This window comes from Natronococcus sp. (assembly GCF_047921035.1).
Classification (GTDB): Archaea; Halobacteriota; Halobacteria; order Halobacteriales; family Natrialbaceae; genus Natronococcus.
This window is the reverse complement of record NZ_JBLRWX010000010.1, coordinates 1-54,038: the sequence shown is the minus strand read 5'-3', so window position 1 is coordinate 54,038 and position 54,038 is coordinate 1. Positions and strand designations below refer to the sequence as shown.

Annotated in this window: 52 protein-coding genes; 19 read left to right on the top strand and 33 right to left on the bottom strand. The window is 64.6% G+C overall.

Features of this window, described 5'->3' with window-relative positions; genetic code table 11:
• On the top strand, positions 1–381 hold a 381-nt coding region (locus ACNA7R_RS03900), incomplete at its 5' end, for a hypothetical protein (protein WP_416282236.1).
• Positions 382–461: 80 nt separating this feature from the next.
• The gene (locus ACNA7R_RS03895) at positions 462–1,274 is read left to right on the top strand and encodes a hypothetical protein (RefSeq protein ID WP_416282235.1); all 813 of its coding nucleotides are present in this window, start codon (positions 462–464) and stop codon (positions 1,272–1,274) included.
• 24 nt (positions 1,275–1,298) lie between these two features.
• On the opposite strand, the gene ACNA7R_RS03890 is transcribed toward ACNA7R_RS03895, so the two are convergent.
• The 3 genes from ACNA7R_RS03890 to ACNA7R_RS03880 all read right to left on the bottom strand — a co-directional run bounded on the left by ACNA7R_RS03890 (position 1,299) and on the right by ACNA7R_RS03880 (position 4,282).
• Positions 1,299–1,646 carry a winged helix-turn-helix domain-containing protein gene (locus ACNA7R_RS03890; RefSeq protein WP_416282233.1) on the bottom strand — a complete coding sequence of 116 codons (348 nt, stop codon included), beginning with the start codon at positions 1,644–1,646 and terminating at the stop codon, positions 1,299–1,301.
• 139 nt (positions 1,647–1,785) lie between these two features.
• A complete protein-coding gene (otsB, locus tag ACNA7R_RS03885; protein ID WP_416282232.1) occupies positions 1,786–2,637 on the bottom strand; it encodes a trehalose-phosphatase in 852 nt (283 codons plus the stop codon).
• Position 2,638: 1 nt separating this feature from the next.
• Positions 2,639–4,282 carry an alpha,alpha-trehalose-phosphate synthase (UDP-forming) gene (locus ACNA7R_RS03880; RefSeq protein ID WP_416282231.1) on the bottom strand — a complete coding sequence of 548 codons (1,644 nt, stop codon included), beginning with the start codon at positions 4,280–4,282 and terminating at the stop codon, positions 2,639–2,641.
• 166 nt (positions 4,283–4,448) lie between these two features.
• Between ACNA7R_RS03880 and ACNA7R_RS03875 the strand changes: the two genes are divergently transcribed.
• Positions 4,449–5,618 carry a M24 family metallopeptidase gene (locus tag ACNA7R_RS03875; protein ID WP_416282230.1) on the top strand — a complete coding sequence of 390 codons (1,170 nt, stop codon included), beginning with the start codon at positions 4,449–4,451 and terminating at the stop codon, positions 5,616–5,618.
• A 154-nt stretch (positions 5,619–5,772) separates the two neighbouring features.
• Here the strand turns inward: ACNA7R_RS03875 and ACNA7R_RS03870 are convergent, their stop codons facing one another.
• Together ACNA7R_RS03870 and ACNA7R_RS03865 are read right to left on the bottom strand one after the other, a co-directional pair.
• Complete coding sequence (locus tag ACNA7R_RS03870; RefSeq protein WP_416282229.1) at positions 5,773–5,967, bottom strand: hypothetical protein; 195 nt, start codon at positions 5,965–5,967, stop codon at positions 5,773–5,775.
• Positions 5,968–6,186: 219 nt separating this feature from the next.
• Positions 6,187–7,023, bottom strand: coding sequence for an alpha/beta fold hydrolase (locus tag ACNA7R_RS03865; protein WP_416282228.1), 837 nt, complete (start codon positions 7,021–7,023; stop codon positions 6,187–6,189).
• Positions 7,024–7,129: 106 nt separating this feature from the next.
• Here ACNA7R_RS03865 and ACNA7R_RS03860 point away from each other — a divergent pair, with 106 nt between their 5' ends.
• Together ACNA7R_RS03860 and ACNA7R_RS03855 are read left to right on the top strand one after the other, a co-directional pair.
• Complete coding sequence (locus tag ACNA7R_RS03860; RefSeq protein WP_416282227.1) at positions 7,130–7,357, top strand: DUF5795 family protein; 228 nt, start codon at positions 7,130–7,132, stop codon at positions 7,355–7,357.
• A 228-nt stretch (positions 7,358–7,585) separates the two neighbouring features.
• Complete coding sequence (locus ACNA7R_RS03855) at positions 7,586–7,999, top strand: universal stress protein (RefSeq protein ID WP_416282226.1); 414 nt, start codon at positions 7,586–7,588, stop codon at positions 7,997–7,999.
• Here ACNA7R_RS03855 and ACNA7R_RS03850 read toward each other — a convergent pair.
• Both ACNA7R_RS03850 and ACNA7R_RS03845 read right to left on the bottom strand, forming a co-directional pair.
• Positions 7,996–9,804 carry an SLC13 family permease gene (locus ACNA7R_RS03850; RefSeq protein WP_416282237.1) on the bottom strand — a complete coding sequence of 603 codons (1,809 nt, stop codon included), beginning with the start codon at positions 9,802–9,804 and terminating at the stop codon, positions 7,996–7,998. The two genes, ACNA7R_RS03855 and ACNA7R_RS03850, sit on opposite strands and share 4 nt — an antisense overlap.
• 236 nt (positions 9,805–10,040) lie before the next feature.
• Positions 10,041–11,663 (bottom strand): hypothetical protein, encoded by a 1,623-nt coding sequence (locus ACNA7R_RS03845; protein ID WP_416282225.1) that lies wholly within the window; start codon positions 11,661–11,663, stop codon positions 10,041–10,043.
• A gap of 385 nt (positions 11,664–12,048) precedes the next feature.
• Here ACNA7R_RS03845 and ACNA7R_RS03840 point away from each other — a divergent pair, with 385 nt between their 5' ends.
• The 3 genes from ACNA7R_RS03840 (at position 12,049) to ACNA7R_RS03830 (ending at position 15,392) form a co-directional block, all read left to right on the top strand.
• Complete coding sequence (locus ACNA7R_RS03840) at positions 12,049–13,218, top strand: sugar phosphate nucleotidyltransferase (RefSeq protein WP_416282224.1); 1,170 nt, start codon at positions 12,049–12,051, stop codon at positions 13,216–13,218.
• Positions 13,218–15,017 (top strand): glutamine--fructose-6-phosphate transaminase (isomerizing), encoded by a 1,800-nt coding sequence (glmS, locus tag ACNA7R_RS03835; RefSeq protein ID WP_416282223.1) that lies wholly within the window; start codon positions 13,218–13,220, stop codon positions 15,015–15,017. The genes ACNA7R_RS03840 and glmS overlap by 1 nt, the downstream gene beginning before the upstream one ends.
• Before the next feature lie 189 nt (positions 15,018–15,206).
• Positions 15,207–15,392: a hypothetical protein gene (locus tag ACNA7R_RS03830; protein ID WP_416282222.1), complete on the top strand. Its 186-nt coding sequence runs from the start codon at positions 15,207–15,209 to the stop codon at positions 15,390–15,392.
• Between the two features lie 205 nt (positions 15,393–15,597).
• Here ACNA7R_RS03830 and ACNA7R_RS03825 read toward each other — a convergent pair whose 3' ends face one another.
• From ACNA7R_RS03825 to ACNA7R_RS03815, 3 genes are all read right to left on the bottom strand, one after another.
• Positions 15,598–16,164, bottom strand: a complete 567-nt coding sequence (locus ACNA7R_RS03825; protein WP_416282221.1) for a metal-dependent hydrolase — start codon at positions 16,162–16,164, stop codon at positions 15,598–15,600.
• Positions 16,165–16,279: 115 nt separating this feature from the next.
• Entirely contained in the window at positions 16,280–17,482 is a 1,203-nt protein-coding gene (locus ACNA7R_RS03820) for an ABC transporter permease (RefSeq protein WP_416282220.1), read from the bottom strand.
• Complete coding sequence (locus ACNA7R_RS03815; RefSeq protein WP_416282219.1) at positions 17,479–18,696, bottom strand: FtsX-like permease family protein; 1,218 nt, start codon at positions 18,694–18,696, stop codon at positions 17,479–17,481. Before ACNA7R_RS03815 ends, ACNA7R_RS03820 begins: the two co-directional genes overlap by 4 nt.
• A 260-nt stretch (positions 18,697–18,956) precedes the next feature.
• On the opposite strand from ACNA7R_RS03815, the gene ACNA7R_RS03810 reads away from it, so the two are divergent.
• Entirely contained in the window at positions 18,957–19,082 is a 126-nt protein-coding gene (locus tag ACNA7R_RS03810) for a hypothetical protein (protein WP_416282218.1), read from the top strand.
• A gap of 40 nt (positions 19,083–19,122) precedes the next feature.
• Here the strand turns inward: ACNA7R_RS03810 and ACNA7R_RS03805 are convergent, their stop codons facing one another.
• Complete coding sequence (locus tag ACNA7R_RS03805) at positions 19,123–19,830, bottom strand: DapH/DapD/GlmU-related protein (protein ID WP_416282217.1); 708 nt, start codon at positions 19,828–19,830, stop codon at positions 19,123–19,125.
• A 377-nt stretch (positions 19,831–20,207) separates the two neighbouring features.
• Here ACNA7R_RS03805 and ACNA7R_RS03800 point away from each other — a divergent pair, with 377 nt between their 5' ends.
• Positions 20,208–21,524, top strand: coding sequence for a polysaccharide deacetylase family protein (locus ACNA7R_RS03800; RefSeq protein WP_416282216.1), 1,317 nt, complete (start codon positions 20,208–20,210; stop codon positions 21,522–21,524).
• Positions 21,525–21,597: 73 nt separating this feature from the next.
• Here the strand turns inward: ACNA7R_RS03800 and ACNA7R_RS03795 are convergent, their stop codons facing one another.
• The 3 genes from ACNA7R_RS03795 to ACNA7R_RS03785 form a co-directional block, all read right to left on the bottom strand.
• Positions 21,598–22,794: an MFS transporter gene (locus ACNA7R_RS03795; protein ID WP_416282215.1), complete on the bottom strand. Its 1,197-nt coding sequence runs from the start codon at positions 22,792–22,794 to the stop codon at positions 21,598–21,600.
• A gap of 442 nt (positions 22,795–23,236) precedes the next feature.
• Positions 23,237–24,583, bottom strand: a complete 1,347-nt coding sequence (locus ACNA7R_RS03790; RefSeq protein WP_416282214.1) for an orc1/cdc6 family replication initiation protein — start codon at positions 24,581–24,583, stop codon at positions 23,237–23,239.
• An 803-nt stretch (positions 24,584–25,386) separates the two neighbouring features.
• Positions 25,387–25,626, bottom strand: coding sequence for a PRC-barrel domain-containing protein (locus tag ACNA7R_RS03785; protein WP_416282213.1), 240 nt, complete (start codon positions 25,624–25,626; stop codon positions 25,387–25,389).
• Positions 25,627–26,009: 383 nt separating this feature from the next.
• Here ACNA7R_RS03785 and ACNA7R_RS03780 point away from each other — a divergent pair, with 383 nt between their 5' ends.
• Both ACNA7R_RS03780 and ACNA7R_RS03775 read left to right on the top strand, forming a co-directional pair.
• Entirely contained in the window at positions 26,010–27,008 is a 999-nt protein-coding gene (locus ACNA7R_RS03780) for a sensor domain-containing protein (protein ID WP_416282212.1), read from the top strand.
• A gap of 306 nt (positions 27,009–27,314) precedes the next feature.
• Positions 27,315–27,743 (top strand): hypothetical protein, encoded by a 429-nt coding sequence (locus ACNA7R_RS03775; protein ID WP_416282211.1) that lies wholly within the window; start codon positions 27,315–27,317, stop codon positions 27,741–27,743.
• A gap of 65 nt (positions 27,744–27,808) precedes the next feature.
• On the opposite strand, the gene ACNA7R_RS03770 is transcribed toward ACNA7R_RS03775, so the two are convergent.
• Positions 27,809–28,948 carry a sugar-transfer associated ATP-grasp domain-containing protein gene (locus ACNA7R_RS03770; protein WP_416282210.1) on the bottom strand — a complete coding sequence of 380 codons (1,140 nt, stop codon included), beginning with the start codon at positions 28,946–28,948 and terminating at the stop codon, positions 27,809–27,811.
• Positions 28,949–29,331: 383 nt separating this feature from the next.
• Here ACNA7R_RS03770 and ACNA7R_RS03765 point away from each other — a divergent pair, with 383 nt between their 5' ends.
• Both ACNA7R_RS03765 and ACNA7R_RS03760 read left to right on the top strand, forming a co-directional pair.
• On the top strand, positions 29,332–29,811 hold the full coding sequence (locus tag ACNA7R_RS03765) for a PKD domain-containing protein (protein ID WP_416282209.1): 480 nt from the start codon (positions 29,332–29,334) through the stop codon (positions 29,809–29,811).
• A gap of 372 nt (positions 29,812–30,183) precedes the next feature.
• Positions 30,184–30,846, top strand: coding sequence for a DUF305 domain-containing protein (locus ACNA7R_RS03760; RefSeq protein WP_416282208.1), 663 nt, complete (start codon positions 30,184–30,186; stop codon positions 30,844–30,846).
• Positions 30,847–30,904: 58 nt separating this feature from the next.
• On the opposite strand, the gene ACNA7R_RS03755 is transcribed toward ACNA7R_RS03760, so the two are convergent.
• The gene (locus ACNA7R_RS03755; protein ID WP_416282206.1) at positions 30,905–31,462 is read right to left on the bottom strand and encodes a winged-helix domain-containing protein; all 558 of its coding nucleotides are present in this window, start codon (positions 31,460–31,462) and stop codon (positions 30,905–30,907) included.
• A 5-nt stretch (positions 31,463–31,467) separates the two neighbouring features.
• Positions 31,468–31,755, bottom strand: coding sequence for a hypothetical protein (locus ACNA7R_RS03750; RefSeq protein WP_416282205.1), 288 nt, complete (start codon positions 31,753–31,755; stop codon positions 31,468–31,470).
• A gap of 318 nt (positions 31,756–32,073) precedes the next feature.
• On the opposite strand from ACNA7R_RS03750, the gene ACNA7R_RS03745 reads away from it, so the two are divergent.
• Together ACNA7R_RS03745 and ACNA7R_RS03740 are read left to right on the top strand one after the other, a co-directional pair.
• Entirely contained in the window at positions 32,074–32,793 is a 720-nt protein-coding gene (locus tag ACNA7R_RS03745) for a phosphoadenosine phosphosulfate reductase family protein (RefSeq protein ID WP_416282204.1), read from the top strand.
• 2 nt (positions 32,794–32,795) lie between these two features.
• On the top strand, positions 32,796–33,164 hold the full coding sequence (locus ACNA7R_RS03740; RefSeq protein WP_416282203.1) for a hypothetical protein: 369 nt from the start codon (positions 32,796–32,798) through the stop codon (positions 33,162–33,164).
• Between the two features lie 78 nt (positions 33,165–33,242).
• On the opposite strand, the gene ACNA7R_RS03735 is transcribed toward ACNA7R_RS03740, so the two are convergent.
• The 6 genes from ACNA7R_RS03735 to trxA form a co-directional block, all read right to left on the bottom strand.
• Positions 33,243–34,742: a tripartite tricarboxylate transporter permease gene (locus ACNA7R_RS03735; RefSeq protein WP_416282202.1), complete on the bottom strand. Its 1,500-nt coding sequence runs from the start codon at positions 34,740–34,742 to the stop codon at positions 33,243–33,245.
• Positions 34,739–35,293: a tripartite tricarboxylate transporter TctB family protein gene (locus tag ACNA7R_RS03730; RefSeq protein WP_416282200.1), complete on the bottom strand. Its 555-nt coding sequence runs from the start codon at positions 35,291–35,293 to the stop codon at positions 34,739–34,741. The genes ACNA7R_RS03735 and ACNA7R_RS03730 overlap by 4 nt, the downstream gene beginning before the upstream one ends.
• Positions 35,294–35,298: 5 nt before the next feature.
• Positions 35,299–36,324 (bottom strand): Bug family tripartite tricarboxylate transporter substrate binding protein, encoded by a 1,026-nt coding sequence (locus ACNA7R_RS03725; protein ID WP_416282199.1) that lies wholly within the window; start codon positions 36,322–36,324, stop codon positions 35,299–35,301.
• Positions 36,325–36,648: 324 nt separating this feature from the next.
• A complete protein-coding gene (locus ACNA7R_RS03720; RefSeq protein WP_416282198.1) occupies positions 36,649–37,353 on the bottom strand; it encodes a sugar phosphate nucleotidyltransferase in 705 nt (234 codons plus the stop codon).
• A 170-nt stretch (positions 37,354–37,523) separates the two neighbouring features.
• Positions 37,524–38,576, bottom strand: coding sequence for an NAD(P)/FAD-dependent oxidoreductase (locus ACNA7R_RS03715; protein WP_416282197.1), 1,053 nt, complete (start codon positions 38,574–38,576; stop codon positions 37,524–37,526).
• On the bottom strand, positions 38,573–38,932 hold the full coding sequence (trxA, locus tag ACNA7R_RS03710; RefSeq protein ID WP_416282196.1) for a thioredoxin: 360 nt from the start codon (positions 38,930–38,932) through the stop codon (positions 38,573–38,575). Before trxA ends, ACNA7R_RS03715 begins: the two co-directional genes overlap by 4 nt.
• 223 nt (positions 38,933–39,155) lie before the next feature.
• Here trxA and ACNA7R_RS03705 point away from each other — a divergent pair, with 223 nt between their 5' ends.
• Positions 39,156–39,437, top strand: a complete 282-nt coding sequence (locus ACNA7R_RS03705; RefSeq protein ID WP_416282195.1) for a hypothetical protein — start codon at positions 39,156–39,158, stop codon at positions 39,435–39,437.
• A gap of 29 nt (positions 39,438–39,466) precedes the next feature.
• Here ACNA7R_RS03705 and ACNA7R_RS03700 read toward each other — a convergent pair whose 3' ends face one another.
• The 3 genes from ACNA7R_RS03700 to ACNA7R_RS03690 form a co-directional block, all read right to left on the bottom strand.
• Entirely contained in the window at positions 39,467–41,320 is a 1,854-nt protein-coding gene (locus ACNA7R_RS03700) for a cation:proton antiporter (RefSeq protein WP_416282194.1), read from the bottom strand.
• Positions 41,321–41,390: 70 nt separating this feature from the next.
• Positions 41,391–42,413, bottom strand: coding sequence for a sulfite exporter TauE/SafE family protein (locus ACNA7R_RS03695; protein WP_416282193.1), 1,023 nt, complete (start codon positions 42,411–42,413; stop codon positions 41,391–41,393).
• Positions 42,414–42,416: 3 nt separating this feature from the next.
• Positions 42,417–42,569, bottom strand: a complete 153-nt coding sequence (locus ACNA7R_RS03690) for a hypothetical protein (RefSeq protein WP_416282192.1) — start codon at positions 42,567–42,569, stop codon at positions 42,417–42,419.
• Positions 42,570–42,919: 350 nt separating this feature from the next.
• On the opposite strand from ACNA7R_RS03690, the gene ACNA7R_RS03685 reads away from it, so the two are divergent.
• Together ACNA7R_RS03685 and ACNA7R_RS03680 are read left to right on the top strand one after the other, a co-directional pair.
• The gene (locus tag ACNA7R_RS03685; protein WP_416282191.1) at positions 42,920–43,756 is read left to right on the top strand and encodes a universal stress protein; all 837 of its coding nucleotides are present in this window, start codon (positions 42,920–42,922) and stop codon (positions 43,754–43,756) included.
• 128 nt (positions 43,757–43,884) lie between these two features.
• Positions 43,885–45,543: an asparagine synthase-related protein gene (locus ACNA7R_RS03680; protein ID WP_416282190.1), complete on the top strand. Its 1,659-nt coding sequence runs from the start codon at positions 43,885–43,887 to the stop codon at positions 45,541–45,543.
• A 28-nt stretch (positions 45,544–45,571) separates the two neighbouring features.
• Here the strand turns inward: ACNA7R_RS03680 and ACNA7R_RS03675 are convergent, their stop codons facing one another.
• The 7 genes from ACNA7R_RS03675 to ACNA7R_RS03645 form a co-directional block, all read right to left on the bottom strand.
• Positions 45,572–46,486, bottom strand: coding sequence for a glycosyltransferase family 2 protein (locus tag ACNA7R_RS03675; protein WP_416282189.1), 915 nt, complete (start codon positions 46,484–46,486; stop codon positions 45,572–45,574).
• Between the two features lie 79 nt (positions 46,487–46,565).
• Entirely contained in the window at positions 46,566–47,453 is an 888-nt protein-coding gene (locus ACNA7R_RS03670; RefSeq protein WP_416282188.1) for a glycosyltransferase, read from the bottom strand.
• A gap of 110 nt (positions 47,454–47,563) precedes the next feature.
• Complete coding sequence (locus ACNA7R_RS03665) at positions 47,564–48,862, bottom strand: O-antigen ligase family protein (protein WP_416282187.1); 1,299 nt, start codon at positions 48,860–48,862, stop codon at positions 47,564–47,566.
• 10 nt (positions 48,863–48,872) lie between these two features.
• On the bottom strand, positions 48,873–49,325 hold the full coding sequence (locus ACNA7R_RS03660; protein WP_416282186.1) for a hypothetical protein: 453 nt from the start codon (positions 49,323–49,325) through the stop codon (positions 48,873–48,875).
• Between the two features lie 368 nt (positions 49,326–49,693).
• Positions 49,694–51,160, bottom strand: coding sequence for a flippase (locus ACNA7R_RS03655; RefSeq protein WP_416282184.1), 1,467 nt, complete (start codon positions 51,158–51,160; stop codon positions 49,694–49,696).
• A gap of 246 nt (positions 51,161–51,406) precedes the next feature.
• Positions 51,407–52,273 (bottom strand): glycosyltransferase, encoded by an 867-nt coding sequence (locus ACNA7R_RS03650; RefSeq protein WP_416282183.1) that lies wholly within the window; start codon positions 52,271–52,273, stop codon positions 51,407–51,409.
• A 208-nt stretch (positions 52,274–52,481) separates the two neighbouring features.
• Positions 52,482–53,906 (bottom strand): O-antigen ligase family protein, encoded by a 1,425-nt coding sequence (locus ACNA7R_RS03645; RefSeq protein ID WP_416282182.1) that lies wholly within the window; start codon positions 53,904–53,906, stop codon positions 52,482–52,484.
• Positions 53,907–54,038 lie beyond the last annotated feature (132 nt).

Here is a 54,038-nt window from a genome sequence, read left to right as displayed (position 1 = left end):
CGACTCGGTTCGAGCGATGAGCGACCGAAGACGGGAGCGGGGAGAGGCGGCTCGAGCGCCGCCGGGGGAGAAAGCGTGATCGAAGGGCTGCGGACCGAAACGGTTCTCGAGGGATCGGACGGGCGCTACTACACCGGCTGGGAGGTCGCCCGCCGGCTCCGGTCGGGCGACTGGAACCCGTGTCTCCGACAGGTCGACCCCGACCGGCGGCTGGTTGAAACGGAGTCGGGCGCACTCCTGTTGCTCGCCCCGATCGACCCCGGGGCGCTGCCGGCTCGAGCGGAGGTTCGACTCGAGGGCGAGGCCGCCCGCGTGGTTCGAACGCGACGCCGGTGTCGCCGGCTCCGAAACCGACGGTACGGGTTCCCTGACGGTCAGTAGTCCGAATGGAACCGTTTTAGGGCGAGCCATCGTAGTTCGTAGGGGTCGCCAAACGCAGGTCGCGATCGATTTCAGCGAACATGAACGACGAGGACGCGAGCGACGAGAAACCGGCTCTGACGCGGCGCCAGCTACTGGTCGGGCTGGCCGGCTCGGCTGCCTCGGTCGCCACCGTCGGAACGGTCGGCTACGCGAGGCGGGAGCCGACCGACCGACTCGAGGTCCGACTCTGGCTCTCCGAGCGGGCAGCGGGGTACGACGGGGTCGCCCGGCGAGTCCAGGACTACCTCGAGGCGATGCTCGACTACGAGTACTGGAACCTCGAGCTGTCGGTCGGCGGAACGGTCGCGGTCTCGACGGAGGACGGCGCCCGCGTAACGAGCGGCGGCGAGTGGCCCGCGACGCTGGCATCGGGAGCGATCGGGCTCGGTGACGTCGATCCCGTCTCCGACGTCAACCTGCTCGTCACGGACGGCCAGATGACGACCGCGCCGACCGGGTTCGCGCTGCCCCACGTCGCGTCCGTCGGCGGCGCCCGCTACCTCGCGACGCTGCCGCCGATCGCGGAGCTGGGAACGGCTCGGGACGGCGAGACGGTCCACCGGACCGTTCCCAACGAGCGCCCGACCCGAACGATCCAGATTCTGTTACACGAACTCGGGCACGCGCTCGGGCTCGATCACGACCACGGCGTCGCCTTCGCCAGCGGGGAGACCGTCGTCGCGACGCCGATGCTCAGCAGCTACGCCTGGGATCCCGACTACGAGCACGATCGGTCGCGCTGTGGAACGGCCTACCCGTCGACGGCGGGACGCGACCGGGCGCTGAGCCTGACGTTCTCGGCGTGTTCGCGACGGGAGCTCGAGTCCTACAGCGGGGGCTTGACGCTGTAGCTGGCCGAAAAAGCGCCGAGGGGCTTACTCCTCGTCGGTCTCGTCGTCGCCGCGGGCGAAGCTCCCCTGCTCGCCGGCCGACTCGTCGATCTCCGGGGACGGGCCCTCGATGAGCGACTCGAAGTCGTCGGTCTCGTCGTACTGGTCGCGATAGACCAGCGCCGCCCGCCCGAGCGACGTGATCTCGTAGAGCCCGGAGCGCTCGGCCGGACCGATCTTCTCGACGAGCCCGTAATCCTCGAGCACCGGCAGTCGGGTGTTGATGTTCTTGCGGCTCTTGCCGGTGTGGGCCGCCAGGTTGGTCGCGACGTTGCGTCCCTTGTCCTCGAGTTCCTCGAGGATCAGGAAGTCAGTGGGTTGTCGTAGTTTCACTCTCGGTCACGCTCGTACGTGCCACTATATTTCCAGTGGTGACTAATTCTTTCGACTCCGACCGATCGACCCGTTCGGAGTGACATAATTGGTTCCCCAGCGTTTCTGGCCCCTCAAAAGCGAGTTCTCGGCCGATCAGTTACCGAATGTCAGAAGTCCGATTAGTCACGGCACCGGGTCCGTCCCGAACCCGTTCGACGCCCGCGGTCGCGAACCACTCGAGCAGCGAGGCGACCTCGTCGGGCGAGCGGACGCGCCCGGACGCGGCGGTCGGCGCGTCGTCGCCGACGCGGATGCCGATGCCCCGGGGTTCGACGGTTCGAAACGCCGACTCGTCGGTGACGTCGTCGCCGATGTAGATCGGAACCGTCCCATCCGAGCGGTCGGCGGCGAGCATCCCGACGGCGTTTCCCTTCCCCCAGTCGATCGAGGGACCGATCTCGAGGATCGCCTTCCCCGAGGAGAGCTCGAGGCTCTCGTCGCCGAACCGGGAGACGGTCTCGCGGGTGAGTCGCTCGACCTGAGGTCGCGCGGGTTCGGGCACCGACCGGTAGTGGACCGTGGCGGTCAGGCGCTTGTTCTCGATTCGGGCGTTCGGGACCGGATCGAGGGCGATCTCGAGGGCCTCGCAGACGGCGTCGACGCGCTCGGCGCGCTTTCGGGCGATCGGGTGGACGGCGACCGAGTCACCACGCTCGAGTTCGAGACCGTGGTTCCCGGCGTAGATCCGCGGACCGTCGACGCGCTCGCGGACGTCGGCGAGCCCGCGCCCGCTGACGATCGCGGTCGTCACGGCCGGGTCGTCGGTGAGCCGCTCGAGGACGTCACTGACGGCCCGCGTCGGGGCCGCCTCGTCGGGATCCTCGACGATCGGCGCCAGCGTGCCGTCGAAGTCCAGACACAACAGCAGCTCCGTCGCTCCCTCGAGTCGCGTTCGGATCCGGGGCCGTACCTCGTCGATCGGCGTCGGCGTCGTTCGCTGTCGTTGCATCTTACACTGGCGGCGTTCGTGCGTCGTGACCGTCGTCGTCCGACTCGCTCGAGCCGTGCAGGCGCCGGATCGACGCGAACTGGCTGTCCATCCACGCCTCGAGGTCGGCCTCGAACACCTCGGTCCGCAGCGACCGCATCCGGCGTCGTCGCTCGCTGGCCGGCATCGCCAGTGCGGTCTCGAGTTGGGCCGCGAACCCGTCGGTGTCGGTCGGATCGATCGTCACCGCGTCGTCGCCGAGCCGTTCGTGGGCGCCGGTTCGCTCGCTCAACAGCAGGACGCCGTCGCCGTGGGGCTCGCCCGGCGCCGCTCCGCTCGCGGGCCCCTCGCCGACGCTCGAGGCGACGAACTCCTGGGCGACGAGGTTCATTCCGTCCAGCAGCGGGCTGATGACCATGACGTCGGCTCGCCGGTAGAGGCCACAGAGGTTCTCCTGGGCGACGTACTCCTCGGTGTAGACGATCGGCTGCCAGTCGTCGGTTCCGAACCGGCTGTTGATCCGGGTGACCTCGCTGCGGACGAGGTCGCCGAGCCGTTCGTAGGCCGGAATGCCCGTCCGGGAGGGCGTCGCCTTCTGGAGGAACGTAAACTCCCCGCGCCGATCGGGGTTGCGCTCGAAGAAGCGCTCGAGGGCGGCGAGGCGTTCGGGGATCCCCTTCGAGTAATCGAGACGATCGACGCCGAGTCCGAGCGTGACCTCGGGGGAGACGCCGAACGCCTCGAGCAGCGCGTCCGTATCCTCGACCGTGCGGGCGCTCTCGTCGTAGGTGTCGGCGTCGATTCCCATCGCCGCGGTCGCCAGCCGGGTCGTCCCCTCGTCGTAATCGACGAGCCACTCCTCGTGGTCGACGACCGCGTCGTCGAGGTACTGCTCGACGCACTCGAGGAACAGCCGCGCGTACCGATCCACGTGGAAGCCGAGCAGGTCGTTGCCGAGCAGCCCCTCGAGCAACTCCTCGCCGACGGGACACTCCGCGAACGTCTCCGGCGTCGGCCACGGGATGTGCCAGAAGTGCGCGATCGTCGCGGCCTTCGGGATCCGCTCGCGGATCAGCCGCGGCGCGAGCCCGAAGTGGTAGTCCTGAATCCAGACGATCGACTCCGCCGTCGCGTGCTCGGCGACGGCGTCGGCGAACCGTTCGTTGACGGTTCGGTACCACTCGAAGTCGTTCGTCCAGTCGCCTCGCTCCTTGATCAGGTCGGGAAACTCGTGGCAGAGCGGCCAGAGAACCTGGTTGCTGAACCCGTAGTAGTAGGAGTCGACGGCCTCCTCGGAGAGGTCGATCCGATGGAGGGTGTAGGCGTCCTCCCCGGGCGGCACGGAGACGCAGTCGTTCGCGTCGGTGACCGCGAAGTCGGCCTCGCCGTCGCCCCAGGCGATCCAGGTGCCGTTGACCTCCCGGACGACCGGGTCCAGCCCGGCGGTCAGCCCGCCGGCGGGCTCGTCGACGACGATCGATCGGTCGTCGCCCTCCGATTCCGACTCGTACTCGTGGCGGTACGGCTGGCGGTTCGAGACGACGATCAGCGATCCCGGACAGCCCGGACCCTCGTCACCGTCGTCCGTCTCGTCGGGGCGGCTCCCCCCGTCGGCTCGTCGCCCGTCGCTCCGTCCGTCGGGCAGCCGGTGCTCCGTATTTCGCATTCGCTGAAGGGAAACAGGACCCTAGCGGGTCGGTTCGCGGCCTGCACCCGCATGGACCTCTAATACCCCCCGGTATCGTTTCGGCCGGGAGACCCGTCGCTACGCCGGCCGTTCGATATCCCCGCGACCCGAACGCTCTTTTCGGGACGCCCGAAACCCTCGAGATATGCACCCCCCGTTCGACGCCCGCATCGAGGCCTGTCGGCGCCGGCTCGAGACCGTCGGCGCGGAGCTGCTCGTCTGCTTCCCGAGCCCGAACCTGACCTATCTAACGGGGTTCGTCGAGTCGCCCGCCGAGCGTCACTTCCTGCTGTTCGTCCCGCGGACCGGGTCGCCCGCAGTCGTCGCCCCCGCGATGTACGGAGCGCAACTCGAGTCCCTCGGGCTCCCCGACGTTCGGCTCTGGGACGACGAGACGGATCCGTTGACAGTCGTCGAGGACGTCCTCGAGGGGATGGCGCTCGAGACGGGGGACGGCACCGCGGGGTCGACCGTGTTGCTCGACGACCGCATGTGGACGACGTTCAACCACGACCTGCGCTCGCTGCTCCCCGACGCCGAGTTCGGCCTCGCGAGCGCAGCCCTCGAGGAGCTTCGCATCCGCAAGGACGAGACCGAACTCGCGGCGCTTCGCCGGGCGGGCGCGGTCGCCGACCGCGTCTCGCTCGAGATCAGATCCCGCGGCGAGGCGCTGGTCGGGACGACCGAGGCCGAACTCGCGAGCGAGATCGACTCGCTGCTGGCGAGCGAGGGCGGTGGGGAGCCCGCCTTCGAGACCATCGTGGCCGCGGGACCGAACGGCGCCCGCCCCCACCACCATCCTGGCGATCGCGAGATCGAACGGGGCGAGCCGATCGTGCTCGACTTCGGCGCGTTCGTCGAGAGCGACCTCGAGGCGGGAACCGCGCGGTACCCGGGCGATCAGACCCGAACGATCGTCGTCGGCGAGCCTCCCGCCGAGTACGAACGGGTCCACGAGGTCGTCCTCGAGGCCCAGGGGGCGGCCGTCGAGGCCGTCGAGCCCGGCGTCGAGGCCGGCGAGATCGATCGTCTCGCTCGCTCGGTGATCGAGGAGGCGGGCTACGGCGACGCCTTCGTCCACCGCACCGGCCACGGCGTCGGCCTCGAGGTCCACGAACCGCCCTACATCACCGCGGGCAACGACCGCGAACTCGAGCCCGGGATGGTCTTTTCCGTCGAGCCGGGGATCTACCTCGAGGGGAAGTTCGGGGTCCGGCTCGAGGACCTCGTCGTCGTCACCGACGAGGGCTGCGAGCGGCTGAACGGCTCGCCTCGAGGGTGGGAGAGCGGCGAGGAGGTCGATCGGTCGCAGTGAACCGCCTCGGGGTCAAGTCGTTCGAGAATCTTCGATTCTCGTGATCAAGCGAAACCTTCGGTTTCGCGGACCTCGCGGAACTTCGTTCCGCTCAGTCACGGAACTCTCCGAGTTCCGGACGACCCCGGGGCACTCGGCCTGCTCCGCCTGTAGATCACATCCGTGTCGCTTCCTTCGCCTCCTCGGCGCGTTCGAGCGCAAACTCCAACTGTCGGCGGTGAACCGCTTCCAGTTCGTCCGCATCCGCGTCGGTGAGTTTCGTCGTCACGACCACGCCGGGGAGACTCGTCTTCAGTTGCGAACCACTCGTCTCGACCATCTCCTCTGGATCGAACTCGTCCATCGACATCGTTCCGGATAGGGGCGCTTGAGGCATCTATGTTTGCCCTTCGACGAACCGATAGCGGAGGACCACGCGACCGAGATGCGCTCTGTACTCGGCAGGGCTTTGGCAACACTGCCGATAGCTGATAGAAGGTACGGCGGTAGGGTCGCGTTCCGACGTAGCAGTTCGGTCCGTTCGACTTCACAATCCGAACCGAATACGGAACCCGTCTCCCAACTCCCGCTAGCCCTCGAGGAACGACCGCAGCTCCTCGCGATAGGCCTCGGGGCGGTCCTCGGGAACCCAGTGGTTGGCCTCCTCGAGGCCGACGAGGTCGGCGCCGTCGATATCGCTCTCGAGGCGCTCGGCGTTCTCGATCGGCTGGAACTCGTCCTCGGCGCCCCACAGGAGGAGCGTGCGGGCGGTCACCTCGGCGGGATCGATCTCGGTCGTGTGGCTCGTGTTCGTTCCGATCGCGTTCCGGGACAGCGAGACCATCCCCGCCTCAGAGGCCCACTGGTCGACCATCCCCTCGACGAAGGCGTCGTCGGCGTCGTCGCCGTACAGCGTCCCGTAAAACACTGACTCGAGCGTATCGGTCAGCTCGTCGACGCTCATCCCCTCGATCGTCGAGGGCAGGCCGAGGTCGACGATCGTCTCGATCGGCCAGGAGTCGTAACAGACGGCGTTCGAGAGCACGAGCTCGTCGACCGCGTCGGGTTCGTGGACGGCGTAGCGCAGGCCGACCCCGCCCCCGAGGTCGTGGCCGACGAAGGAAACCGAGTCGAGACCGAGCTGGTCGAACAGGTCGGCGACCGCCTGCTCCTGGGCCCGAATCGAGCGGTCGAACCGGTCGTCCATCGTCGACTCGCCGTAGCCGACCATCTCGGGGACGATCACGCGGTAGTCGTCGGTGAACTCGGGCGCAACCCGCCGCCAGAGGTACGACGACGTCGGGATCCCGTGGAGGAAAACGAGGGGCTGACCCTCACCCTCGTCGGCGTACGCCATCTCGAGGTCGTGTCCGTCGACGGTCACCGTCGTCGACTCGAGTCGGTCGGTCCACTCCTTGCGGTTCATACTCGTGGCCCCACCGGCCGGCTCCATAGTGGTTCGCCCTGAACACGACGCCGCGATTCGCGCCGGCCGAGAAACGCTTAGGGGCGTCGGGGCCACACACTCGAGCGTGAGCGAAAATCGCGTCGTTCAGGGACGGATGGTCACGGCGAAGAAACTCGCGGAGCTGATCGAGGACGACTCCGTCATGGAGGCCGAGGCGATCGAAGACGCGGAGACGGACTGCCCCGAGTGTGGCGGCGACGTCCTCGAGGTCGGCTACATGCCCTCGGTCACCGAGTTCGTGACGGGACGGAAGTGTCAGGACTGCGACTGGAGCGAGACCGATCGGGACTGATACGGGTTGTTGTAACGATGTACCGGCGCAACCGCGGCCCGGGCGGCGGTCGCGCCGGAAATGACGTACAGTAAACCGTATGACTCCGCGGTTTTCCTCGAGCGACTCGCTGCACGGCGACAGCGTCAGCTCCGTGGTAGTCGTCGGCCTCAGAACGGATTTCCCGGCACGACGCGTCGGCAATGCGATAGCAGTGAGATATTTCTAACAGACCCTCGAAGAACGGGTATGTATCGCTCGATTTTGGTCGCAACGGATGATAGTCCCCCAGCAAAGCTGGCGATCGACCGGGCAATTACGATCGCCGATCGGTTCGATGCGTCCCTCCACGTCCTCTACGTGATCGATCAACGCCTTGGGCGGACGACCGCGACCAAAGACCCCTACAAACGGATCGGGACGGAGGCGTTACACACGGCCGAACAGGATGCGACCGAACGGGACGTTCGGACCACGACGAGCCTCGTCGAGGGCGACCCCGAAGATGCCATTCTCGAGTATGCCGCCGATCACGGCGTCGATCTGATCGTCCTCGGTGGAAAAAGCAAGTCGACTGCCGAACGGTTCTTCATCGGAACCACCGCGGAGAAAGTCGTGCGACACGCCGGTGTCTCGACTCTCGTCGTCCGCGAGGACGACTAGGGCTGGAGCCCCCAGAAGTACGCTATCCCGACCGCCGTTACGACGGTCAAAATAAGCTGGAGCGGAGCCCCGACGCGGAAGAAGTCCGTGAACTTGTACCCACCCGGGCCGTACACCATGAGGTTCGTCTGATACCCGATCGGGGAGAGCATCGACGTCGAGGCGGCGAACGTCACGGCGAGAACGAACGCGAACGCGTTCGCCCCGATCTGGGTGGCTGCCTCGATCGCGACCGGAATCATGAGCACGACACTCGCGTTGTTGCTTATGAGTTCCGTGATAAGGGCCGTCGCGAGATAGAACAGGCCGAGCACGATGATCGGCTCGAGGCTGCCGGAGTAGACGACGATAACGCTCGCGAGCCACTCCGCAGCGCCGGTTCGCTCCATCGCCACACCGAGCGGAATCAGTCCCGCCAACAGGAAGATCACGCTCCAGTCCACCGACGAGTACGCCTCGTTCGGTTTGACACAGCCCGTCGCGACCATCGCGACGATGCCGCCGAGCGCGCTCACCAGAATCGGCATCACTTCCAGCGCAGCGAGCGCGACGACGGTACCGACGATACCCAGCGCCACCGGAATTCGACTCTCCCGGAACTCCGGGCGCGTCAGTTCTCGAGCGAGGACGAAGTTTCGGTCGTTTCCGAACCGTTGTACCGTCTCGTCGGTCGCCTGTATCAACAGCGTGTCCCCGCCGCGGAGCTGGCGCTCGTCCATTCGGGCGTGGATCACCCGTCCGCCGCGCCGGATCGCGAGGACGGTCGCATCGTACCGCTGGCGGAAGTTCAGCGTCTCGAGTGTCTCACCGACGAGCGGGGTCTCCGGCGAAACGACGATCTCGACGAGACTCTGGTCTTCCTCGGGGTCGGCCCTCGTGGCCTCCACCTCGAGTTGTTCGTCGGTCACCTCCGCGTCCGGTGCGAGGTCGACCCCCTCGGTATCGACGAGGTCGAGAAGCGTCTCCCGATCCGTCCGTAAGACGAGGATGTCGTCGGGTCGAATCTCCTTGCGGGCGAGCGGCTCCGTGAATACCTGTTCGTCACGGACCAGTTGGACGATGTCCACGTCGAGATCGAGTTCGGTCAGGGCTTGATTGACCGTCTTCCCGGCCAGTGGCGAGTCCTCGCGGACGACGACCTCGGTGAGGTACTCGGCCATCTGGAAGCCCTCGATGAGTTCGTCGTCCATCTTGATTCGTTCGGGGATCAGCAATCGACCGACCGTTGCCATGTAGATCACGCCCGTCAGGAGAACGATTGCACCCAGCTGCGTGAATTCGAACATCGAGAAGGGCCGGTCGATGAGCCGTCCTGAGACGTCCGAAGCGAGGATGTTCGTCGAGGTACCGATGAGTGTCAACATCCCGCCCAGCATCGCTGCGTACGATACCGGGATGAGCAGCTTCGAGGGGGAGATCCCCGTCTTTTCCGAAATAGTGTTCACCATCGGAATCATGATGGCGACGACCGGCGTGTTGTTGATGAACCCGGCCGTCCCGCCGGAGAGTCCGAGGACGGCGAGTAGCTGTTTCAGCGGATCGTCGCCGAAGCGGTCGACGAGTTCCGCACCGATGATATTGATTAGCCCCGTGCGGCGGATGCCTTCGCTCAAGATGAACATTGCGAGAACGGTGATCGTCGCAGAACTGGAGAAGCCCCCGACGCCGGTTGAGGCGTCGATCTGGGTCCACGGCTCGAGCACGATCAGCAGGAACATGATGCCGATGGCCGTGATGTCGATCGGCACCGGCTCCGTAACGAAAAGAACGAGTGCAAGACCGATGATGGCGAAAACCAGCAACATCTCGGTCGTGAGCGGCGGAATCTCCCCCGTGGCCTGCAACAGGAATAAAAAGGCCATACTGTTCGAGAGGACAGTTCCCTCCGATAAAAATCCTGCTCACTCCGCAGGACTGGTGGTTCAGGAAATCGAACGTCGGAGAGCTACAGCGAGAACGCCCGCACTACCGGAGCGTCGTCGGCGACGGTCCGTTCACAGCGGGGGATCGAACGTTCGAACGGGAGTCGGGCGACTGCGTACTAGTGCGTCGTCTTTTTCTTTTCGTCCTTGCCGTCCTTTCGATCCCTCTTTTCATCCTTTCCGTCTTTTCGGTCCTTCTTGCCGTCCTTTCGGTCCTTCTTCCCCTTCTTTCCGTCTTTCTCCTCGCCGTCGCCCTCGCCGACCGCGCGCGCCTCCGTTAGCTGGACGTTCTGGTTCGCCTGGTAGTTCAGCTGTTCGGCCGTCGCCTCGCCGGAGTGGGTGGCGTAGGCGATGGCGCTGAACTGCTCGTTGACGTTCACTTGCTCGACGAACTGGTACTGCTCGATCTCGGCGGCAGCAGCCTCGAGGCCGACCTCGCTGTCGCCGTTCTCGTAGGACAGCGCCCAGGAGCCGTCGTCGTTGGCGGCGGCGCCGTTCAGCACCGTACACGCGCTGCAGCGTCCGTCGCTGACGTTCAGCGCCTCCGCGGAGGCCGCCTGCGCGTTGAAGTTGCCCTGGTAGCTCACCTGGCGAGCGGTCGCGTCGCTGTCCTTTTTGGCGAGTGCGATGGCGGCGTTCTGCAGGTTGATGTTCTCCTGGCCGACCCGCTGGACCTGTTCGATCGTCGCCGACGCGCCCTGACCGTTCGCCTGGTCCTTGCCGTCGTCCGTTCGCTTCACGGCGTCCTTCGGAAGTTCGCCCTCCATCTCGGCGCACTCGAGGACGTCGTCGGTCGACCGGAAGCCGAAGTCGATCGCCGTCGCGTCGGCGACCTGCTCGTTGACGTTGAGCTGGGAACTCAGCTGGTAGGCCTCCGCGAGGCTGCCCTTGCCGACGGCGATCGCGATGGCGATGCCCTGCTCGCTGACGTTGAGCTGGGAGACGTCCTGGGCCTGTTCGACCGACGCCTCGGCCTGTCGGTCGCCCTCGCCGATGTTCGCCGCCACGGCCTCGGCGTGCTGGTAGTTCTCATTGGCCTGCCAGCTGCGCTGGTAGGACCGGGCGCAGCTGCCCTTCTCCGCGACGGCCATCGCCGTGCTCTGGCTGTTGTAGTTGAACTGATCGACGGTCTGTTCCTGCTCGATCGTCGCGGTGGCGGACCCTCCGTTCTCGTAGGTGTCCTCCCTGGAGACCCAGCCGGAGAACGTCCGGCAGCCGGTCTCCTCGGCGAAGACGATGTACACCCGACCGGGATCGTAGAACCTCTCGTCTCTCGTCTCGTGCGTGACGTCTATCGACTCCGCGCTCGCGTCCTGGACGTTGACGTTGTCCTGCTCGGTCTCTTGGACGGCCGTCGCGTCGGCGCCGTCGATGGCGATGCTGACGGCGTTGCCCTGCTGGAGCACGTTGAGCTGGGAGACCTCCTGGTACTGGATGACGTTCGAGAAGGACTCCTCCCCGTCGCCGTTGATCTCGTCGCGGTGCTTGTCGATCCAGCCGTCGAGGTCCTTCTCCGAGGAGTCGGCACCGAAGACCAGGTACAGATCGTCACCCTTGACGTCGTGCGTCTTCGCTTCTTCCTCCGTCTCGTCGTCCTTCTTCTTCTCGTCGTCCTTGCCCGTATCCGCACGCGTACGGGTGCTTGCGACCGAAAGCGTCCCGACGCCGAGTCCGCCCGCCGCGAGTCCTTTGAGATATCCTCTCCGCTTCATCGTGCCGCGATTCGTGTTCTTTTCTGCCATAACGCAGTTGGACCGACGAGCATATCATACTCTGTAATTGACCGGCTTCCGGGAATAATTGGCCATCTAACGGGTGTTGCAGCGTCGCAACTGATCGAACGGACGGACAGGCCGCGGATAGTTATGTACCCGCAGTGACTATTCGGTGACTTCCGACGGCCGACTGGCGCTACAGGAAGTCCGCGACCACACTCCAGACGCCATCGCGAACCGCCGAACGAACCCGGGACGTGGACCGATCGGCGTCGTCGAATAGCGCGGGTGTGGTTGCCGCTGTGGCTCGGCCTCGAGTCTCACCGGGGGCGAGGAAGGTCGGAAACGCGAGGCAGTACGGGCGGAACGTCCAGTCGAAAGGAATAATAGCTGTTGCTAGCTGTCAGGAGACATGGGATACTCCGCAGTGGTGCTCGCGGCAGGGGAGGGGAAACGCCTTCGGCCGCTGACCACCCACCGGCCGAAGCCGATGCTTCCGGCGGCGACGAAACCGATCCTCGAGCACGTCTTCGACGCGCTGATCGACGCCGGCGTCACCGACATCACGGTCGTCGTCGGCTACCGCCGGACCCGGGTCCAGTCCGAGTTCGGCCCGAGCTATCGGAACGTTCCGCTGACCTACGTCACCCAGGACAAACAGCTCGGGAGCGGCCACGCGCTGCTTTCGGCCGAGCCGGCGATCGAGGGCTCGACGCTCGTCGTCAACGGCGATCAGCTGATCGACAGCCGGATCATCGAGGACGTCATCGCGGCCCACGACCGCGAGTCGGCGACGGCGACGCTCGGGCTGGTTCGTCGGGCCGACGTCACGCGGTACGGGGGCGTCCTCCTCGAGGACGGCGCGGTCACCGAAATCGTCGAGAACCCCCACGACGACCGCAGCTACCAGCTCAACGCGGGCGTCTACGCCTTCGAACCATCTATCTTCGAGGCGATTCGTCGGAGCGAGCCCCGCGACGGCGAACAGTCGCTGGTCGACGGGATCGCGACGCTGCTCGAGGCCGGCGAGGAGGTCCGGGGGGTCGTCTCGGAGGGGACCTGGATCGACGCCACCTACCCGTGGGATCTGTTGCGGATCGCCGACGACCTGCTCGAGGAGGGCGACGGACGTCGGATCGCCGCGAGCGCGTCGGTCCACGAGGACGCGACGGTGCTCGAGCCGGTCGTGATCGACGACGACTGCGTCGTCGGCCCCGGCGCGGTCGTCGGGCCGAACGTCTCTCTCGGCGAGAACGTCACGATCGGGTCGAACGCGACGGTCGAACGGTCGGTGCTCGACGCCGACACCCGCGTCGACAACGGCGCCACGCTTCGGGACTGCGTGACCGGGCGGGGGGTCGGAATCGGCCCGAACTCGACGGTCGTCGGCGGCCCGGGCGACGTCGAGATCGGCGACCGGATCCACCGGGAGACGATCCTCGGCGCGGTACTCGCCGATCACGTCCGCGACGTCGGCGGGGTAACCTACGAACCCGGCACGGTCGTCGGCCACAGCGCCGTCTGTCACGGCGGGTCGACCGTCGGCGGAACGATCGTCGCCGACGCGGAGGTGTGGAGCTGATGTGTGGAATCATCGGCTACGTCGGCACCGACCGCTCGGATGCGGCCGACGTGTTGCTCCACGGCCTCTCTCAGCTCGAGTACCGCGGCTACGACTCGGCGGGGATCGCGCTCGCCGACGGCAGACTCGACGTCCACAAGCGCCAGGGCGAGCTCTCGGCGCTCGAGAACGCGCTCGCGGGCGCCGAGATCGGAAACAAGACCACGGGAATCGGCCACACCCGCTGGAGCACCCACGGGCCGCCGTCGGATCGCAACGCCCACCCCCACACGGACGCCGAGAACCGGGTCGCGGTCGTCCACAACGGAATCATCGAGAACTACCAGAAGCTCCGTGACGAGCTGACGGCCGAGGGCGTCGAGTTCCGCAGCGAAACCGACACGGAAGTCATCCCCCACCTGATCGCCGGCTACCTCGAGGACGGGCTCGATCACGAGGCCGCGTTCCGCGCGGCGATCGACCGGCTCGAGGGGAGCTACGCCGTCGCGGCCGTCTTCGCGGGCTCGGAGACGGTGTACGCCGCGCGCCACGAGTCGCCGCTAGTACTGGGGATCGCCGACGACGGCACCTACCTCGCCAGCGACGTCCCCGCCTTCATCGAGTTCACCGATCGGGTCATCTACCTCGAGGACGGCGAGTTCGCCCGGCTCGAGGGCGACGAGATTTCGGTCACCGACAGCGAGGGGCGGCTCGTCGAGACCTCGATCGAGACGATCGAGTGGGACCCCGAGGACGCGGGCAAGAGCGGCTACGACCACTACATGCGAAAGGAGATCAACGAACAGCCGTCGGCGCTCCGGGACTGTTTCCGGGGTCGGCTCGACGAACTCAGCGGCCGGGTCACCCTGGAGGAGTTCGATGGGTTCGAGCTGACCCCGCCCGTGACGTTCGTCGCCTGTGGTACATCCTACCACGCGGCGCTGTTCGGCGCGCAGCTGTTCCGCGAGTGGGGCGTGCCGGCTCACGCCTACCTGGCCAGCGAGTTCGAGGCCGAGGCGATGCCGATCGACGCCGACTCGGTCGTCGTCGGCGTCACCCAGAGCGGCGAGACCGCCGACACCCTCCGGGCGCTTCGGGAGGCCAGCGCCGCCGGGGCGACGACGGTCGCCGTGACCAACGTCGTCGGGAGTTCGGCCGCCCGGGAGACCGACCGCGTCCTGTACATCCGGGCCGGCCCGGAGATCAGCGTCGCCGCGACGAAGACGTTCGCCTCCCAGCAGGCCGCGCTGACGATGCTCGCCGCCGCGCTGAGCGACCACCGCTCCCGGGAGCTGGTCCAGGAGCTGCGGGCGGTCCCCGACCGCATCCAGTCGGTCCTCGACGAGGACGCCGCTCGAGAGGTCGCCTCGACGTACGCCGACGCGGGCGCCTACTTCTTCATCGGCCGGGGGTACCACTACCCCGTCGCCCTCGAGGGCGCGCTGAAGATGAAGGAGATCACGTACAAACACGCCGAGGGCTTCGCGGCCGGCGAGCTCAAACACGGCCCGCTCGCGCTCGTCACCGAACAGACCCCGGTGTTCGCCATCGTCACCGGCGACGGCCGACGCGCCGAGAAGACCATCGGGAACGTCAAGGAAGTCGAAGCCCGGGGGACGCCGGTCGTCGCCGTCACGGACGGGAGATCGGAGGTCGGCCGCTACGCCGACCACGTCCTCGAGGTGCCGCCGGCCGGCGAGATCACGAGTTCGATGGTCGCGAACGTCCAGCTCCAGCGGGTCGCCTACTGGACGGCCCACGAGCTGGGTCGGTCGATCGACAAACCACGGAACCTGGCGAAAAGCGTCACCGTGGAGTAAGGGAACCGATCCCTCGCCCACAAAGTTTATCGTTCTAATATATAGAGTGGCTGTACGGAGTCGAGATGAACGCTCGAGTTCGGTGCGGCGCCACGGGCCGGGTAAGGGGTCGACGGCGACCCGGAGGGTCGGCTCGGGCGAAGCCTCACCCCGCGGGATCGGGACCGGTATTCGTCCGAGTGGGGTCGAATGACCGTCCTCGTTACGTTCACCGACGGTACCCGCAAGGAGTTCGAGACCGCCGAGAAACTCGAGTCGGGATGGCTCAGATGTACGCGTCCGCGAAGCGAGCCGCGGTCGGATCTGCCGGGCGAAACGACGACGAAGTACTATCGACTCGAGGCGCTCGACGCCGTCGAGCGGGACTCGACGTGAGCGTCGACACGGCCCGGGTCGGACATCGATCACACGGACGGCCGGTCCCCACCGGCCGGTGCCGGGACGGCTCGTGCCCTAACGGTCAGTCTCCGGCAATCGCATTCCCCGCAGTCACGTCGACCACCCGCACGGGGATAGTTCTGTCGGCCAGTTGAACTGCTTGAGAACGAGACACGCGACGAGCGGTGCGATCAGCCCGCGATCAGTTCGAGTCGGCCGTCGAACGGCCGGAAAGAATCCGCCCGAGCAGCGCCCGGATCGCCGCGAGTCCGGGGGAGCCGTTCCGGCGCCACACGACGAGCGCGACCGCCGCGAGGACGAACTCGAGGAGGAAGTACGGCTCGCCCAGCGACTCGAGGAGGAGGGCGGTCACCGACGGCGCACCCGATTCGTAGCTCTCGACCGGCGTGACGGGCCAGAGGAGGTGATTCGCACCGCCCCCACCCCACAGCGCCGGCACGGCGTCGACCATCGCGTGTGAGATCGCGCCGAGTCCGAACGCGAACCCGTACTCGGGGCGGCCGTACCGCCGCGCGAGGAGGTAGACGGCGATCGAGACGGGAAGCAGAACGAACAGGGAGTGAGCGAGGGTCCGTCCGGTCGGGAGCACCCCCAGATACCACGCCAGGGGTTTGTCGATCAGATCGGGAAACTGGGTGCCGACCAGAAGTGCGAGGACGGCGACCTCGCCCGGCGGGCGATCGAACCGGAGTCGGGTCGCGAGGGCGTAACAGAGATAGCCGATAGCTGCGTGTCCGAGCGGCCACATACGACTCGAGCGACGGGGGCGAGGCCTATAACGGACCTGATTCGTCCTGTCGGACGAAAGTCAGAGAACGTCCGGTCGTACGAGATCGGTGCGTGAGTCGTTTTGTCCGACAGTATCAGGACTCGAGAGTCTCCAGCACCGCCGATCGGCTCGCGTGCCAGCCGGTGACGACTGCGACGAGGACGCCGACGACGACGGCGACGGCAAAGCCGAGGACCGAGACCTCGAGGGGCGTCCGAACGAGCCGTTCGAAGCCGATGACGTTCGTCGAGAGGCGGTTCAGCCCCGCGGCGAGTACGGGCGTCGCGGCGACGCCGATCGCTCCGCCGAGGAGGCCGATGAGCGCCCCCTGAACGCCGATCGTCCCGGCCAGCAGCCGCCGCGAGAGGCCGAGCGCCCGCAGCGCCGCCAGCGTCTCGCGTTGCTGGTAGGCGACCAGCACGAACAGGTTGGCCGTCAGCGCGACGCCGCCGGCGATCGCCAGCCCGACGAGCGCGACCCCGCTCGCGACGACGAGAAGCCGGTCGCTCACCATCGCGGCGAACTGGTCGTCGGCGGTGCGGACGTCGTAGGCCGGATACTCCGCCCGAACGTCGTCGGCGAACGCCTCGCGGTCGACGCCGTCCTCGAGGTTGATCGTGACGAACGAGGCACGGCTCGAGCCGGCAGTGCCGGTCGTCGACTGGAGCTCCGGCAGGCGGAGCGTCGCAGTCTCGGTCCCCAAGAACTGCGAGTAGTACGAGCCGACGCCGGCGACGGTGTAGGCGTCGACATTCTGGCGGCTGGCGCCGACGTAGACGGGGTCGCCGACCCCGACGTCGAGTCGGGCTGCGGTAGCGGGGTCGAGCACGACGACGCTCGAGCGGAACTCTTCGTCCCCGTCGGCGGTCATCGCGCCGTCGAACCCGTCGCCGTCCTCGAACTCGAAGTGGCCGTGGGTGCCCTCGACGCCGACGGCAGGGATCGGCTCGACGGCGTCGGGGTCGGCGCCGAGGTAGACGTCGTGCATCGCGACCGTCGAGACGTCGCCGACGGCCTCGCGCTCGCGGAGGTCGGCCGCGACGGTCGCGGCGTCGACGACCTCGTTCTCGCCGCCGGCCGCGGGGCCGCCGGTGATCCAGATATCCCGGCCGGCGTCGTCGAACTGCTCCTGGCCGGTCTCGACGACTCCGACCCCGAGGCCGGCGAGCAGCGTCACCGAGAGCACCGCGAGCACGACCCCGCAGACGGCGAGCGCGGTCCGCCCAGGAGCGTGGCGTAACTGGGCGAGTCCGAGGCCGACAACGGCGCGAACCCGGGCCAGCGAGGCGCGGCTCACCGCCCCACCTCCGCCAGGACGTCCGTTCGAGCCGCGAGCGAGAGGGGGTACGGCAGGGCGAGCAGCGTCGAGACGAGGGCGACCGCCAGCGCATAGGGAGCCAGCAGCGGGTGCAGGGCCGCGACCGCCTCGGGAGCGACCGTCGCGGTCGCGAGCGCGTTCGTGAGCCGGATGCCGACGATTCCGAGACCGACACCCAGGAGAGCGCCGACGGTCGCGGTCGCGAGCGTGGTCGTCGCGACGACCGCCAGCCGGCTCGGCGTCGGAAAGCCGATCGCGCCCAGCGTCGCGAGCGTCCGGCGGTCGGCCTCGACCCGCATCCCCGCGGTGGTCGCGACCAGCAACGAACAGATCCCGAGTGCGACGACCAGCGCGAGGGCGCTCGTCGCGAGCGCGAGGCCGTCGCCGAACAGTGCCCGCACGTCGGGCGCTCCCTCGCCCTCGAGCGCGGCGTCGGGGTACGTCTCGGCTGCCCCCTCCCGGATCGCGTCTCCCTCGCCCCAGACCAGCACCTCGTCGGCCAGTCCGCTCCCCTCGGCGCCCGACAGCGACTGGAGCACCTCGAGGTGGACGAGCGCGACGGGCGCCTCGTCGCCGGATCCGTCCTCGACGGCGGCGACCGTCGTCGACCGGGTGTCGACGCCCTCGAGCGAGAGGGGGTCGCCCGGCTCGGCGCCGAGTTCGGCGGCGGCGGCCCTCGAGAGGACGATTCGGGCGTCACTCGAGCCAGCCGGCTCGAGATCGGCCGTCGGGAGCTCCGCCACGGTCGACGGCTCGTCGCCGGGAACGACGCCGACGAGCAGGAGGTACGCCGAACCGTCGGCGTCGGGGTGGTCGACCCGGATCGGCTCCCGGAGCACGGGCGAGGCGTGGTCGACCCCGTCTCGATCCGCGATCCGTTCGGCCCGATCCGGGCTCTCGCCCAGCCGGGGCGATTCGACGCCGGCGACCGAGCCGAGGAGATCGCCGTCGTCGGCGACGATCCGGGCGTCGGCGTCGTGGCCCGCCTCCCCGTCGTCGGCCAGCGCGAGCGCGACCCCGGTGACGAGCACGAGGTTCGCGACCGTCAGCGCCACGACGAGGATCGTCGCGAGGGTCCGTCCCCGCGCCGTCCTCGTCTGCGTTCGAACGAGCCCCACCGCGACCGCGAGCAGCCCCCACCATCGGCTCGAGCGCCGCGAGTCCGCGCCGGAGTCGTGATCCCGTCCTGACATCGGTGGCGGTCGAGGAAGCCGTCACCGCGTCGCGGTCGAGAGCGGCGATCGGTTCCCGTCCACGCCGAGAGAGTCGGGCACGTGTCATTGTTTGTGTCTCGTTACTTTCCGGCTGCTCGAACCGACGTTCCGTTCGACTCGCGGAACGGCAGTGGGTCGTTCCCCGGTACGGCTCTCGTTCCCCCGCGGCCGGTTCGTTCGAACCGACGACGCCGGGACGCCCGATAGACTTATCGTGCCAACTGTTGACAACCATGCCGATGGTCGGAAAGCTCATCGCCCTCCTGACGTTCGCCCTCCTGTTGCTCTTTCTGGCCGGCGCGCCCGTGATTGCCGAATTTACGGCTGCACAGCTGTGTGGCCCCCTCGAGTCGATCGAGTGCTGAACGGGCGGAGCGACGACCGCGGTCGCGACGCCGGGAGTCGCTAGTCGGTGGGCGCCGACCGAGCGAGCGGGACGTCCTCGGCACCGCCGAGGCTGCGCTCGAAGAACGCCCGGTTCTCGCGGATGCGCCGTTCGCTCCACTCCCACCACTCGAGTTCGAGCAGCCGGGATCTGATCTCCGGGGGAAACCGCCAGCCGATCCGCTCGGCCGGGACGCCCCCGACGATCGCGTAGGGCTCGACGTCCTTCGTGACGACCGCTCCCGCGCCGACGACGGCCCCGTCGCCGATCGTCACACCCGAGAGGATCGTCGCCCTCGTCCCGATCCAGACGTCGCTGCCGACCGAGATCGGGCCGTCGTCGGTCGACGGGAGCTCTCCGTCGAGGACCTCCTCGTAGAGCCGGATCTGTAGCGACGGCCGGTCGATCCGGTGGTTGGTCTGCTGGAACGTGCTCTCGCGGGCGATCGCACAGTAGCGGCCGATCTCGACCTCCCCGACGAGGTCGCAGTCGGGCTCGAGGTTCGTCCGTCGTCCGATGGTGACGTCGCCGTCGAGGATACAGCCCCGGCTCAGCCGAGCGTACGGACCGATCTCGACCCGACGACGGAGCAGACAGCCGATCGAGATCCGGGCCGAGGGAGCGATATCGAACTCGGCGGCGTCGAAGTACCGATCGAGGAGATCGTGGGTCACCGGCGGATAGCCGAGGGCGGAAGCCGCCCGTTCGACGATGGTATCGAGACTCATGTGCGTAGCTACCACCCAACGCAACTCTGTATATAGTTTGTCCGAGTATCGCGTAGAGTCATCGATCGAAACCGTTCGCAGCCCGCAGCTACCGAGGGTAGGCGGTACCTGCCTCCGTTTCGATTCGGGAACGAACCGACGGGGTCGAGCAGCCGGCGACTACCGCGATCCGGAGCCGACTCTCGCGCGCGGCGAGCGCTTCGGAGAGTCGATCGCTGACGGATCGGATCTATCGAGCCTTCACACCGAAGCTGACGGCCGAATCGAATCCGCCGAACGGTCCGGTTACCGTCACTATCGTCGCTGTAACACTGGTCGCGTAGCTGGGAGGTCGGTCCATAACAAACCGTGGGACGAGGGTGGTCTGGGGTGGACCAATGGACCGACGAACCTATCTCGTGACCGCGACGGGCGCAGTCGTGGCGCTTGCCGGCTGTTCGGAAATGGGCGGCCCGGGCGAGACCGACGACGACGAGGACCACGACGACGGCGCGGGCAACGGCGACGACGATCACGACGAGCCGGAAACGGACGACGGGGAAGAGGAGGAGGATGAAGAAGAAGAGACCGCGGACCGCGACCTCGTCGGCACCTACGACGACTTCGAGGACTTAGAGCCCTGGCGGGCGTTCCAGGACATCGGCGCGATCGAGGCCGACACGGAGCAGTACTACGACGGCTCGCAGTCGGCGCGACTCACGCCGGACTCCGAGGACGGTCAGGTCAGGGTGCGCCGCGAGACCGACGAGCCGATCGACGTTCGCGACGTGGCGCCGGGACTGGCCATGACCGCCTCCGACAGCGGGATGGTGTTGATCCAGCTGCAAGACGAGGACGGCGACTACGTCGAGTACAGCCAGCAGGTGATGGACAACATGCCGCTGGCGCGGCACAACTTCGGACTCACTCGCGTGCGCGGAGATCCAAACTTGGAGGAGATCATCGTTCTGCAGATCATCCGCTGGTTCGGTGAACCCGCTGACGAGGACGACGAGGCCGGCGAGGAGATGTGGGTCGACGACTTCCACTTCGTGCCGAAGCCCGACACCCCGAAGGTGATGTTGCAGTTCCACGGCGGCTACGAGACCCACTACGAGGAGGCCCTCCCCCGGGTCGCCCAGTACGACTTCCCGGCGACGACGTTCGTGCCGACCGACCGGCTCCGCGCGGACGCCGCCGTGCAGGGCGACCGACTCACCGAAGGACAGGTCGAGGAACTCGCCTCGAACGGGTGGACGATCGGCTGCCAGACCGCGAACGCGGCGCAGGCGGGCTCGATCGGCGAGGCCGGGGCCGAGGAACTCATCACCGGGCCCGCGGAGTGGCTCGAGGAAGAGGGGTACGACGACGACGGCCGGTTCTTCGCGTTCCCCGGCTCGCAGTACACCGAGGAGACCTACGAACTCGTCCAGGACAACTACGACCTGGCGTTCGCGGGCCAGACCCAGTCCCAGGGGTACGCCAGCAATCCCCACCTCTGCTCGGTGGTCTCGGGCCCCACCGGCGACGAGGGGGCGAGCCTCGTCGAGTGGACCGCCGAGATGGGCGGCATCACCTCGATCGGCTTCTACCAGCTCGAGGAGAGCGGGGCCATCGAGGGGCTCGAGTCGACGCTGGCCGCCCTCGAGGAGTACTCGGGGGAGGTCGACGTGATCACGCCCGGGGAGATGGCCGACGAGTACGTCGTCGAGTGACTCGCTCGAGCGTACGGCGATTGCGTCGCGGACGCGGTGGCGAACGGAAACGGACGCCAGCATGACGTCGCTCCTACTCCCGCGGCATCCGCAGCGTCAGCAGCGTTCCGAGCGCGATGATCAGCGCCAGCAGGAGGTAGCCGGCGTCGAAGTACCCCCGCTCGGCGATCACGCCGAAGACGACCGGACCCGACGCACCCAGAACCGAGGCGCTCGAGCGGATCACGCCCAGTCCCGTTCCCTGGATCTCCGGCGGGATGATCTCGGCGAGGTACGACTGCGTGATCGCGCCGGAGCCGAGCATCGTACTCGCGAGGACGGTGACCCCGACGAGCCCGACGAGCCCGTCGACGAACGGTAACAGCGCGAGGCCGACGATCGATCCCAGCAGGACCAGCGGGAGCGACCCCCGGAGCCCGATACGGTCGTAGGCCATCCCGGCGACCGGCTTGACGACGACGCCGACCGCGAAAAAGAGGCCGAACAGCACGCCGGCGACCGTCGAGGACAGCCCCTTCTGCTCGACGAGGTAGGTCGGATAAAAGGCCGAGAACGTCTGCCAGACGAAAATAAAGAGAAAGAGGATCACGCCCATGATCGCGAGGACGGGACTGCGGAGTTCGCCGACCACGTATCGGAGACTCTCGCTCGAGGCGTCGTCGCCGTCGGCGGGGTCGGGAGCCGGCAGCGTCAGCCAGATGACGACCGCGGTAACACAGAGGATCGGCAGGACGAAGCCCAGGCCGAGCCGCCAGGCGACCGCGACGGCGAGCACACTCGCGATCGGGGGTAACACGGTCTGGCCGATGTCGCCGGCCGCCATCGTGACGCCCAGGGCCCGTCCGATCCGATCGGGGTAGAGATCCGAGAGCGCGGTGATCCGGGCGATCGGATACTGCGAGAGCCCCAGACCGACGAGCGCCGTCGCCCCGAACAGGGTCGCGGCGGTCGGCGAGAGGAGGACGACGGTCACTCCGACGACGACCATCGAGACGCTCGCGGTCAGCACGGACCGTTCGCCGTGGCGGTCCGCCAGCATCCCTCCGGGGACCTGCCCGATCGCGTAGCCGAGCCAGATCAGCGTGACGAGCAGGCCGGCCGTCGAGAGCGTGAGATCGAACTCGGCGCTGAAGTAGGGCAGCAAGACGGGGTAGATCATCCGGGTGCCGTTCAGCAATCCCCAGCCGAGCGCGATGGCCAGCAGCGTCTTCCCGGTGCCGCCGGCCCACAGGCCCACCAGCTCGCGACGGATCGAATCCAGGCGACTCATTCGGCGTGTGCGTGGCAAGGCCGGTCCCGTTGAAACCGTTTTATTTCGAGGCGGCGGTTGCTGATTCCGGGTTTCGCTTCCCGTGGCCGGAGCGGCGAAGGCGGATCGATCGGCCCGCTCGAGTCGAGAACCGATCGGTCCGCTCGAACCGGCACTCCCCGTGTGCGAAGTGAAACGGTACCACGACAGATCTGAGTCACCCCCCGTGTGCGAGATGAATTATTCGGGTCGGGAACCGACCCGTCTGGCCGAAACCAGCGCAGCCGCCGATCGGATCTTCCGACACTCCGCGTGCGAAATGAATTAGCGGGGCCGACGGATCGGATCACGCCGGTATCGGCGTTTCGGGCCGCCCTCCCCGTGTGCGAGATGAAATCCCCTTCGGTGTCGTGAACTGGCGGCTCGAGTTCGAGCGACGAGCGAATCGTTACAACAGACCGTCTCAGGCTTCGTCGAAGAACTCGTCGATCTGTGCGTTGACGACGGACTGGATCAGTTCGTCCTCACCCTCGATCTCCTCGAGGCGGAAGTCGGCCTGCAGCGTCTCGGCGACGACGGCCGGATCGTCGACGAACGTGTACTCCTTGTGGACGCCGCTGCCGTAGCCCCGCCCTCGTTTCTCCGAGGTGATGAAGTTGTACGTCTCGGCCTCGGTCATGTATCGGAGGTAGGAGTCCCGGGACTTCTTGTCGGCGTCGAGTCGCTCGGTCAGGTACTGGTAGACTCGGTAGGCGACAGTGCTCGGGATCGCGTTCAGGTTCCGCTCGGCGTGGACCGGCACGATCGCGGTCGCGTACAGGGAGAGTTTCTTTTGGGTCGAGAGCCCCTGCATCTGGGTGAGGGTGCGATCGCGTTCGGCTTCCCGTTGAGCGTCGCGCACGTGATCCTCGAGGACCGTCTCCTCGCCCCGGCGGTTCGCGATCTCGCCGGCCTTCCGAAAGAGGTCGATCGCCTTCCGCGCGTCGCCGTGGTCCTGGGCGGCGAAGGCCGCGCTCAGGGGGATGATCCCGGCCTCGAGCACCCCGTCCTGGTAGGCGTCCCGTCTGCGGTCGAGGATCGCCTGGAGCTGGTTGGCGTCGTAATCCGAGAAGACGACGTCCTGCGGGTTGAAGGAGCTCTCGGCCCGGCCGTCGAGATCCTCCATGAAGCGGGGATCGTTCGTGAGCGCGGCGACGGAGACGTGGCCGTCGATCCGGCCGAGCTGGGAGGCCCGCGAGAGCTGGTACAGCAGCTTCGAGTAGGCGGGCTCGTCGTTGGGGTCGCGCTGGCGACCGACCAGGAGGTCGACCTCGTCGAGGATGATGATGACGGAGTCGAACTCCTCGCTCAACAGCTGGTACAGCCGGTTCAGCTTTCGGTCCGTCGAGACGCCGCTCTCGGGGACGCCGACCTCGACGCCGGCCGTCGTCGCGGTGTTCTCGACGAGGCGGTACACCGCCCGGTCGTGGGACTTGATCGTCTGGCAGTTGATCTGGATGACGCCGAAGCGATCGCCCTGGGCCTCCGCGAGCTCGACGACCTGCTCGCAGACGGCGTTGATGATCAGCGACTTTCCGGTTCCCGACGGGCCGTACAGCAACATGTTGGGCGGACGGTTCCCCTGAAGCGCGGGCCGGAGGTAGGTGATGATGTCCTCGAGCTGTTGATCCCGGCCGACGATCCGGTCCTCGTCGATGACGGCGTCCGGGTCGAGCAGTCCCCTGTCCCTGAACACCGACTGCTGGACGCCGTCCTGCAGCCGTCCCTTGATAGATTCCGAGAGGGAGTGGCGATCGTCGCCGTCGGTCATACCGTGTCACTCGCACCGACTTCATAAATACGTGACGAGTACCGCATGCGAGAGCAACGACGGTCGTACCGTCAGTTAGAGGGCCTGGGACAAGGACACAGGTATCGAGGTCCGAAACCGTGGGCGAAGTCAAATCGCCGTGAGCGAAGTCAAATCGGGCGGAGACACCCCGTGTGCGAGATGAATTCCGCGCCCGCGAGTTCCCAACCGCGGACGAAGGCAGCGTGACGGCTCGAGGGACGGGGAACGGTTACCCAGAAACGGTACTACCGCCACCTCGCACCGACTGGGTTGGATCCGCGCGAGTCTCGAGGGACGAACCGATGGGGAGTCGGGAGTCCGCGAACCCCCTCCCCCCGTGTGCGAAATGAAATCGGTACGAACGGGTGGGGGTGGTCGGGGAGGGGCAGAAGGGGGAAGCGACCCGAAAGCGGCGGAAGACGGCGGAAACGGCCCCGACGAAACGACCGAAGGCGTAGATCCGAGGAGCAGTCCTCTCCGAAGCCCTTCTAGTACCGGTGCTTTTATGTTGTGCCTATTAGAATAGAATCCGTACTGGATCCCGATCGGCTCGAGGAAACGAATCGATTCCGAGACCGATCGGTAAAGTCGATACACGCCCGGAAAATACGGTTTCCTCGCTCGACGAGCGAGCTCGAGCCGTCGCACGCTCGCGACCAGGACGGCCGTTCGTCCCCCCACCCCCGCTCACACGCCGGATTTCATTTCGCACACGGGGGGTGGGTCCAATCGGATGCTCCCTATAAGCGAGTCGATGATCCGTCGACCGCGATCGAACCGCTTCAATCCGAGCTGATGACGATCCTGTCGTCGATGTTCTCGACCCGCTCGAGGGGCAGCCGGAATCGGCCGTCGGCGTCGAGTTCGATTCGTGCCGGAAGCTGATCCTGCGGTTCGACGACCAGTTCGTCGATCGTCCCCGACTCCACGCCCATCGTGATGTTCTCGAGCGTGCCGAAGTCGGTGCCGTCGATACTGACGATGGTCTTCCCCTGAAGCTGTCGTGCCAAACAGGTTGCCATACCCGTCGTTTCGCGGACGTCTACTAAACACCGTGGGGTCGGTCACAGTTTTCGAGGATCGACGAGCGGAGCGCTCTCGAGCTATCGAACGGAAGGAAGGCCCCCGACGATCGGTCGGGGGGCACCACTGAACCACGATCGCGAACCAGCAACGGAATGTCGTCCACGCGGGAGACACCTGGGATGCGCTGCTGGTCACGAGATATCGTATTCGAGTACAAAAGTACCTCTCGGTTCGCGTCGGACGTCCGTCGTCGCGAACGGGCCGGTACTGCGGAGAGCGGACGACTCCGCGAATTCCCCGCATATAACCGTTGGGGACCGTGTGGCGACTCGCCAGCCCCGCCTTAGCTTACAGGTGGACGGCGCCCGTCGACTCGAGTATGACAGCGAACCACACCCGACGACGACTGCTCGGGGGACTGTCCGCCGCGGGGGCGGCGGCGCTGGCCGGCTGTACCGGATCGACGCCGTTCGTCGGTCGCCGACTCGAGGACGACCGGACGATCGATCCCGGCGACGCCGAGGCGATCGCGATCACCGGTTCGGTCGGCGATCTGACCGTCACCGGCGCCGACCGCGAGACGATTCGACTGGACCTCGAGAAACAGGCCAGTTCGGTCCGAACCGACCTCGAGGCGCTGCGCCTCGAGGCCGACCGGGTGGCGGACCGCCTCGAGATGGCGTCCCCGACGGCCGAGCGACTCGACCTCGGTGCCGACCGACTCCGCGGCGGGCTCCGACGATTCGTTTCGGTCCCCGTCCGACGGGAAACGTACCGCCGTCTGGCGTACCTGCTGCTCGCCGTTCCGCTCGGGATCGCGTACTTCGTCTTCCTCGTCGTCGGCCTCTCGGTCGGCGTCGGGCTCTCGATACTGGTCGTCGGACTCCCGATCCTGGTGCTCGTGCTGGGTGCGACGCTGCTTGCGGCCCAGCTCGAGCGCTGGCTCGTCACGCGCTTGCTCCCGGTCGAGATCGAGGGCAGGCGCGAACTCGAGGGGGACCGGCGCCGGGATCGAGCACTCGACCTGCTGACCGATCTCCGGACGTGGACGCCGTTCGTCTACCTCCCCTCCGTCTTTCTCCTCGGACTGGGCTCGTTCGTCGCCCTCACGACCGGGCTGTCGACGGCGCTGGCGATGCTCCTCGTGCCGCTGTACTACGATCAGCCGGGACTGTACGTGGGTGTCGTAACCGACCGGGCACCGGAGTTCCACCAGGCCGTCTACCTGGCGTGGAACCAGCTGCTGGTCGGGTTCGAAGCGGTCGTCACGGTCGGCTACTGGGAGATCACGACGCTCCCGCAGGCGCTTGTCGTCGCCGCTGGGGGGCTCCTGCTCGAGGGTGGGTACGACGTGACCACGCTGCTCGACTCTGCCTGACCGCGCCGACCACGTTCCCCCGCCCGTGGGATCTCGCTATCGAGGACTCGCCGCGTGCATCCGATTCTCGAGGCGATCGGAACTGGTTGTCACTCGCTTGCGGCAACCGAGTTACCGATAATAGGTACCTCAGCCGAGGTAGCTATGTTAGAATAGGTGTCTATTGTACCTGTCGCCGCCTCGGTCGAGAATCTGACGATTCGCCGGTCGCCGTCTCGAGGAAGCGAGCGATTCGCGAGATCGGGCGGCGGCGAGACGGGAATGTGCAAGCCTCAGACTCATTGATCGGTTCGTTGATGGTTCGGTATGGCAACACTCGAGACGACACAGGAGCGGACCCGTTCCGAAATCGCCGCGTACCTCCGGCAGTTCGCCGACGAACTCGATCCGGACGTGCGGTCGGACGGTGCCGACCGCGGCGGGAACACCGCCGAGACGGTCGGGACCGGTTCGACGGAAACGACCGGGACAGGAACTGGCATCGGAGACGAAACGAGCCGCCGGGACGGCGCCACGGACGGCGACCGCGACCGCGCCCAGAGCGTCGGTGACAAGGTCACGGTGATCGCCGGCAACGAGAGCGCGACGATCAATCCGCCGCGGACGTGCGCGTTCGACGTCGCCATCGACACCGATTCCGACCTGCTCGATACCGGTGCGGAGCGAAGTACCACCTTCACGATCCGGTGGGACGCCGACCACGTCGAGGCCGACGACGAGCTGACCGTCGAGTAGTCGTCGAGTGGGCTCCGTTTCGCTCGATGGTCGCGCATCCGAAAGGCGTGAGCGACGACGAACGATCAGCAGACGCCGTGTCGCTCGTAGAACCGGCGAACGCGGTCGTCGGTCAGTAGCGGGCCGTGCACCTGCATCGCCTTGAGCCCGGGGTGGTCGTTCGCTTCGATGACTTTGAACGAGCCCTCATCGTCGGTGAGCACGAGGTCCCAGCCGACGTAGGGGAGCATCGGATGGCTCGAGGCCAGTTCGAGCACTCGCTCCCGGATCGTCTCCCAGGCCGGGATTCGGGTGCCCTGGATCCGCGCTCCGGTCTCCGGGTGGTGGGCGTGCCACTCGAGGTGGTCGCTCTCGTCGGGAAGCTGGGCGCCCGGACCCAGCTCGCCGGTCTCGACGTCGATTTCGGCGCTGAGCCCGCCCTGCGAGAAGTTGTCCATCGAACCCGAACGGTCGGTTCCGATCCGCTGGACCGCGGCCGCGATAAACGCCTCCTCGGCCGCCTCGTCGTACATCGTGAGCACGCGGATCGTGTTCGGCGTCTCGGGGTAGAGGGCGGCCGAGTACGGTCCCTGCTCGACGTGCTCGCAGACGAGGTAGTTCTCGAGGTCGTCCACCCGGGCGACGAGGGCGTCGCGGTCGTATCGGTCGCCGTTGATCTCGTACCCGTCCGCGGTCCGCGAGCACAGCAGCACGTTCTCGCCGCCGCCGCCCATGATCCACTTGAGCACCAGCTTTCCGTCCGCATCGAGGCGGTCGGCGACCCACTCGCCGGCCCCGCGGCGAGCGACGGCCCTCGAGCCGACCGTCGACTCGAGCGTCGCCGTCTCGTCGCCGGCGACCGCCGACGGTGCCGGCTCGTGCGTGTCGTCGAACTCGTGGAAGACGCCGTCGCGGACGAGTCCGTGGACGGCCATCCGGTGATCGCCGTAGGCCCGCATCAGCCAGTCGAAAAACAGCTTGTTCGAGAGCGCGATCGACCACGTGCCGTTGAGGTTCTTCGTCCGGACGAACCGCTGGTAGTTGTTGACGAACGACGCCGGATCGTAGCGCTCGAAGTCGTAGATGACGCCGGCCCTGCTCAGAAAGCCGCGCCGCCAGAGCGCGAGCCGGCGCGGAAGCGACTGCGAGTACGACGGAGAGTTCCGTTCGGTATCCACGAGGTCCTGGATTCCCTTCGCCGTAAAGTAGTAGTCGCGGACGTTCATACCGTGTCCTGTCGATCACCCGCTGTGAACGTTGTGTTTCGTCCCTCGGTACCGGGTAGCTCGGATTCCCGAGAGTCGACCGTCCGAAACACGACCGCGGGAGCTCTCGAGGACGGGGCGCCCGGAGCGACGCTTTTCCCCGAGATACGTACGGACCGCCGTCGACACTGACGACCGCTGGCACCGTGCTGGCAGTGACGGCTCCACGGACCACTCCGATCTCGAGGCGATTCGGTCGGGCGATACGGTGGCGGTCGACGGCGCTCACGGTCGGTGACGCCCCGTCGAGAGAGCCGTTCGGTTCCGCTGGATAGAATTTCTCAGTCTCCGGGAACTGACTTCATTCTTGAACATCCGTCGGTGATTACACGGAATTGAAGACGATGACCGAACACACGCGTCGAACGGTACTGAAGGCTGCGGGAGCATCGACGATCGCCGTTGCCCTCGCCGGTTGTTCCGGTGACGACGACGACGGCAGCAACGGCGACGACGGCGACGACGGCAACGGCGACGACGGTGACGGCGAGTTCGAGATCGAAGCCGGCACCGAGATCGTCCTCGACGGTTACGCTTCCCACTGGGAGGGTGTCGAGCCGAGCGAGATCGAGGGCGAGCAGAACCCGACGCTCGTCCTCGAGGAGGGCGAGGAGTACACCATCGAGTGGATCAACGCCGACGGCGTCACCCACGACCTCCAGATCTGGGACGAGAGCGACGACCTCGTCGACGACCTGGCGACCGACAGCGTCGACGCCGAGGACGAGGGCGATTCCCTCGAGTTCACCGCCGACCCCGAGATGGTAACCTACGTCTGCGAGTACCACGCCGCGAACCAGGTCGGCGACCTCGTCGTCGAGTAACGACAGTCGATCGACTCCGCTTTTCCGGCCTCGATCCGCGACCGATCCCCCGTTCGATCGCCTCGAGGGCCCCCCGCCGCGTCGCCGACGGCTCTCCCCGTCGCTCGAGGTCGACCGCCCGATGGTGGTAGCGCGCGCGAAGGGAATGGCCCCGGCCCCGTCGTCGACTTCGATCGCTCCGATCGGCGGAACGCTCGCCGCTCACGGTTCGACGACCGCCCTCACTCGTTGTTCCCGCTCGAGGCGCCTCCCGAAACGGCACCTCACTAATTGGCCGTCGAGCCGTCTCCCGCCGGATATCGGGGCTCGTCAGTTGCGATCGCGCAACGATCTCCTACGCTAAAGGGGGGTCGGGAACCGGACGCTGGTACGATGCGTAGAACGACACGACGACGACTGCTGTTCGCGACAGGAGCAACGACCGCGGGACTTGCGGGTCTGGCTACCGCCGACGACCACGGCGACCACGGAGCGGACGACGGGGACCACGAGCACGACGACGAAGCGGACGACTACGAACATCACGACGAGGGTGACCACCACGACGAGGTCGACCATCACGACGACGCCGAGGGACCGTTCAACGACGCCGACGTCGCGTTCATGCAGGGAATGATCCCACACCACGAGCAGGCGATCGAGATGGCCAAGCTCGTCCCCGATCGGACGGACAGTCGACGGCTGTGCGACCTCGCTCCGGAGATCATCGAGGTCCAGGAGGCGGAGATCGAACAGCTGCGGGAGTGGCTCGAGGAGGCCGGCGCCGACGCTCACGGCGACCACGCCCACGACGAGATGGAGGGCATGCTTTCCGAGGAGGAGCTAACCGAACTCGGTGAGGCCGAGGGCCGGGAGTTCGACTGTCTGTTCGCCGAACACATGATCTTCCATCACGAGGGTGCGATCGAGATGGCCGAAGACGTTCTCGAGGACGGACGGGCGCAGCGCGTGACCGATCTGGCCAAAGAGATCATCGAGGTCCAACGCGAGGAGATCGAGATGATGGAGTGCTGGCGGGACGACTGGGCCTGTTGAGCCGGTTCCGACCGCCGGGGGGCTACCGAGCCAGGATCGGACGGTCGAGTTTCGGCACTCAGTTCCGGCCGTCGAGGTCGACTCCTCCCCGGAGGTAGCGTTCGCCGAGTTCGGTCAGCCGATACTTTCCCCGTTCGACGCGCTCTACGAGGCCCGCCTCCTCGAGCCTCGTCAGTCGACGGTTCACCTCCTCGCGGCTGTAGTCGATGTTGTACGCGATGATCGCGGGAGTAAGTACCAGCTCAGAGGAGTGAAACAGCCCGAGAACGGCGTCGTCGATCGGCGCCATCCACTCGGCCGGTTTCCGGATCTGGCTGGGATCGGTCAGGAGCAACGATGCCCACTCCTCCCGCCGAAGGTCGTTCTGGACGGGGCTGTACAGTCCGAACAACACGAGAAGGGCGGCGACCCCGTGGATCCAGTGAACGGCCGACGGAGCAAGCAGCTCCGTGAGCGGACCGCCGATAATAAACAGGAACAGCCCGGCGACGGTGATCAACACGAACGAGTCGTACTCGACCGCGTCGAACTCGGTGTAGAGTAACACCAGCAATCCCAGTCCGGCTACCACGCCCATCATGAGGACGTATCCCGTAAAGAGGTCGAGTCCGATCATAGACGTCACTCGAGCGTCGCCCCTCGCTGTATCGTTCGGTGTCTGTACACGACGAGCCAGATCGAGACCGCGAGCAGGGTGTAGACGCTCCCGCGAAGGATGCGAAGCGCCGTCGACTCCGTCCCGAGGACGAGCAACACGGTGTGGTAGATCGTCGTTCCCGACATCACGATCGCGACCATCGCGACAGCCGTTCCGAACGGTGATTTACGGAACACCTCCCACGACAGCAGCGCGAGCAGGCCTGCACCGGTTCCGGTGACGATCGCGAACGGAACGCTCACTGTGTGCATTGTCTCGGTTACGTGTTAGTAGCGAGGATCGATAAGTGTGGTTTTGCGGCGGGGCCGGTCCTGTGACCGACCGTGTGGCCGATTCGGGCGTTCGATAGTTGCGCTCCTGCCGGCGAACGGGACTTTCGGAACCGACCTGGATTCGTCGAACCTGCCGCTTTCGAGCCGCTGACCCGCTACTCGAGCCGCCCGGATGTGCAGGCACAACCCACTTTAGCAATCCTGTAATGTCCTTTGCTACCACGAGAACCACACGTACTATGATTCACAACTCGCCGCACCGACGCGTTCAGTACCGCCGCATCGCACCACCTGAAAATGGCAATTGAAATCGACATCGAATCCGCCAGCCTCGACAAAAAGCTCGAGAAGTCCCTCGAGGTGCTCGAGGAAACGTGGGACAGGTTCGACGATCCCACCTTCACCTGCAGCTTCGGGAAGGACTCGAACGCCGTCCTCGACCTCCTCGCACGGTCGGACGTCGACCTCGAGAGCGAGGTCACGCTGTCCTTTCTCGATCACGGCAACCACTTCGAGTCGACCTGGGAGATGAAGGACACCCTCGAGGACCGCTACGGGGTCACCTTCGAGACGTACGAACCCGACTCGAGCTACGAGGAACTCGTCGCCGAACACGGCCCGCGCGTGAACCAGCGCAAGCCGGATCTGTGCTGTCAGACGCTCAAGTCGGCGCCGATGGAGCGGATGGTCGACGGCCACGACGGCTGGATCACCGGCTACCGGATGGACGAGGGACTCGACGACGGCGAGGGAGAGGGGAGCTACGACTGGCGAAAGAACCTCGACTTCTTCGAAGAGAAGGAGGAAGTCACCCGGATCAACCCGATCGTCCACTGGACGACCGAGGACGTCTGGGAGTACCACGAGCGCCGGGAGATTCCCTACAACGACCTCTACGACGAGGGGTTCGAGTGTCTCGGCTGCAAGCAGTGTACCCTCGACGGCGACCCGCTCTTTGCCTACGACAGCATCCGCCGGGTCGGCGACGGGACGGAACCGGAGGAGGCCGGCGACTGACGATGACGGTCGACAGACAGTCCCCGGACGAGATCGTGGACCGACTGCTCAGGAAGACCGACGACGACGAACTCGTCCTCTACCTGGACGAGGAGACCGAACTCCCGGTCTCGATCAGACGTCCGCTCCACCTCCCCAGCTCCGTCCAGGAGGGCGTCGAGGGCGGCAGCATCCGCTACTCGGTACTGGCAGACGACGGGGCGGTCGAGGAGTTGGATCTGCCCGCCAGCGAGGGCGTCATCGCCGCCGAGGAACTCGAGCCCGGCTCCTGGACCCGCTCGCGTCTCGAGTTCCACGAGCAACACGGCGAGGACGAGTTCGGCGACCTCGAGCGCTCCGACGAGGTCGTCGCGGTCGCCGACGCGTCGTAGTCGATCGCACCGCGTCGCGATCGATCGCGGACGTTCTTTCGATCCGCTTCGAACCGAGTAGCGACGGGCGTTTGCCCGTCAGTTCTTGATCGCGGTCACGATCAGCGAGAGCGCGATGAGCGCGAGCAGGCCGACTGCGATGGAGCTGTTGAAGAGGAAGGCGGTGGCGCTCTCGCCGGTCAGCAGCCAGCCGGTGACGAACCCGGACTCGGCGATGTCGCCGAGAATGACGCCCAGAACGAGGCTGACCAGCGGGTAATCGTAGACGACGAACAGCACGCCGAGCAGCCCGAACAGGAGCACGATGTAGAGGTCGACGGGCGCGTTCCGGACCGCGAAGCCACCGACGACCGCCAGCACCGCGACCGATGGAATGATATAGCGAATAGGAATATACGCCAGCTTGCCGAAGTACTGCGAGCCGGCGAGCCCGTAGATCAGAATCAGAACGTTGCCGACGAACAGCGAGAGGATCATCGCGTAGACGATGTCGCCCGAGGCGTCGAACAGGCCGGGACCGGGGTTGAGCCCGTGCAACGCGATCGCACCCAGCAGCGCCGCCGTCGCCCCGCTGCCGGGGATGCCGAGGGTGAGCGTCGGGATCAGGGCGCTACCCTGGGTAGCGTTGTTGCTCGAGTCCGCCGCGATGACGCCCTCGATGATCCCGGTGCCGAACCGGTCGGCCAGTTCGTCGTTCGCCCAGCGCTTGGCTTCGTTGTACGAGACGAAGTTCGCCACGTCGGCGCCGGCGCCGGGCAGCGAGCCGATGAACGTCCCGATGAGCGCGCCGCGGACGAACCCGACAGGCCGCGAGACGACCGCTCGAGCCGCGTCGTACACCTCCGAGACGCCGCGCTGGACGGTGTTGTCGCCGGTGACGACGGTCCCCCGGTAGGCCAGCCAGAACACCTCCGCCAGCACGAACAGCCCGATGAGGACGACGACGAAGTCGACGCCCTCGAGCAGCGCTGTCTGGCCGAACGTGGTGCGGGGCTGGGCGAGCTGCGGGTCGTTTCCGATCGTCCCGATCAGCAACCCGAACGCGCCGGCCAGCAGCGCCTTCGAGAGCGACGACCCCTTCGCCGCGGGGATGATCGTCAGGGCGAACACCGCGAGCAGAAACATCTCCGGGTTGCCGAAGTTGAGCGCGAAATCGGAGATCGGCGGAGCGAACACGAGCAGGAACGCCGCCGCGATCAGCCCCGCGAGTCCGGAGACGATCGCGGAAACCGCGAGCGCGTAGATCGCCCGGCCCTGCTTGGTGAGTTCGTACCCGTCCCAGCAGGTGACGATCGAGCCCGGTGCGCCGGGCGTGTTGATGAGGATCGCCGGGATCGAGCCGCCGTAGACGGCCCCGCCGTAGGCCGAGACCAGGAAGATCAACGCGACGGTCGGCTCGAACGGGATCGTCACGGGGGTAAAGAGGATGATCGTCATCGTCGCGGAGAACCCGGGAATCGCCCCGAAGACGATGCCGACCGCCGTCCCCAGCAGGATCGCGAACAGCACGTACGGGCTCGAGAGGATGCCGAGCGCGCCGTCGATCGCCGCGGGAAAGAGCGCTCCGAGCATAGTCATAGCGGAATCATCAGCCACTGGACGAACACGAGCCAGACGCCGATCGCGAAGCCGAGCGGGTATCCCGCGAGCGCGAGCGGGTTGCGCTCGCCGAACAGGTACAGCGTGGCCGCCAGGAAGGCGACCGTCGCGGCGAGAAAGCCGATCGGCTCGAGCGCGACGATGTAGCCGGCGGTCAGCACGATCAGCACCGCTGCGCTTCGAACGGTGAAGACGGCCTCCTCGTCGGCCTCGGGGTCGCTGTCGGGGTCGAACGCGGCCGCCGCGCTCTCGACGCCGCCGTCTCCGTCGTCGGGGCCGCTGTCGCCCAATTCGTCACTGGTGCCGACGGAGACGGCCTGGACCGCCACGGTCACGACCGCGAGCGCGATCGTCGTGTACAGCAGCGGCCCCGCGTACAGCATCGAGAGCTCGGGCAGCGCGCGCGTGTCCCAGTAGTAAAACAGGCAGAACGCCAGGACGAGCCCCGGGAACAGCAACTCGCCCGTGTCGACCTCGAGCGTTCGCGAGCCGGTACTCATCGTCACGGTCGGCGGCGTGATTCTCGTCATCGTCGTTATCGATCGTAGATGAAGTTCTCGACCACGTCGGCATACGTTTCCATGAACTGCGAGGTTTCCTCGACCTCGGCTGCGGTCTCGTCGGGGCCGCGGTACTCGAGGATGTCGTCGAGCCCGCCCTGGTTTTCAGCCTCGGCAAGGAACGCCTCGTCCTCGAAGACGGCGGCGTAGGTCTCGGCGAGGCGCTCGAAACGCTCGGGGTGGTTCTCCCGGAGTCCGCCGGGAACGACCACGAGCTTCCACTGGCCGAGTCCCTCCTCGACGAGCGGGACGTCCTCGAGGCCGAGGTCGGCGAACGACGGCGTGTCGGGCCACAGCTCCTGGGGCTCTGCGGTGTGCGAGCCCAGCGCGAGCACGTCGTCGACGTGGTCGGGGTTGAACGCCCACGGCTGGTTGACGCCCGCGTCGACGTCGCCCGCGAGGACGGCCTGGCGGACCTCCGATCCGCCCTCCATGTTGACGACCGTCAGGTCCAGATCGTAGGTCTCCTCGACGAGCAGCGCCGACAGCGCCGTGTTCCCGATGGCGGAGGTGATTCCGACGGTCGCGCCGTCCTCGCGGGCGTACTCGACGAACTCGACGAGGTCGTCGTACGGCCGATCGAGCGGCGCGAACCACATCGTCGGGTCCCAGTGGTGCGTGCCGAGGTAGTCGAACGACTCCATCCGGTAGGGCGCGTTCTGGAACAGCCACGTCGCCTGCATCTGTGGCATGTTCCACATCGCGACCGTGGTGCCGTCCGGGTCGGCGTTGTACAGCTCCTCGCCGCCGACCTGGGTCGAGCCGCCGGGGTAGTTCTCGACGACGAACTCGATGCCGAGCCGATCGGACCACGCCGGCGTCGTGATCCGCATCGCCCGGTCGGTCCCCCCGCCCTGGGCCCAGGGGACGACCGCCGTAACTCTCGCGTCGTCGAACCGTTCGGTGACGCCGAACGCTTCGGCGCCGTACGCCGCCGTTACCGAGAGTCCCGTGACGCCAGCCGCGAGAAACTCCCGTCTACCGAGGTCTGTGAGTGCCATTGTCTGGTGTGTCCGTCCCCTGGAACCGCCGCACCGACCCGATCGGGGACGCGGTCGGGTCGATTCTCGTCCGGTGACTACCGAATCGAACGCCGCCTCCGACGGGGCCGATGACCCGTCGGGACGGTCGTTCGTCGCTCCAAATGTTATTTCGTGTACGTGTACGGATAGTCCGGTTTGGGGGTTGGGGATTCTGCCTGCGTGTGCAGCGAAAGATCATGAAGGATACTCTCGCGGCAAGTCCGATCGGGATCCTCGAAGAAATGCACCGCACGCCCGCGACGTCGACCGCGAGCGACTCTACCTCGACCGTTCGATGCTCTCCTAGTCGACCAGCCGTTCGGCCCGCTCGAGGTCCTCGGGCGCGTTGATATTGATCCGTTCGTCCGGCAGTCGAACGGCGTCGACTCGTCTGCCCGCCCGCGCCAGCAGGCCCACGGCCTCGCTGAGTTCGTACTCGCCGCGGTCGGACGGCTGCGCGAGCGCGAGTGCGTGGAAGATTTCGGGGGGCAGGACGTAACAGCCGGTCGTCACCAGGCGAGAGGGCGGATCGTCGGGTTTCTCGACGATTCTCCTGACCTGGCCGTCCTCGACGTCGACCACGCCGGTTTCCCGGGCGGTCTCCGGATCGACCTCCTCGAGGAGCAGCGCACCCTCCGCGTCGGTGGATTCGACGCGCTCGAGGGCGGGCCCGATCCCGCCCCGAAAGACGTTGTCGCCGTTGAGGACGACGAACGGGCCGTCGACGTGCGGTTCCGCCAGCGAGACCGCGTGGCCGAGCCCTCGCTGCTCGCGCTGGTGGACGTAGCTGATCGGGACGCCCGCGTAGTCGTCGCCGTAGCGGTCGACGATCGCCTCCTTGCGGTAGCCGACGACGACGAGGAGTTCGTCGACCCCGGCCTCGAGCAGCGTCTCGAAGACGTGGGTCAGGATCGGTCGCCCGTCGACCTCGACGAGCCCCTTCGGTCTCTCGTCGGTCAGCGGACGCAGCCTCGTACCCTCGCCGGCCGCGGGGACGACTCCCTTCATGCGAACCCGTATCGCACTCCCGGGGCTAAAGCCTGGGCTTTCGTCCGACAGATTAGTTAGAAAAGAAGAAAGTATTTATTTCATTAGTTTTTGTATTGATTTGCAGTCGGCGGAGTCACCGACACCGCACCCCATGCATCTCGGCCGACTGCAACTCCCCCACCGTTTTGCTACTGGACGGTCGACTCGGCGAGGGCTCGAGACGTCGACCGAACGGACTGCGATTCGAGCCACGCCTCCGCGTCGAGGGCGGCCATGCTCCCGGTGCCCGCCGAGGTCACCGCCTGACGGTAGTCGGGATCCATTACGTCGCCCGCGCCGAAGACGCCCTCGGCGGCGGTTTCGGTCGTCATCCCCTCGAGCGTCTCCAGGTGCCCCGAGTCGGCGAGTTCGACCGGGGTGTCCTCGAGGAACTCCGTGTTGGGAACGTGGCCGACGCCGTAGAAGATCCCGCCGACGTCGACGGACTCTCGCTCGACCTCGGTCCCGGTCCCTGGCGCCGCGCTCGCCGCGAGCTTCTCGGTCGGGTGGCCGTCGGGATGGGAAACGAGCGTCGCGCCGGTGACTCCCTCCTCCCGGGAGCCGTGGATCTCGACTAGCTCCGCGTTCCAGCGGAAGGCGATCTTCTCGTGGTCGCGGGCCCGCCGTGCCATCACCTCGGAGGCGCGCAGTTCGTCGCGCCGGTGGACGACCGTCACCGAGTCGGCGAACTTCGCGAGGAACAGCGCCTCCTCCATCGCCGAGTCGCCCCCGCCGATCACGAGCACGTCGTCGCCGCGGTGGAAGGCGCCGTCGCAGGTCGCACACGTCGAGACGCCGTACCCCATCAGTTCGTCCTCGCCGTCGGCGCCGACCCAGCGGGCGCTGGCGCCGGTCGCGACGATCAGCGCGCGGGTCCGGACGACGTCGCCGTCCGCGAGCTCGAGCTCGAACGGGCGGTCCTCGAGCGTGGCGTCCTCGACGGTGCCGTGGCGAAAGTCGGCGCCGAACCGTTCGGCCTGTTCCTTCCCGCGCTGGATCAGCTCCATCCCGCCGACGCCCTCGGGAAAGCCGAGGTAGTTCTCGACGTCGGTGGTGAGGGTGAGCTGGCCGCCCGGTTCGGGGCCCTCGAGGACGAGGGGCTCGAGGTCGGCTCGCGCGGCGTAGACGGCGGCCGAGAGGCCGGCGACGCCGGAGCCGACGATCGCGACGTCGCGGACGTCCGCGTTCGTTCCCTCGCTCATTCGGTATATCTCTCGATCAGGCTGCGGAGTCGGTCGGCCGGCAGGGCGCCGGTGTGCTGTTCGACCTGCTCGCCGTCGGCGAACACGAGCAGCGTGGGGACGCCGCGGACGCCGTAGGCGGCGGCGAGTTGCTGGTTGCTGTCGACGTCGACTTTCGCGATCGTCGCGTCAGTTTCGGCAGCTAGCCCGTCGAGAACGGGCTCGAGCATCTGACAGGGGCCACACCAGTCGGCGTAGAAGTCCACGAGTACGACGTCGCGGTCGCTCACGATCGTCTCGAGGTCGTCCTCGCCGTCGACGTAGAGCGGTTCGTTCGTCGGTCGGTCCGCCGAGGGGCTGGTTGCATCGGTTGTCATCACGTCTTCGTACGGACCGGAGGCGCTTAAAGGTTTTGTAGGTAGTGTACAATACAGTATAACACAACTCCGGTCGATCTCCCCCTCTCGAGAGGTGTATCCCGAGTAAAGGCAATGGTCGGCAACAAAGCGTTGGTGTGGACTCGAGTCCTCAATCGTCATCTCTGTCGAAATTGCACATTCTATGCAAAGAATTACGGGCGACGAACCCGTATCACGACCCATGAACGAACGATCCGAGGCGGTTCGCGTCTGGCTGGTCGAGCGAACCTACTCCGACGACGAACAGAACCTCATCATCCTGGTGTACGCGACCCCCGACGGCGAGCGGTACTTCCGGAAGGAGCGGGCGCTCACGAGTTCGACCGACGACCGACCGACGACGGCCGCGGTGACCGTCGCCCCGTCGAACCTCGGCTCCGTGGACGATCCGGAGCTCCGGGAGCAGTACGCGACGGAGGCGAGCCGGATGGCCGAGACTCACGAACCGGACGACGCGATCTAGCGATAGCGACGTTCTCCGCTCACACCCGATCAATCGTGTGGATGGAACCGCTTGACCGCGCGGTCGACCGCCTCCGTCCGCCCGAGGAAGGTGACTCGGTCGCCGTCGCGCAGCACGTGATCGCCGGTCGGCACCTCGGTCGTTCCGTCGCCGTGGGTCACCAGCCCGACGAGACAGCCGTCGGGGATCTCGGCGTTGAGCTGGGCGATCGTCTTCCCCACGAGATCCGTCGCCGTCACCTCGATCTCCCGGACGTCGCCCGTTCGACCGAGTTCGTTCATCCACGCCGACAGCGACGGGCGCTCGAGGACGTTCTCGAGCGACCACGCGGTCGCCATCGAGAGGTCGATCGCGCGGACGCCGAGCGATTCGAACGCCTCGACGTTGCCGGGCTGGTTGACCCGCGAGGCGACCGTCTCGACGTCGAAGCTGGTCCGTGCGAGCTGGCAGGCCAGCAGGTTCGCGTCGTCGTCGGGCGTCGCCGCGACGACGTTTTTCGCCTCGTCGACTCCCGCCCGCTCGAGGACGTCGGCGTCGGTGCCGTCGCCCTCGAGGGCGCGCAGTCCCCGTTCGCGGACCCGTTCGACCGCGTCGGGATCCTCGTCGACGACGAGGACGTTCTCTCCGTCCTGTTCGAGCCGTTCCGCGAGGGAGAGGCCGACCCGTCCCCCGCCGATGAGTATCGTGCGCATTGGTGAAACACCGAGGTGGTTCGCGATCTGTCGCGCGAGGCCGGCCTGGAGGACGACCGTCGCGAAGATGATCAGGAAGACGGTGCCGGCGAGCAGCTGGGCCTCCTGTGGCTGGCCGAGCGTCTGGAGCTCGACGGCAAACAGCGTCGCGACGCTCGCGGGGATGATCCCGCGGGGACCGACGGCGCTGAGAAAGAGCCGTTCGTCCCGGGTGAACCGCTCGCCGGTCGTCGCCAGGTAGATCACCGCCGGCCGGAGCACGAGCGTGATCGCGACGACGACGGCGATCCCGGCGAGCCCGAGAGTCATGATATCGCCGAAGTCGATCAGCGCCGCCAGCGCGACGAAAATAAACGAGAGGACGACGACCGAGAGGTCGTCCAGGAAGTCGACGACGTCCTCGTGGTGAGGGAGATCGACGTTGCCGAGCGCGAAGCCGGCCATCGCCGCGGCGGCGATCCCGGTCTCGCTCGCGAGCAGCTCCGCGCCGCCGTAGGCGACGACGATCCCGGCGAGGACGACCAGCCGGGCGTGCAGCGGCGCGGTCCCGGGCGAGAGGTTGCCCCGGCTGAGAAACAGCCAGACGGCACCGGCGACGACGGCTCCGACGGCCAGCCCGACCGCCAGCCGGCCTCCGAACTCGACCAGGAGCCACAGTGGACCGCCGTTCCCGGCGATCAGTACCTCGAAGACGACGATCACCAGGATCGCGGCGGTGACGTCGTTGAGCACGCCCTCGCCCTCGAGGACGGCCGCGACGTGATCCCGGACGGTGACGACCTGGAGAATCGGACCGATCACCGTCGGCCCGGTCGCGATCAGCAGGGCCCCGACCAGCAGGCCGACCTCGAGGCTCGTCTCCAGAAAGACGACGACGGCGCCCGCGGTTCCCAGCCAGGTGATCGCTGCGCCGACCGTCGTGAGCCGCAGCAGGGCCGTCGGGCTCTCCCGGAGCTTCTCGAGGCGGAGGTGGTAGCCGCCCTCGAAGAGGATGATCGCGACGCTGACGCCGACCATCACGGGGAGTCCCTCGCCGAACGTCGCCTGCGAGACGAGGCCGAGCCCCTCTGGACCGATCGCGACGCCCGCGAGGATCAAAAATAGGACGCTCGGGATCCGGAGCCGGTCCGCGAGGACCCGGGAGGCGACCCCGAGCGCCAGTACGACCGCGACGACGCCGATCAGCGTCACGGAAGGGGACCCGCCCGTCGGTCGATTCGGACGGCGCGGCGATCGGTCGGTCGGTCAGTGTTCGTCGGTATCACTTTCCATTGGTCGCCGACGGGGTATCCGTTTCGCCGCCCCCGGCCGCGGCGAGGACCTGCGAGAGGATGATCGCGGCGACGGCGAACGACGACCCGACGAGCAGGACGACGCTGACCACGTCGAGCGCGCTCGCGCCCAGCCAGTTCGCGAGTTCGCTGAGCCCGATTCCGGCGCTGGCCAGCAGCATCATGACCCCGAAGTAGACGATCACGTCGTCCTCCTCGACGATCGCGGTCGCGGCAGACCCGATCCGGGCGCCGAGCGCGCTGCCGACAAGCAGCAGGGAGACGACCGCGAGGTCGACCCCGCCGGACATCCCGTAGGTGAAGGTACCGAACGCGCCCGAGAACAGCCCGGCGAACAGGCTCGTCCCGACGGCGGCGGTCAGGGGCGTCCCGATCAGGTAGTAGATCGCGGGCATCCGGATGAAGCCGCCGCCGACGCCGATCAGCCCCGAGACGAGCCCGACGCTTCCCCCGGAGCCGAGGATCGTCCACAGCGAGGCCCGTCCGCCGGAGGTCAACGAGAGCATCGGCGGCACCTCGTAGGACTGGATCTTCCGGGCGACCGGGGGGATCTCCTCGTCGCCGACCTCGTCGTCCTCGTCCTCGTCATCCTCGAGCCGATAGGCCCGCCGGAGGAACAGCGCGCCGATCCCCGCGAGCAAGACGACGTACGCGACGCCCGTGACGAGTTCGGCGATCCCGAGGGCCTCGAGGCCGAAGACGAGTCGGCTGCCGAGTTCGATCCCGATCGAGAGGACGACGAACAGGACGGCACCGAGTTTGTAATCGACCTGTCCGACGTCGTAGTGTTTCAACACCGCGATGACGGACGTGCCGAAGTAAAAGGCCAGCCCGCTGCCGATCGCGACGGGCGCGGGATAGCCCAGTATCAACAGGGTGGGCGTGATCAGGAACGACCCGCCCATCCCGAAGAAGCCGAACAGCACGCCGACTGCGAAGCCGAAGCTCACGAACAGGGCCAGCAGCGCCGGGGAGAGACCGAGTAGCTCCATCGATTACGTGCTCGCGTCCGTGACCCGTTCGATCAACGGCGATGCGATCCGCTCGAGGAGCCCGTAGCCGACGTAGAGGGCGACCGCCTGGAGGAAGACGACGCCGACGAGAGCCGTCGCCTGTGCGACGGGCGGGAGACTGGCGGACTCGATCATTCGTCTCGACCCCCGTTCGACGGCAGTTGTGTGTGCGTCATGGGTTTCTACTCACTACTCACTACCCGGGGGGAGTGTATAACGCTTTTGGGATTATAGAACAATATTACTGCAGAGAATCACACTGGTATCCAACGAGAATATTCGGATACGTTACGGGGATATAAGGGTTCGAGACCGACGGCTCGGTACCGCTCGAGCGACGCGGTCGGACGCGCTTTCGTGGACCCCGGCGGCCGGTAGTTCCAGTTCGTCCTCGGCGAGCGGGCCCTCCCGTCGTTCGTCGTTCCACCGACCCCTGGTATTGAATAACCCAAACAATATTATACCGTCGGCTCCGTACCACTGGTATGAAAGCGGTACTTGCAACGGATCTCTCGGCGGCCAGCGAGGCGACGATACGGAACGAGACCTGCCTCGAGTGTCTGGGCCGGATCGGGATCGAGGAGATTCATCTGGTGACCGTCGTCCCGTCGAACGTCCACTCGGGAATGCCCGGAATCGACTTCGAAAAGCGCCGAAAGCGGGCGATCCGACGGTACCGGGAGGTCATCGAGGACGCAGGATTCGACGTCGAGACCCACGTCGTCCGCGGCACGCCCCACCGCCGGATCATCGGCATCGCCAACACCATCGGCGCGAGCCTCACGATCGTCGGCTCGCGCGGGAAGAGTCCGCTCGAGAACCGCGTCGTGGGGTCGACGGCGCGCAACCTCGCCCGGACGACCGAGACGCCGCTGCTAGTAAACCGGATCGAACGCGCCGTCGACGACCCCGAGGTCGTCCGCCAGCACCTCTTCCGGCGGATGCTGTACGCGACGGACTTCTCCGAGAACGCCGACCGGGCGTTCGAGGCGTTCTCGTACCTGCGACACGCCACCCGGGAGGCGACGCTCGTCCACGTCGCGACCCCGAAGGATCCCGACCTGCCGGAGGGTGACGACCCCGAGAAGCAGCTGGGGGAGCTGGCAGCTCAGCTCGAGGACTGGGGGATCGACGTCGAGATCGTCGTCAGGCAGGGCGACCCCGCCGAGGAGATCCTCGCCACGGAGGCCGAGGTCAACCCGACGACGGTGCTGGTCGGCTCGCGGGGACACAGCCGCCTCCGCCGCCTGCTGCTGGGCAGCGTCTCCGAGGAGCTCGTCGCTCGAGCGACCGGGAACGTGTTGCTCGTTCCTCCGTCATAGTCTAACTCGGATGGATGGAACGAACGAAGCGAGTCAACGCCCGTTGTTATCCTCGCTCTGGCGAGACGACCGAGTCATTCCGTCGTTCGATCGGTAGATAATTATCGGCTGTCCCTCTGCCCGCTCGTATGGAAGCTGTCGACATCTGCTGTTCATCCGAATGGGCCAACATTGGTAATACGTGGGTCTCAACGCCACATGACCCGAGAGCAGTAGCAAGGCGGATCAACAGTACCGAGACCATGGCAGAACTCTCGAGTGTTGTTAGTGATCTTCCCCCTCCGTTTGCACTAATAACCAAGCACGACTCACACGTCTACTGCGCGACCGATCACCTTCGGTCGATTCCGCTCTACTATCGAATCGAAGACGATCAAGTCTGGGTCGGGAACAACGTTCACGAACTCCAAACTGACTGTTCAACTCCTGTCCCATCATTTCGGAGTCAGACTGAATTTCTGTCTACCGGATACGTTCATGAGGATAGGACACTTTATCCCGAATTCAATCAGGTTTGTGCAAGCGAACTGCTCGCGATCGATCCGAGTACGGGTTCAGTTACATCGACAACAACCGACGAATATCTGGTCGACCCAGTCTCACGATCAGATGGGGAACTCCGAAATAAACTGATCTCCACTCTCGATTCGGTTACTAAACGGCTAATTCAGAACGCTGACGGCCGACAGCTCGTTGTTCCGCTCAGTGGCGGCTACGACTCTCGGCTCATACTTCTCTTGTTAATTAAACACGGATACGAGAATATCCTCACGTACTCACATGGCCAAGCCGGAAATGCAGAAACCGAAACCGCACGAACGGTTGCAAAAAACCTCGGTGTCGATTGGATCAACGTAACTTATCGTCCCGAACACTGGCGGGCGCTAGTTCGGAGCGACGAGTACGATAGATACCTTGAGACAGCGTTCAACGGTGACCGGTTGCCCGGTATCGTCCATATGAACTGGCTCGCCGTTAAGGGACTTACCGATCGTGGTCTAGTAGAAGATGATTGTCTCTTTCTTCCTGGCCATACCGCGGCAACGATGGCTGAGCACCTACCGGCCGAATACGAGGCCGAGACGGCGATCGGATGCGACCGCGTCATCGAAGATCTCTTCGAAATGAACTTTTGGTTATGGGATTTCGAAACCGAACTGGCTGAGACGTGCAAAGCGTGGCTCCGCGATCAGCTTTCGATCGAGAACGAACAGCTATCTCCGACTGCCGCAGCGACGGTCTACGAGCGATGGGAGTGGCTTGAGAGAGAATCGAAGTGGATCCACGCCGATCTGGATATCTACCGCTACTTTGACGTCGGTTATCGCGTCCCGCTTTGGGATCGCGAGTTCTTCGAGTTCTGGCAGACGGTGCCGATGGAACACCGAATCGACAAACGTCTGCTTACGTCGTACACTGACGAACTGTACGCTCGTTACGGTGATGTCGATGAATCGAAGGTCGGAGCCACGGAACGTGATTCGGTCGTTCGACAGGGTTATTACGCACTTCGAGATAGTCCGCTGTTCAAATTGATACGGCCGGTAAACAGCTATCTCCGCTATCGAAAAGATCCATCAGGGTGGCCAGCAGTCCTTCCAGAGGAGGTCTTCTCAACAATTTATACCGGTAACGAGAACAGACACTCGTTTTTTGCACTCGAAATGCTCAACTTACTTGACTTCAAGCGCGGTGAGCCAACATTGGTGCCTACAGACGGGACACTAACGTCTGCATTCGTCGAACGAAGTCGCTTCGTCGGCAATTCACTCGAAAGCCGAAAGTAGTGGATGTGGATTCGTGGTAAGTTGCCCGTCAGGGAAGTGCCGTCCGGAGACGCATAAGTACTGACCCCGGGAGTACCCGACTGAGCGCGGTCAGTGTCGGGTAGTTGGCGAGGCTCTGAGCGATGTACTTGAACCGCTTCGCCGAACCGGCGCGGGCGTACTTATCGGCGATCGAACTGTATCGATAAGCGGTAACCTGACGGCGGGTGATCCAATCGAGCGTCGCAAGTTTAGCCGCATGTTTGGTTTCGATCCGATCGATCGCACGGACGTAGCGCTTCGGCTCACTCGTCATCTGCTCGCCGGGATCGGCGTGAGCCGTCCACTCGACGGTGTACTTTTTATCGACGCCAACGATCGTTTCCTGACAGAGCCGAATCCAGAGTTCCCAGTCCTGCAGTGCCGGCATCTCGGGGTCGAAGCCACCAGCCCTATCAAACACCCCGGCAGAGACCGCAACGCTCGATGTCGTGCCAATATAGTTTCGAAGTAGAATTCGCTCGGCGAGATCCCCTCTCTCATTGGCGTCAATTCGATACAGTTCGGTGCCGTTCTCGTCGACTGCGATCCGACCGGAGTAGACCAGATCGACTTCGGGCCGTCGATCGAAAACTTCGAGTTGACCTTCGACCTTCTGTGGTCGCCATCGATCGTCGTCGTCTAGAAACATATAAATATCTCCGGTCGCGGCCGCAGCACCGATGTTTCGGGCCCGTCCAGCACCGCCCGAACTGGAGCACTCTATGTAGTTGTATTCGAACGTTCCCGTCGGAAGGCGGTCGATGGTGTCCTTGTAGGTGATGTCAGAGCCGTCGTTGACAATAATGATCTCCGTCGGTGTCACCGTTTGTTCTGCGACGCTCTGGATGGCACCCAATAGTCGCACAGGACGGTTATGGGTCGGGATAATAACGGATATTTCTGGGCGACCGGTATCCGACATACTATAACTGGGCCTATTCGACGACAAATACCTGCCGTCTTGAACAGAGACCGTCTACTCAAGCGGTTCTCGAATCAGTTTACTGTCGTGTGATTCGCCGTTCGATGATGCGCCCTGCGAGGAGGTGAAGTTTGTAGATATACGCCAACAGATAGAATGCGAGTAGCGTTGATACCGAGTGCGATCCCGTAAGGCGCTTTCGGAAGTTCCCCGGGTGTGGTGGTAGAACGTTTCTGGGATCGGTGATTGGTCTGGCGTCGCTGTACTCGGAATATTTGGTAGAGAGTTGCTCGTGGCCGCGACCGACGCGGAGCGCTTTCGATCGAAGGGCACTGACGGTCTTTCGAGCGGGATGGTACATCGTGAGTTCGCCGGCGAAATACTGTGTGTATCCCGCCGCCGCGACCCGCTGACCGAATTCAAGGTCCCCGCTCGAGATCAGGTTCGAATCGAAGCTGCCGACGTCGCTGAGTACCGCACGACGAACGGCCAGACAACAGGTCGGCGCGAAGTTTCGCTCCGTCACGTAGTGTTCGATGGCAAATCCAGTCGCAACGTTGTATTTCCCGATAATGGTCTCGCTGCCTTCGATGTACAATTTGACATCACAGCCGACATAGTCGACCGCCCGTCGCTCAAAGAGCGCGAGCAACTCTTCAACCCACGTCGCCGGAACCGTCATATCGGCATCAACGAACGCCAGAATCTCCCCGGAAGCGTACTCTATTCCGGTGTTTCTGGCTGCGTACGAACTCTGGACGTCGGTTTCGTCGACAACAATCGTGTTTTTAGTATCGGCCGCTATTTCGGCTGCTATCTGTCGGGTTTCGTCCGTTGAGTCGTTGTCGACAACGATGATCTCGTAGCCGTCAACCGAGCACGTCTGCTTTCGAAGGGATCTGAGCGTGTTCGAGATACCGTCCGGATCGTTGTACACCGGAATAATGATCGAGAGCGAAACGGACACAGACAGCAATTGCCGTGTAACGACTCTTAAGATTAGCTATCCGACTCGAGGGTCGGCGATCGACACCGGCAGTCCACGTACTGTGGAAGCCATTCGAACAACGGGGAAGATCAACCGTCCATCGATCGAATCCGCTTCGCGGTCCGTACTCGAGCGCCGATATATGCTAGGCTGCACTCGAACTTCGGAGAGCGGTCGGTAGCGAACAGCATCGCGAGTGCAACGAACAGTGCCCGATTCTCTGAAATATCTCCCGTGAGGCTCGCATTGAGAAGCATGTAGCCGACAAACGCGATTGCTAAGAGACCTGACGGGCTGATTTCCGTTTCGAATGTTATGAACTGGAAGAGCGCAATACCGAACGGAAGGATGAGCAAGATGATGCCAACGAGTCCTGCTTCGGCTCCGACCTCGAGGAAGAGGTTATGGGGCCAGTATGGATGTCGGCCCACGTCTCCCACGATCGAGTAGCTGCCAATACCATGGCCGAACAGCGGTGCGTTACTCCATGACTCGATGGCCACCCAGTACAGGTCCAGCCGCGTCGCGGCACTGCCGTCCTGTAAGGTAAGTAAGGTGGTGAACCGCTCGATCGTCCGCGCACCGATGACGACTGCCAGCACGGCAAGCCCGAGGACGCTAATACTTGCGCCGGTGACGATACTTCGCCAGCCGAGTGATCGACCGGTCTGGTGAAACCGTACGGCAACGATTCCGGTGGCCATCATGACCGCTGCAATCAGTGGACCACGGCCGCCAGTCAGAAACATCGCAACAAGAAGCACGGCTGCGAGTCCGGCAAATCGAAGCCTTCGCCGCTGGGTCTCGGCGACTGTCGCGAACAACACGGCCGTGAGAGCGCCGACGCCGAGAACCCGGGAATAAATTAGATAGTTGACTCCCATGAGTTGCGATAAACTATGATTAAACCCACGCGCGTAGAACGTGACAAGCGCGATTAGGAGAGCAAGACCGAGCACATACTTGAAAATCCGCAAAACTCGATGCTTTCCGTTCTGGTCCGTTGCGATGATTATTGTTGCAGCGAATAGTAACGGCGTAACGGTGAGCAGACGTGTTGCCTTGTAGAGTGCGTATTCGCTCGCGGGGGACCAGAGAATCGTTACCGAGTAATAGAGACAGAACGCACCAAACACGATACTCGCGATACCTGTCGCCCGAGGTAAGTGAAGACCGTCATAGAGCCGATACAGGACGTACAACGAGAGAAGCGCAAGAAGCGCGTAGTGAGGATTCGGAAGGGGTCCAAGGATTGGCTCGAAAAATACCGTATGTGAATAGACCGACGAGTACAGAAGGAGAACGACGAGGAGTTCAACCCGAAATATTCGGGAGGAAACGTCTTCGAAGTGTACCGCCGAGGTGAGAGAACGCCACGGGTATATCATTCGATGGTTCTCAAACCCGATCTGTCTTCAAACTCACGAACTTTCGAGCCTTCGAAGCTGTTTCTTCGAGCGTGGTATCAGTATCGAACTCGACAACGTCCACCGACGAGTCCTCGAGGACCGATTTGAGCAATCGCCTACACCGTTCGGCACGTTTCAGGTACCGATCGAATTCATCCTCCGACAGGTGGGTGTACTGACCTGGTCGCCCCTTCTCTCGATCACCCATCCGACGCTTGCAGATCTCGACCGGGCTGCGGGTGAATATACAGTAATCCGGAAGTGGGACCACATTGAGATAGGTCTGGATGTCCTCCTCGGAGAGAGAGTGCTTCGGTCTTGGGGGGCAAAACAAGGAGCTCGCGTAGTGGACAAATCCCTCGTCAAAGAGTATCGTCTCGTCAGATCGAAGGTATTCTTGTGCCGCCTGGTACTGTGCTACCGTCAGGCCGTACTTTTTCATCATCCATTGCTTCCGTCCCGGATCAGTAGTGTATTCGTGGACTAGTCTGCTTATTAATCCATGAATATCTGGATATGATGCCTCGAATCGCGATTGTAGTTCGTCACCCCACGCACTGTTTTGGGTAATGTACCGCATTACCCGTGACGGAAGAACCGTGCCAATCGGGCCGAAATGATCTTTCAGGTTTGCCCGAAAAAAACACCGATAATAGGCCATTCGATTGTCGTAGATGGTTATCTGACGTTCGGCCGCGCTCTTCCGTATGAACCGCGAGAGAGTAGACTTTCCACTCCCGGGAAGGCCGACCAGTTCAATCCGAGAGTCCATTTATGTGCGAGAAGGGTTCGAATCGGAGTCTCATCAATTCATCCATTTCCTGCTATCTTCTTTACTTGTGCCGTATCGATGACATCGGTGTAGATTCCGAGCCCGCCGTAGATCGAGACGCCAAGCGCAACGGTAACCAAGAGGGTTCCAACTCCAGAAACCATCGTTGAGAGTCCGTAGACGACGGCACCCATAAGGAGTGCAAGCGGAACGATCCTCGTAGTGACACCGAGCAGCTCCGGGAGGGGAATTGAAAGCAATCGAGACATTACGTATACGTTGCCGACAGCGTACGTCCCATAAGTGATGACCGTCGGGATTGCTGCTCCGAGAACACCGATCTGCGGGATCAACAAGACCCCGAGGATCGCGTTCGCTACCGCCATAGTTCCCTTCAGTGTCGCCCGAAACTTTGCTTTCCCCAGGTAATCGAGACCGCTTCCGGTGACGTTGGTGGTTGCTGACCAGAACATGTAGACTGCAAGAACTTGGATAACCGGGACTGCGCCCATATATTCGCTTCCAACCAGGTGGCGAACTGTCGGCCCGGCAACAACTATTAACCCGACCATCGCAGGAATGTAAAAAACCAGGACGGACTCGATCGCCTGCTTGTACAATTGGGCGGCTTTCTCGGTGTTTCCCGCAGTGTACTGTTCCGAGTAGTGTGGCGAGATCGAAAACCCGAGTGCCTTAGATGCATCAGTAGCAAAGCTAACAATTTGCTTTCCGATCGTGTAGTAGCCGACAGCGACCGGAGTAAGGAAGAATCCAATCAGGAGAATATCGACGCGCTTCATTAGAATGTCACCGCTGTCAGTTACCGTCAGAGGGAGACTATATTCGAGAATCCGTCTACGGAGTCCCGCCTCAATCGGTTCGGCAGTGTACTCTCGGAGCACCGAGTAGAGCAGCACTATTCCGACGAGCGATGCGGCCGCCAATCCCGCAACGTAGCCGGCGAATGCACCTATTACCTCGTATCCGAGTAGAACGAATACGACTGCGAACCCAAATTTAAAAATTGTGTTAATACCAATCAACGTAGATCCTTTCGACACTTGGCGGAACGCCTGCAGCGCCCGTCGAGAGAGTTCCATCGTACTTTCGAAGATGATATACAGAACACCAATAAAAATAAGCAATTCGAGACCCGGTTCATCAAATATTTGTGCGATTTCTTCGCGAAAAACGACGAGTACAGTGACACTGACCGTCACTGTTATGGTATTTACCACCACACCTGTTGTAATTATGTGTGGTATTTGGCCCGGATCCTTTTTATCGTACTCCGTGATAAATTTCGCAATCGATCTTGGAATACCAAGGCTACTGAACAGTACGACGATCGAGCAGAGATAGACGGTCAGATGAAGCAATCCGTACTGTCCCGCAGTCAGTAGTCTAGCGAGGACGATGATGAGAAGTCCACCGAGCAGTGTTTTCAGTACTTGAAATGCAAGTTCAAATTTGAACCCTGAAATAATGTCCGTTTCTACCTTCATAAGCTGTTTAAATAATCTATTTTATAGATGAGTCGGTAGCGAGGCTGCTTTATGAGCCTCACTATCCTATTATTATCAAGCTACGCATCTTACTCCCGCTCAGTTGCCATTACTATAAAAAAGGACCGTACTCTTGAACGGTTCGAAACGCAATTGATCCGTCCTCGGATCGGAGTTCGTATAAGCGTGAAAAGCTTCTACCCGACACAACCACACTCTCACCCTGCTGCTTTCGTGTAGGTTCGTTCAAACGCCCGTTTTGTTCTTCCGTAGTAGAGTAGTGTACACGAATTTACGAACGAACTTCGGTGCGATCCGAATCGGGATTCGGAGAATGAGATTTAGTACAAACCGAGCGGGTCTGATGTGTCCGTTTTTTAGAAACCGATGTTGAATGTGGTATTCGGTCATTGCATATCCTAGTCCCCCTCGCCGATCGTACAACCCTGCTCCTGCCCGGGCCTTCACTAATACGTCAGGTATGTTCGCCAACGTATAGCCGGAATTCAACAGCCGCATCCAAAGTTCGTAGTCTTGCATCGACTTCCAGTCGTCGTATCCGCCAACCGCGAGAACTGTACTTTTTCGAAACATGACGGTTGGATGATTCAGTGGGTTTCGGTACGATGCGTGTGTAGCTATCTCGGCAGGATCGGTTGGAACTGATCGAACCGTCTCTATCTCTGATGGATCATCGGCGAACTCGGCGATATATCCACCGAGTACATCGATGTCAGGATTACTAGTCATGAAGTCAACCTGTTTCTCGAATCGTTCGGGAACAGCAATATCATCAGCGTCCATCCGGGCGACCAATTCGTAAGAACACTTCTGGAGCCCGGCTTGCAGTGCTCGTCCGAGCCCTTGATTCTCGCTCAACGAAACGATAGTGATTATCTCCGGATGCTTTCTTTCCCACTCTTCGACCGTCTCTGTAAGGGTCGTACCGATCGGGCCGTCAGTTACGACGACTACCTCGTCAGGCTGCCGAGTCTGCCAGAATATGCTTTCGAACGCAGTGTCGACGTGCTCTGGTTGATCACCCGCGTATAGAGATATCAGAACTGAGATCTTCGGATTTTTTTCTTCAATTGGTAGATCGTTATTAGACATAATACACCTTGTAATGGACAAAATAAAAGCACTTCTTGCTGGACTTTCCGATACTGCTCATTAGCTTACGGCTACAATAACGAAAATCAGCTTATTAGAATTTCTAAATCGAATTCGCCGTCGCCACCTTCCGCTTTCGGGCCGTAACTCTCTCGATTCGAATCTGGCCGTCTCAGTTCGTGGAGCGGGGCCATCAGGTTGAGTTCGATCACCTGTCAAAAATCAAGTAACCGATCGTGGCGGTCGCGAGCACCGCGCCGACGGACCAGTCGAACATGGTGTAGGACTCGAAGAACTGGTGGATCGCCCAGCCGACGGCGAGCGCGAGCATCGCGACGTCGACGTCCCGGTAGTCGATCGTGCGCGCGACGATGCTGCCGACGACGAGCCCGACGTAGGCGAGCCCGCCGACGAGGCCGGTCTGGATCACCACCGAGAGGTAGGAGTTGTGCGGCGTCGGCGCCCCCTCTCCCGGGAGGTAGGGCTCGATAACGGTGCTGGCGGGCCCGCTGCCGTGTCCGAACGGCAGGGGACCGTCGGCGATCGCGTTCAGGCTCGCGGCCCAGAGTTCGAACCGACCCGACGCGGAGACGCCGACGAGCCCGAGCGCCATCGCGGCGAGCCCGCTGAACACGCCGAGCGCGGTCACGGCGACCGCGACCGGAACGGCCGTTCGACCGGCGACCGCGTAGGCGCCGTAGATCGCCGTCGCGACCGCCGCTGCGACCATCGCCGCTCGAGCGTTCGAGAGGACGACTCCGAGTCCGCAGACGACTGCGAGGACCGCGGCGACGGCCGTCCCGATCGGTCGCCGAGCGACGGCGGAGCGGTGGAGTTCGACGACGGCGCCGACGAAGCCGGCGAACGACAGCAGGCCCAGTCCGTTCGGGTTGGGGAAGATCGACTGCAGCGTCAGAACGTCGGGATCGAACCCGGGAACGCTCGGCGAGGAGGCGGTGTACCGTCCGACCTCGAAGATCCACAGCGTGTAGTCGCCGACGGCGTACGTCGCCACTCCGAGCGCCACGACGGCGGCGGCGAGCCCGGAGAGCACCCGGAGGAACACCCGCCCGGGAACGAGCTGTGGGATCACGAAGAGGCTGCTCCCCATGATCACCGCGGCCCACACCGGCCACCGCGACTGCGAACTCGAGGGAACGAACGCCAGCGTGTGCGCGAGGTAGATCCCGACCAGCACCGCAAAACAGCCGACTGCGGCCCACTGGCCGGCCGTGTACCGCCTGGCGTCGGTGACGACGAGAAAGTACGACAGCGTGAGGACGAACGCGAGGACGACCGCGAGCACTCGGCTCGGACCGAACCCGAACCCCGGCGAACTGGTCTGGTAGAGCAGGCCGACGATGACGAACGCGATTCCGAGCACGGAGAAGATCGCGGCCTGCTGGTGTTCCCGCTTTCCGTAGGTGGCCACGGCGAGTCGCGTCCCGAGGATCCAGCCGAGAACGATCGCGGCGACCGAGAGCTGCCACGCCAGGACGGCCCCGGTCGTGTGCGCGACCAGAACGAGGAGCAAGTAGAGCCCGAACAGTCCGTACATCGCGCCGTTTGCGATCCGGTCGGCGTCCAGCCCTCGGACGAGAGACGTCGCCGCGTCTCGTTCAGCGGTGCTCACTACGTGACAGATTCGAAGTTAGCAATAAATATCTACCTTGTTCGAGCGAGCGGGACCGCGGTCCCGAGGGTGCGCCGGAACCGGATCGAGAGGGGTGAAACTCTCCGAAGTGGGACGCAGCGATCGTCTCTC

Excerpts from the sequence above, each read along its gene's own strand:
- ACNA7R_RS03785 (WP_416282213.1), bottom strand. The coding sequence starts at position 25,626 with ATGGCAACCTGTTTGGCACGACAGCTTCAGGGGAAGACCATCGTCAGT.
- ACNA7R_RS03845 (WP_416282225.1), bottom strand. The coding sequence starts at position 11,663 with ATGGCAGAAAAGAACACGAATCGCGGCACGATGAAGCGGAGAGGATAT.
- trxA (WP_416282196.1), bottom strand. The coding sequence starts at position 38,932 with ATGACAACCGATGCAACCAGCCCCTCGGCGGACCGACCGACGAACGAA.
- ACNA7R_RS03850 (WP_416282237.1), bottom strand. The coding sequence starts at position 9,804 with ATGTTGCTGGTTTTCGCCATCATCGGTCTTGCACTCGTTCTTTTCGTT.
- glmS (WP_416282223.1), top strand. The coding sequence starts at position 13,218 with ATGTGTGGAATCATCGGCTACGTCGGCACCGACCGCTCGGATGCGGCC.
- ACNA7R_RS03770 (WP_416282210.1), bottom strand. The coding sequence starts at position 28,948 with ATGAACGTCCGCGACTACTACTTTACGGCGAAGGGAATCCAGGACCTC.
- ACNA7R_RS03760 (WP_416282208.1), top strand. The coding sequence starts at position 30,184 with ATGCGTAGAACGACACGACGACGACTGCTGTTCGCGACAGGAGCAACG.
- ACNA7R_RS03810 (WP_416282218.1), top strand. The coding sequence starts at position 18,957 with ATGGTCGGAAAGCTCATCGCCCTCCTGACGTTCGCCCTCCTGTTGCTC.
- ACNA7R_RS03655 (WP_416282184.1), bottom strand. The coding sequence starts at position 51,160 with ATGAAGGTAGAAACGGACATTATTTCAGGGTTCAAATTTGAACTTGCA.
- ACNA7R_RS03680 (WP_416282190.1), top strand. The coding sequence starts at position 43,885 with ATGGAAGCTGTCGACATCTGCTGTTCATCCGAATGGGCCAACATTGGT.
- ACNA7R_RS03745 (WP_416282204.1), top strand. The coding sequence starts at position 32,074 with ATGGCAATTGAAATCGACATCGAATCCGCCAGCCTCGACAAAAAGCTC.
- ACNA7R_RS03740 (WP_416282203.1), top strand. The coding sequence starts at position 32,796 with ATGACGGTCGACAGACAGTCCCCGGACGAGATCGTGGACCGACTGCTC.
- ACNA7R_RS03795 (WP_416282215.1), bottom strand. The coding sequence starts at position 22,794 with ATGAGTCGCCTGGATTCGATCCGTCGCGAGCTGGTGGGCCTGTGGGCC.
- ACNA7R_RS03685 (WP_416282191.1), top strand. The coding sequence starts at position 42,920 with ATGAAAGCGGTACTTGCAACGGATCTCTCGGCGGCCAGCGAGGCGACG.
- ACNA7R_RS03800 (WP_416282216.1), top strand. The coding sequence starts at position 20,208 with ATGGACCGACGAACCTATCTCGTGACCGCGACGGGCGCAGTCGTGGCG.
- ACNA7R_RS03735 (WP_416282202.1), bottom strand. The coding sequence starts at position 34,742 with ATGACTATGCTCGGAGCGCTCTTTCCCGCGGCGATCGACGGCGCGCTC.
- ACNA7R_RS03725 (WP_416282199.1), bottom strand. The coding sequence starts at position 36,324 with ATGGCACTCACAGACCTCGGTAGACGGGAGTTTCTCGCGGCTGGCGTC.
- ACNA7R_RS03870 (WP_416282229.1), bottom strand. The coding sequence starts at position 5,967 with ATGTCGATGGACGAGTTCGATCCAGAGGAGATGGTCGAGACGAGTGGT.
- ACNA7R_RS03695 (WP_416282193.1), bottom strand. The coding sequence starts at position 42,413 with ATGGAGCTACTCGGTCTCTCCCCGGCGCTGCTGGCCCTGTTCGTGAGC.
- ACNA7R_RS03790 (WP_416282214.1), bottom strand. The coding sequence starts at position 24,583 with ATGACCGACGGCGACGATCGCCACTCCCTCTCGGAATCTATCAAGGGA.
- ACNA7R_RS03895 (WP_416282235.1), top strand. The coding sequence starts at position 462 with ATGAACGACGAGGACGCGAGCGACGAGAAACCGGCTCTGACGCGGCGC.
- ACNA7R_RS03705 (WP_416282195.1), top strand. The coding sequence starts at position 39,156 with ATGAACGAACGATCCGAGGCGGTTCGCGTCTGGCTGGTCGAGCGAACC.
- ACNA7R_RS03675 (WP_416282189.1), bottom strand. The coding sequence starts at position 46,486 with ATGTCGGATACCGGTCGCCCAGAAATATCCGTTATTATCCCGACCCAT.
- ACNA7R_RS03690 (WP_416282192.1), bottom strand. The coding sequence starts at position 42,569 with ATGATCGAGTCCGCCAGTCTCCCGCCCGTCGCACAGGCGACGGCTCTC.
- ACNA7R_RS03830 (WP_416282222.1), top strand. The coding sequence starts at position 15,207 with ATGACCGTCCTCGTTACGTTCACCGACGGTACCCGCAAGGAGTTCGAG.
- ACNA7R_RS03865 (WP_416282228.1), bottom strand. The coding sequence starts at position 7,023 with ATGAACCGCAAGGAGTGGACCGACCGACTCGAGTCGACGACGGTGACC.
- ACNA7R_RS03855 (WP_416282226.1), top strand. The coding sequence starts at position 7,586 with ATGTATCGCTCGATTTTGGTCGCAACGGATGATAGTCCCCCAGCAAAG.
- ACNA7R_RS03720 (WP_416282198.1), bottom strand. The coding sequence starts at position 37,353 with ATGAAGGGAGTCGTCCCCGCGGCCGGCGAGGGTACGAGGCTGCGTCCG.
- ACNA7R_RS03815 (WP_416282219.1), bottom strand. The coding sequence starts at position 18,696 with ATGTCAGGACGGGATCACGACTCCGGCGCGGACTCGCGGCGCTCGAGC.
- ACNA7R_RS03755 (WP_416282206.1), bottom strand. The coding sequence starts at position 31,462 with ATGATCGGACTCGACCTCTTTACGGGATACGTCCTCATGATGGGCGTG.
- ACNA7R_RS03780 (WP_416282212.1), top strand. The coding sequence starts at position 26,010 with ATGACAGCGAACCACACCCGACGACGACTGCTCGGGGGACTGTCCGCC.
- ACNA7R_RS03825 (WP_416282221.1), bottom strand. The coding sequence starts at position 16,164 with ATGTGGCCGCTCGGACACGCAGCTATCGGCTATCTCTGTTACGCCCTC.
- ACNA7R_RS03715 (WP_416282197.1), bottom strand. The coding sequence starts at position 38,576 with ATGAGCGAGGGAACGAACGCGGACGTCCGCGACGTCGCGATCGTCGGC.
- ACNA7R_RS03730 (WP_416282200.1), bottom strand. The coding sequence starts at position 35,293 with ATGACGAGAATCACGCCGCCGACCGTGACGATGAGTACCGGCTCGCGA.
- ACNA7R_RS03840 (WP_416282224.1), top strand. The coding sequence starts at position 12,049 with ATGGGATACTCCGCAGTGGTGCTCGCGGCAGGGGAGGGGAAACGCCTT.
- ACNA7R_RS03875 (WP_416282230.1), top strand. The coding sequence starts at position 4,449 with ATGCACCCCCCGTTCGACGCCCGCATCGAGGCCTGTCGGCGCCGGCTC.
- ACNA7R_RS03765 (WP_416282209.1), top strand. The coding sequence starts at position 29,332 with ATGACCGAACACACGCGTCGAACGGTACTGAAGGCTGCGGGAGCATCG.
- ACNA7R_RS03660 (WP_416282186.1), bottom strand. The coding sequence starts at position 49,325 with ATGAAAAAGTACGGCCTGACGGTAGCACAGTACCAGGCGGCACAAGAA.
- ACNA7R_RS03880 (WP_416282231.1), bottom strand. The coding sequence starts at position 4,282 with ATGCGAAATACGGAGCACCGGCTGCCCGACGGACGGAGCGACGGGCGA.
- ACNA7R_RS03650 (WP_416282183.1), bottom strand. The coding sequence starts at position 52,273 with ATGTCTAATAACGATCTACCAATTGAAGAAAAAAATCCGAAGATCTCA.
- ACNA7R_RS03805 (WP_416282217.1), bottom strand. The coding sequence starts at position 19,830 with ATGAGTCTCGATACCATCGTCGAACGGGCGGCTTCCGCCCTCGGCTAT.
- ACNA7R_RS03775 (WP_416282211.1), top strand. The coding sequence starts at position 27,315 with ATGGCAACACTCGAGACGACACAGGAGCGGACCCGTTCCGAAATCGCC.
- otsB (WP_416282232.1), bottom strand. The coding sequence starts at position 2,637 with ATGCAACGACAGCGAACGACGCCGACGCCGATCGACGAGGTACGGCCC.
- ACNA7R_RS03665 (WP_416282187.1), bottom strand. The coding sequence starts at position 48,862 with ATGATATACCCGTGGCGTTCTCTCACCTCGGCGGTACACTTCGAAGAC.
- ACNA7R_RS03750 (WP_416282205.1), bottom strand. The coding sequence starts at position 31,755 with ATGCACACAGTGAGCGTTCCGTTCGCGATCGTCACCGGAACCGGTGCA.